Annotated in this window: 56 protein-coding genes and 1 tRNA gene (1 of these 57 running past the window's edge); 55 read left to right on the forward strand and 2 right to left on the reverse strand. The window is 38.5% G+C overall.

Annotated features, from left to right (window positions below):
• The first annotated feature begins 175 nt into the window (after window positions 1-175).
• From rpmE to HMPREF1504_RS00565, 36 genes are all read left to right on the forward strand, one after another.
• Complete coding sequence (gene rpmE, locus HMPREF1504_RS00390) at window positions 176-373, forward strand: 50S ribosomal protein L31 (RefSeq protein ID WP_004696185.1); 198 nt, start codon at window positions 176-178, stop codon at window positions 371-373.
• Window positions 374-430: 57 nt separating this feature from the next.
• Complete coding sequence (locus HMPREF1504_RS00395) at window positions 431-1,342, forward strand: DUF1385 domain-containing protein (RefSeq protein WP_038122567.1); 912 nt, start codon at window positions 431-433, stop codon at window positions 1,340-1,342.
• 14 nt (window positions 1,343-1,356) lie between these two features.
• The gene (gene prfA, locus HMPREF1504_RS00400; protein WP_005376124.1) at window positions 1,357-2,439 is read left to right on the forward strand and encodes a peptide chain release factor 1; all 1,083 of its coding nucleotides are present in this window, start codon (window positions 1,357-1,359) and stop codon (window positions 2,437-2,439) included.
• Window positions 2,432-3,301 carry a peptide chain release factor N(5)-glutamine methyltransferase gene (gene prmC / locus HMPREF1504_RS00405; RefSeq protein ID WP_038122570.1) on the forward strand — a complete coding sequence of 290 codons (870 nt, stop codon included), beginning with the start codon at window positions 2,432-2,434 and terminating at the stop codon, window positions 3,299-3,301. The genes prfA and prmC overlap by 8 nt, the downstream gene beginning before the upstream one ends.
• Window positions 3,302-3,305: 4 nt before the next feature.
• Entirely contained in the window at window positions 3,306-4,340 is a 1,035-nt protein-coding gene (locus HMPREF1504_RS00410; RefSeq protein ID WP_038122572.1) for an L-threonylcarbamoyladenylate synthase, read from the forward strand.
• A 115-nt stretch (window positions 4,341-4,455) separates the two neighbouring features.
• Window positions 4,456-4,896 carry a low molecular weight protein arginine phosphatase gene (locus HMPREF1504_RS00415; protein WP_038122574.1) on the forward strand — a complete coding sequence of 147 codons (441 nt, stop codon included), beginning with the start codon at window positions 4,456-4,458 and terminating at the stop codon, window positions 4,894-4,896.
• Window positions 4,897-4,907: 11 nt separating this feature from the next.
• Window positions 4,908-5,345: a ribose 5-phosphate isomerase B gene (gene rpiB / locus HMPREF1504_RS00420; protein ID WP_005376273.1), complete on the forward strand. Its 438-nt coding sequence runs from the start codon at window positions 4,908-4,910 to the stop codon at window positions 5,343-5,345.
• A 59-nt stretch (window positions 5,346-5,404) separates the two neighbouring features.
• The gene (gene glyA / locus HMPREF1504_RS00425) at window positions 5,405-6,646 is read left to right on the forward strand and encodes a serine hydroxymethyltransferase (RefSeq protein WP_005376165.1); all 1,242 of its coding nucleotides are present in this window, start codon (window positions 5,405-5,407) and stop codon (window positions 6,644-6,646) included.
• Window positions 6,647-6,831: 185 nt separating this feature from the next.
• Complete coding sequence (gene upp, locus HMPREF1504_RS00430) at window positions 6,832-7,458, forward strand: uracil phosphoribosyltransferase (RefSeq protein ID WP_005376354.1); 627 nt, start codon at window positions 6,832-6,834, stop codon at window positions 7,456-7,458.
• A 181-nt stretch (window positions 7,459-7,639) separates the two neighbouring features.
• Complete coding sequence (locus tag HMPREF1504_RS00435) at window positions 7,640-8,665, forward strand: sugar-binding transcriptional regulator (RefSeq protein WP_005383581.1); 1,026 nt, start codon at window positions 7,640-7,642, stop codon at window positions 8,663-8,665.
• Window positions 8,666-8,716: 51 nt separating this feature from the next.
• Window positions 8,717-9,727: a type I glyceraldehyde-3-phosphate dehydrogenase gene (gene gap, locus HMPREF1504_RS00440; protein WP_005376357.1), complete on the forward strand. Its 1,011-nt coding sequence runs from the start codon at window positions 8,717-8,719 to the stop codon at window positions 9,725-9,727.
• A 17-nt stretch (window positions 9,728-9,744) separates the two neighbouring features.
• Window positions 9,745-10,923, forward strand: a complete 1,179-nt coding sequence (gene pgk / locus HMPREF1504_RS00445) for a phosphoglycerate kinase (protein ID WP_038122576.1) — start codon at window positions 9,745-9,747, stop codon at window positions 10,921-10,923.
• 1 nt (window position 10,924) lies between these two features.
• Entirely contained in the window at window positions 10,925-11,695 is a 771-nt protein-coding gene (gene tpiA, locus HMPREF1504_RS00450) for a triose-phosphate isomerase (RefSeq protein WP_038122578.1), read from the forward strand.
• 18 nt (window positions 11,696-11,713) lie between these two features.
• On the forward strand, window positions 11,714-13,237 hold the full coding sequence (gene gpmI, locus HMPREF1504_RS00455) for a 2,3-bisphosphoglycerate-independent phosphoglycerate mutase (RefSeq protein WP_038122580.1): 1,524 nt from the start codon (window positions 11,714-11,716) through the stop codon (window positions 13,235-13,237).
• Window positions 13,238-13,264: 27 nt separating this feature from the next.
• Window positions 13,265-14,551: a phosphopyruvate hydratase gene (gene eno / locus HMPREF1504_RS00460; protein WP_038122582.1), complete on the forward strand. Its 1,287-nt coding sequence runs from the start codon at window positions 13,265-13,267 to the stop codon at window positions 14,549-14,551.
• Between the two features lie 221 nt (window positions 14,552-14,772).
• Window positions 14,773-15,789 (forward strand): GspE/PulE family protein, encoded by a 1,017-nt coding sequence (locus HMPREF1504_RS00465; protein WP_038122584.1) that lies wholly within the window; start codon window positions 14,773-14,775, stop codon window positions 15,787-15,789.
• A gap of 22 nt (window positions 15,790-15,811) precedes the next feature.
• Window positions 15,812-16,813 (forward strand): type IV pilus twitching motility protein PilT, encoded by a 1,002-nt coding sequence (locus HMPREF1504_RS00470; protein ID WP_005379255.1) that lies wholly within the window; start codon window positions 15,812-15,814, stop codon window positions 16,811-16,813.
• A 9-nt stretch (window positions 16,814-16,822) separates the two neighbouring features.
• Window positions 16,823-17,995 carry a type II secretion system F family protein gene (locus tag HMPREF1504_RS00475; protein ID WP_038122586.1) on the forward strand — a complete coding sequence of 391 codons (1,173 nt, stop codon included), beginning with the start codon at window positions 16,823-16,825 and terminating at the stop codon, window positions 17,993-17,995.
• 16 nt (window positions 17,996-18,011) lie between these two features.
• Window positions 18,012-18,425, forward strand: a complete 414-nt coding sequence (locus tag HMPREF1504_RS00480) for a competence type IV pilus major pilin ComGC (protein WP_005379173.1) — start codon at window positions 18,012-18,014, stop codon at window positions 18,423-18,425.
• A 74-nt stretch (window positions 18,426-18,499) separates the two neighbouring features.
• Window positions 18,500-19,003, forward strand: a complete 504-nt coding sequence (locus tag HMPREF1504_RS00485; protein WP_227041509.1) for a prepilin peptidase — start codon at window positions 18,500-18,502, stop codon at window positions 19,001-19,003.
• Window positions 18,961-19,419: a hypothetical protein gene (locus HMPREF1504_RS00490; protein ID WP_038122588.1), complete on the forward strand. Its 459-nt coding sequence runs from the start codon at window positions 18,961-18,963 to the stop codon at window positions 19,417-19,419. The genes HMPREF1504_RS00485 and HMPREF1504_RS00490 overlap by 43 nt, the downstream gene beginning before the upstream one ends.
• A 188-nt stretch (window positions 19,420-19,607) precedes the next feature.
• Window positions 19,608-19,847, forward strand: coding sequence for a hypothetical protein (locus HMPREF1504_RS00495; RefSeq protein WP_232203305.1), 240 nt, complete (start codon window positions 19,608-19,610; stop codon window positions 19,845-19,847).
• Window positions 19,848-19,947: 100 nt separating this feature from the next.
• Window positions 19,948-20,397 (forward strand): hypothetical protein, encoded by a 450-nt coding sequence (locus tag HMPREF1504_RS00500; RefSeq protein WP_232203306.1) that lies wholly within the window; start codon window positions 19,948-19,950, stop codon window positions 20,395-20,397.
• Window positions 20,336-20,785: a hypothetical protein gene (locus tag HMPREF1504_RS10510; RefSeq protein WP_231725533.1), complete on the forward strand. Its 450-nt coding sequence runs from the start codon at window positions 20,336-20,338 to the stop codon at window positions 20,783-20,785. The genes HMPREF1504_RS00500 and HMPREF1504_RS10510 overlap by 62 nt, the downstream gene beginning before the upstream one ends.
• A 13-nt stretch (window positions 20,786-20,798) precedes the next feature.
• Window positions 20,799-21,653, forward strand: coding sequence for a hypothetical protein (locus HMPREF1504_RS00510; protein ID WP_038122593.1), 855 nt, complete (start codon window positions 20,799-20,801; stop codon window positions 21,651-21,653).
• 235 nt (window positions 21,654-21,888) lie between these two features.
• Window positions 21,889-22,209 (forward strand): hypothetical protein, encoded by a 321-nt coding sequence (locus HMPREF1504_RS00515; protein ID WP_232203307.1) that lies wholly within the window; start codon window positions 21,889-21,891, stop codon window positions 22,207-22,209.
• Between the two features lie 519 nt (window positions 22,210-22,728).
• Window positions 22,729-23,427 carry a shikimate kinase gene (locus HMPREF1504_RS00520; RefSeq protein WP_038122595.1) on the forward strand — a complete coding sequence of 233 codons (699 nt, stop codon included), beginning with the start codon at window positions 22,729-22,731 and terminating at the stop codon, window positions 23,425-23,427.
• Entirely contained in the window at window positions 23,384-24,298 is a 915-nt protein-coding gene (locus HMPREF1504_RS00525; protein WP_038122596.1) for an ATP-dependent 6-phosphofructokinase, read from the forward strand. Before HMPREF1504_RS00520 ends, HMPREF1504_RS00525 begins: the two co-directional genes overlap by 44 nt.
• A 92-nt stretch (window positions 24,299-24,390) precedes the next feature.
• Entirely contained in the window at window positions 24,391-25,473 is a 1,083-nt protein-coding gene (locus tag HMPREF1504_RS00530; RefSeq protein WP_016475672.1) for an efflux RND transporter periplasmic adaptor subunit, read from the forward strand.
• Between the two features lie 13 nt (window positions 25,474-25,486).
• On the forward strand, window positions 25,487-26,209 hold the full coding sequence (locus HMPREF1504_RS00535) for an ABC transporter ATP-binding protein (RefSeq protein WP_038122600.1): 723 nt from the start codon (window positions 25,487-25,489) through the stop codon (window positions 26,207-26,209).
• Window positions 26,202-27,413: an ABC transporter permease gene (locus tag HMPREF1504_RS00540; protein WP_005376250.1), complete on the forward strand. Its 1,212-nt coding sequence runs from the start codon at window positions 26,202-26,204 to the stop codon at window positions 27,411-27,413. Before HMPREF1504_RS00535 ends, HMPREF1504_RS00540 begins: the two co-directional genes overlap by 8 nt.
• Window positions 27,414-27,541: 128 nt before the next feature.
• Window positions 27,542-28,006, forward strand: coding sequence for a PaaI family thioesterase (locus HMPREF1504_RS00545; protein WP_005379184.1), 465 nt, complete (start codon window positions 27,542-27,544; stop codon window positions 28,004-28,006).
• Window positions 28,007-28,042: 36 nt separating this feature from the next.
• Window positions 28,043-29,065, forward strand: a complete 1,023-nt coding sequence (pheS, locus tag HMPREF1504_RS00550) for a phenylalanine--tRNA ligase subunit alpha (RefSeq protein WP_038122601.1) — start codon at window positions 28,043-28,045, stop codon at window positions 29,063-29,065.
• A gap of 9 nt (window positions 29,066-29,074) precedes the next feature.
• A complete protein-coding gene (gene pheT, locus HMPREF1504_RS00555) occupies window positions 29,075-31,519 on the forward strand; it encodes a phenylalanine--tRNA ligase subunit beta (RefSeq protein ID WP_038122602.1) in 2,445 nt (814 codons plus the stop codon).
• Window positions 31,520-31,598: 79 nt separating this feature from the next.
• Complete coding sequence (locus HMPREF1504_RS00560) at window positions 31,599-34,046, forward strand: DUF3656 domain-containing protein (protein WP_038122604.1); 2,448 nt, start codon at window positions 31,599-31,601, stop codon at window positions 34,044-34,046.
• 14 nt (window positions 34,047-34,060) lie between these two features.
• Window positions 34,061-36,439 (forward strand): endonuclease MutS2, encoded by a 2,379-nt coding sequence (locus tag HMPREF1504_RS00565; protein WP_038122606.1) that lies wholly within the window; start codon window positions 34,061-34,063, stop codon window positions 36,437-36,439.
• Between the two features lie 122 nt (window positions 36,440-36,561).
• Here the strand turns inward: HMPREF1504_RS00565 and HMPREF1504_RS00570 are convergent, their stop codons facing one another.
• Window positions 36,562-38,649 carry a transglycosylase domain-containing protein gene (locus HMPREF1504_RS00570; RefSeq protein WP_038122608.1) on the reverse strand — a complete coding sequence of 696 codons (2,088 nt, stop codon included), beginning with the start codon at window positions 38,647-38,649 and terminating at the stop codon, window positions 36,562-36,564.
• Between the two features lie 157 nt (window positions 38,650-38,806).
• On the opposite strand from HMPREF1504_RS00570, the gene tyrS reads away from it, so the two are divergent.
• From tyrS to HMPREF1504_RS00605, 7 genes are all read left to right on the forward strand, one after another.
• On the forward strand, window positions 38,807-40,015 hold the full coding sequence (gene tyrS, locus HMPREF1504_RS00575; protein WP_038122610.1) for a tyrosine--tRNA ligase: 1,209 nt from the start codon (window positions 38,807-38,809) through the stop codon (window positions 40,013-40,015).
• Window positions 40,016-40,183: 168 nt separating this feature from the next.
• On the forward strand, window positions 40,184-40,792 hold the full coding sequence (locus HMPREF1504_RS00580) for a hypothetical protein (RefSeq protein WP_009661092.1): 609 nt from the start codon (window positions 40,184-40,186) through the stop codon (window positions 40,790-40,792).
• A 22-nt stretch (window positions 40,793-40,814) separates the two neighbouring features.
• Complete coding sequence (locus HMPREF1504_RS00585) at window positions 40,815-41,408, forward strand: hypothetical protein (protein WP_038122611.1); 594 nt, start codon at window positions 40,815-40,817, stop codon at window positions 41,406-41,408.
• A gap of 165 nt (window positions 41,409-41,573) precedes the next feature.
• Complete coding sequence (gene ppsA / locus HMPREF1504_RS00590) at window positions 41,574-43,955, forward strand: phosphoenolpyruvate synthase (RefSeq protein ID WP_009661174.1); 2,382 nt, start codon at window positions 41,574-41,576, stop codon at window positions 43,953-43,955.
• 106 nt (window positions 43,956-44,061) lie between these two features.
• Entirely contained in the window at window positions 44,062-44,709 is a 648-nt protein-coding gene (locus HMPREF1504_RS00595; RefSeq protein WP_005379155.1) for a helix-turn-helix transcriptional regulator, read from the forward strand.
• Between the two features lie 3 nt (window positions 44,710-44,712).
• Window positions 44,713-45,534, forward strand: a complete 822-nt coding sequence (locus HMPREF1504_RS00600; RefSeq protein ID WP_009661244.1) for a pyruvate, water dikinase regulatory protein — start codon at window positions 44,713-44,715, stop codon at window positions 45,532-45,534.
• A gap of 67 nt (window positions 45,535-45,601) precedes the next feature.
• Window positions 45,602-46,591, forward strand: a complete 990-nt coding sequence (locus HMPREF1504_RS00605) for a deoxyguanosinetriphosphate triphosphohydrolase (protein WP_038122613.1) — start codon at window positions 45,602-45,604, stop codon at window positions 46,589-46,591.
• A gap of 69 nt (window positions 46,592-46,660) precedes the next feature.
• Here the strand turns inward: HMPREF1504_RS00605 and rpmB are convergent, their stop codons facing one another.
• A complete protein-coding gene (rpmB, locus tag HMPREF1504_RS00610) occupies window positions 46,661-46,849 on the reverse strand; it encodes a 50S ribosomal protein L28 (protein ID WP_005386334.1) in 189 nt (62 codons plus the stop codon).
• Window positions 46,850-47,079: 230 nt separating this feature from the next.
• Between rpmB and recG the strand changes: the two genes are divergently transcribed.
• From recG to HMPREF1504_RS00670, 12 genes are all read left to right on the forward strand, one after another.
• On the forward strand, window positions 47,080-49,122 hold the full coding sequence (recG, locus tag HMPREF1504_RS00615) for an ATP-dependent DNA helicase RecG (protein ID WP_038122616.1): 2,043 nt from the start codon (window positions 47,080-47,082) through the stop codon (window positions 49,120-49,122).
• 126 nt (window positions 49,123-49,248) lie between these two features.
• Entirely contained in the window at window positions 49,249-49,434 is a 186-nt protein-coding gene (locus HMPREF1504_RS00620; protein ID WP_038122618.1) for a 4-oxalocrotonate tautomerase, read from the forward strand.
• An 85-nt stretch (window positions 49,435-49,519) separates the two neighbouring features.
• The gene (guaB, locus tag HMPREF1504_RS00625) at window positions 49,520-50,977 is read left to right on the forward strand and encodes an IMP dehydrogenase (protein ID WP_005376173.1); all 1,458 of its coding nucleotides are present in this window, start codon (window positions 49,520-49,522) and stop codon (window positions 50,975-50,977) included.
• Window positions 50,978-50,989: 12 nt separating this feature from the next.
• Window positions 50,990-51,712: a WecB/TagA/CpsF family glycosyltransferase gene (locus HMPREF1504_RS00630; RefSeq protein WP_038122620.1), complete on the forward strand. Its 723-nt coding sequence runs from the start codon at window positions 50,990-50,992 to the stop codon at window positions 51,710-51,712.
• Between the two features lie 12 nt (window positions 51,713-51,724).
• A complete protein-coding gene (locus HMPREF1504_RS00635) occupies window positions 51,725-52,366 on the forward strand; it encodes a phosphatidylserine decarboxylase family protein (RefSeq protein WP_016475658.1) in 642 nt (213 codons plus the stop codon).
• On the forward strand, window positions 52,359-53,030 hold the full coding sequence (gene pssA, locus HMPREF1504_RS00640; RefSeq protein ID WP_016475657.1) for a CDP-diacylglycerol--serine O-phosphatidyltransferase: 672 nt from the start codon (window positions 52,359-52,361) through the stop codon (window positions 53,028-53,030). The genes HMPREF1504_RS00635 and pssA overlap by 8 nt, the downstream gene beginning before the upstream one ends.
• A gap of 18 nt (window positions 53,031-53,048) precedes the next feature.
• Complete coding sequence (locus HMPREF1504_RS00645; protein ID WP_016475656.1) at window positions 53,049-54,311, forward strand: glycosyltransferase family 2 protein; 1,263 nt, start codon at window positions 53,049-53,051, stop codon at window positions 54,309-54,311.
• Window positions 54,312-54,328: 17 nt separating this feature from the next.
• Entirely contained in the window at window positions 54,329-55,090 is a 762-nt protein-coding gene (surE, locus tag HMPREF1504_RS00650) for a 5'/3'-nucleotidase SurE (RefSeq protein ID WP_016475655.1), read from the forward strand.
• 54 nt (window positions 55,091-55,144) lie between these two features.
• Window positions 55,145-55,228: transfer RNA gene (locus HMPREF1504_RS00655), tRNA-Leu, on the forward strand.
• A gap of 91 nt (window positions 55,229-55,319) precedes the next feature.
• On the forward strand, window positions 55,320-56,084 hold the full coding sequence (locus HMPREF1504_RS00660) for a hypothetical protein (protein WP_038122622.1): 765 nt from the start codon (window positions 55,320-55,322) through the stop codon (window positions 56,082-56,084).
• An 82-nt stretch (window positions 56,085-56,166) separates the two neighbouring features.
• The gene (gene acpS / locus HMPREF1504_RS00665) at window positions 56,167-56,535 is read left to right on the forward strand and encodes a holo-ACP synthase (protein WP_038122624.1); all 369 of its coding nucleotides are present in this window, start codon (window positions 56,167-56,169) and stop codon (window positions 56,533-56,535) included.
• Between the two features lie 2 nt (window positions 56,536-56,537).
• A protein-coding gene (locus HMPREF1504_RS00670; RefSeq protein ID WP_038122626.1) for a bifunctional ADP-dependent NAD(P)H-hydrate dehydratase/NAD(P)H-hydrate epimerase crosses the window boundary here: on the forward strand, window positions 56,538-57,671 show its 5' portion. The gene runs 435 nt beyond the window's last position; only the first 1,134 of its 1,569 coding nucleotides appear in the window; its start codon is at window positions 56,538-56,540; its stop codon lies off the right edge, out of view.

Genomic DNA, 57,671 nt, shown 5'->3' on the forward strand with positions numbered 1-57,671 from the left:
ACCAAACCAAGTTATAACAGAGTACTTTATGAATCAAAAGGCATAGGTATTTGTCACAAATGTTTGATTACTCTAGAAGAAAAACAGGCTTCTAAAGAGTAGTTTCTTGATTTGTACGTATTATCGTGCTATAATCTATAAGAATAATATTGATTGCTGGAAAGAGGTGTATAGAATGAAACAAGGTATTCATCCAGACTATAAAGAAGCTACAGTTACTTGCGGTTGTGGTAACACATTCAAAACTGGCTCTGTAAAAGAAGACCTTCGTGTAGACGTTTGCTCCAAATGCCATCCGTTCTTCACTGGTCAACAACGTGCGGCTCAAGCTCGTGGTCGTATCGAACAATTTAACAAACGTTACGGTAAATAATAGTTTATGTAGCGAAACAACTATTGGCAGGGCTTTGGGCTCTGCCTCTATTTGTTTATGAAAGGAAATCCTTTGGCAAAAGAACGTATTAAGAAGTTCGTTGGTGGACAAGCTGTCATTGAAGGCGTCATGATGCGTGGCCCAGGATATACGGCGACAGCTGTACGTGAGCCTTCCGGTTCTATCGTGGTGCAAAAGGAAGCCACCACGTCCATTCAAGAGCGATATCCTATATTAAAGAAACCTTTTTTACGAGGCTGTATAGCCTTATATGAATCTCTTGTTATCGGTATGAAGGCCTTGTCCTTCTCTGCGAAAGCGGCTGGTGATGAAGAGGAAGAAATGTCGAATAGTGAAATTGCCATTACCATGGTATTTTCCACACTATTTGCAATCGCTTTATTTGTGGCCCTTCCTACATTTGTAGTTAAATTTATTCCTGGTATTCAAGATAATCACTTTATTTTGAACCTGGTTGAAGGTGCTATTCGATTGGCTTTGTTTTTGCTCTATATATGGGGTATTGGTCAAACTAAGGATATACAACGTGTATTCCAATACCATGGAGCAGAGCATAAAACCATTCATGCTTATGAAAATGATCTACCTTTGACCGTAGAAAATGTGCGTGCTCAATCTCGTTTACATCCGAGATGCGGGACTAATTTTCTACTCATTGTAATGGTAGTTAGTATATTTGTATTTGCCTTTTTAGGTTGGCCTAATTTGCTAGAGCGCATTGTGTCACGTGTTTTACTGATGCCCGTTGTAGCAGGTATTGCCTATGAATGTATTCGTTTTGCAGGACGTAGTGAAAGCTCCTTTGTAAAATCTTTCGTTAAACCGGGCTTGGCGTTGCAATATATGACAACCCGTGAACCAGAAGCAGATCAAATCGAAGTGGCTATTCGTGCTCTAGAAGAGGTGCGTCCTCCAGAAGAAGATGCTTATGAAGATGAAACATATTAAGATTGAGGTTATATATGTTAGTAGATAAATTACAAGTTATTGAAGATAAATTTATGGATCTAGAGCAACGCATCAGTGACCCTGAAGTCATTGCGCGTCAAGATGAATGGCGTAAACTAACACGTCAACATGCCCAATTATCTGAAACTGTAGAAGCTTTTAGAGAATATAAAAAGGTGTTAGCTGGTATTGATGAAGCCATGGAAGTCATTGAGGACAAAACGATGGATGAAGAATTCCGTGAAATGGCTCAAGAAGAATTGAAAGAATTAAAACCTCAAAAAGAGGAATTAGAAGAAAAATTACAAATTCTTTTATTACCAAAAGACCCTAACGATGATAAAAATATTATCATCGAAATTCGCGGTGGCGCTGGTGGCGATGAAGCGGCATTGTTTGCAGGCGACTTATTCCGTATGTATACAAAATATGCTGAAAGCCAAGGGTGGCGTTGTGAAATTATCGATGCTAATGAACCTGAACTAGGCGGTTTTAAAGAGGTTGTATTCTCTGTAGATGGTGAGAATGTATATTCCAAGATGAAATTTGAATCTGGTGTACATCGTGTACAACGGGTTCCAGCTACAGAAACACAAGGCCGTGTACATACATCTACGGTTACTGTGGCAGTACTTCCTGAAATGGAAGATGTTGATATTGAAATCAATGATAAGGATTTGAAAATCGATACATATCGTGCCAGTGGTGCCGGTGGTCAGCATATTAATAAAACAGAATCTGCTGTCCGTATTACCCACTTACCAACAGGTATTGTCGTAGCTTGTCAGGATCAACGTTCTCAGTTACAAAACAGAGAAAAAGCGATGCGCGTATTGCGTGCAAAATTGCAAGATAAAGCAGAACAAGAGGCTACAGCTAGCATGGCTGCAGACCGCAAGAGCCAAGTTGGTACAGGTGATCGTAGTGAACGTATTCGTACCTATAACTACCCACAAGGCCGCGTAACAGATCATCGTATCAATTTAACATTGTATAAATTGGATGCCATTTTAAATGGTGATCTCGATGAAATTATTCAAGCCTTAAATGCCGCTGATCAAGCAGCTAAAATGCAGGAGGCTAATACAAATGTATAAGGAGATTTGGACGATTGGTCGTATTCTCCAGTGGACAGAGCAGTACTTTCAAAGCAAGGGGATGGATACACCTCGTCTTGATGGGGAAGTACTGCTTTCTCACGTTTTAGGGAAGAATCGTATATATCTATATACGAATTATGATCAACCATTAGAGCAAGAAGAACTGGATCGATTTAGGCCGCTTGTCATTGAACGGGCTAAAGGACATTCTGTAGCATCTTTAACGGGAACAAAAGACTTTATGGGATTGACATTTGCTGTAAATGATAAGGTCCTCATTCCTCGTCCCGATACAGAAACATTAGTTGAATATGTGTTACATACGTATCATCAACAAGATTCTATTCGAATTCTTGATATGTGTACGGGCCCTGGTACTATTTTACTAAGCCTCTTGCATTATCTGCCTACAGCAACAGGGATGGGCATTGATATTTCTCGTGATGCACTTGAAATAGCCACAAAGAATCAAGAAGCATTTAAGCTAGAGAATCGTAGCGAATTTCACGAATCGGATATGTTTTCTTATTTAGAACATCATAATGAGTTGTTTGATGTGATTGTATCTAATCCGCCGTATATTCGATTAGAGGATAAGAAAATCCTGTCTCCTGATGTACTTAATGAGCCTTATATTGCATTATTTGGTGGTGAAGATGGCCTTGATTTCTATCGTCAGTTAGCTATGGAGTGCGTAAAATATCTTAAACCTTATGGACTTGTGGCCTTTGAGATAGGATATGATCAGGCTGAAGATGTAAAATCTTTACTGGAGGCTGTTGGCTCCTATGTAGATATATCTTTTGCAGCAGATTTAGCGGGCATTAATCGAGTTGTGACGGCTCGCGTGAAGGGGTGAGAATGTGGAGACTAAAATCATTACCGAACTTACAAGAGATAATCTTCAATTAGTTGCACATGCGTTGCGTCATGGTGATGTTGTAGCAATTCCTACGGAAACCGTATATGGCCTTGGTGCTAATGGCCTCGATGCAGATGCAATGGATAAAATCTATGCTGCTAAAGGTCGTCCTTCAGATAATCCATTGATATTACATGTACCCAATGCGGAAAGCATTAAACCGCTTGTGAAAGAAATACCTGAAACAGCAAAGGCCTTGATTGAGGCTTTTTGGCCGGGTCCTTTAACAATTACATTGCCTAAATCCGATCTCGTGCCTGACCGTGCAACTGGTGGGTTAGCTCGCGTGGCATTACGATGTCCAGATCATGCTGTATGCCGTAACATATTAGAATTGGCCGGTGTGCCAATCGCAGCGCCTAGTGCTAATATTTCAGGCCGTCCAAGCCCGACTACGGCACAATCCGTTTATGATGATATGAATGGACGTATTCCGTATATTGTGGATGCTGGAATCTGTACGATTGGTGTGGAATCAACGGTTGTAGAGGTGAGAGATGATGGAGTGACCATCTTACGGCCCGGTGGAATTACAAAAGAAATGTTAGAACAAGTTGTAGATAATGTGTCTTATGATCCGTTTTTATCGTCTCAAAATGAAGCGCCAAAGGCTCCTGGTATGAAGTATAAGCATTATGCTCCCGATGCACCTATGCGTGCATTTATAGGAAATCCAAAGGATGTGGCGGAAACTTTCAGTAATGTGATTCGTGAACAGGAAACTAAACGTGGTGCATTCTTGGTTAGTCAAGAAACATATGATTTGTTAAAAGATAGTGTACACGGTGAATTTCATGTATATGGACATAGTGGTGATGCGGTTGCCTTAGCTCACGATTTTTATAAGACATTACATCATTTTAATGAATGTGATGTAGACTATATTTTAGCAGAAGGTGTTGTGAATACAGGCCTCGGCGTAGCGGTCATGAATCGCATGGAAAAGGCGTGTGCCGGTCATATTATCTATTTATAAGCAGTTAGGTAATATTTATTATGTCCATTCATAATAGAAAAATGTCTTTACATATTGGATGTATTTGCTATAATGTATAAATAGCCACAGAAATTGTGGCGGTAAGGATGTCATTATGAATATTTTGTATGTATGTACTGGTAATACCTGTCGTAGCCCAATGGCAGAAGGTATTACGCGAACCTTGGCAACAGAGCTTGGTCTAGATGTGAATGTAGTTTCTGCTGGATTATTTGCTGCTTATGGTGCCAAGCCTACAGAAGAAGCTGTGATTGCGATTCAATCTATTGCCGATATTTCTGGCCATGAATCAAGACCTCTTACCATGGAGCTTGTCAATTCAGCGGATTTGATTATTGGTATGACACAAGATCATAAATCTGTGTTACTTCGTCAATTTCCTTTTGAAGTAGCTAAAATTCAAACCCTTGCTGAATGGGGGCATGGTGCAGGCGATGTGGTAGATCCTTTCGGTTCAAATCAAGACGTGTATAATCAATGTGCTGAGCAAATTTATAATTTGGTGAAAGCTGGATTAGTAGCATCAAAAGAATAGGAGATAGAGCTATGAAAATTGCTATTGGTTGTGATCATGGTGGATTACATTTAAAACAAGAAATTAAGGAATTATTGTCTACATTAGGCCATGAAGTGGAAGATTTTGGTACACATAGTACAGAATCTTGTGATTATCCGGATATTGCTGAACCAGTGGCACATGCCGTTGTAGATGGTGCAGCAGATCGAGGCATCTTAATCTGTGGTACAGGCATTGGGATTGGTATTGCAGCCAACAAAATTGCAGGTGTACGTGCAGCGCTTTGTCACGATACATTTTCCGCACATGCAAGTCGCGAACATAATAATGCCAATATTCTTACGATGGGGGAACGCGTTATTGGACCGGGCCTTGCAAAGGATATTGTTACAATTTGGCTTAATACAGAATTTGAAGGCGGACGTCACGCGCGTCGCGTAGAAAAAATTTCTGCTCTTGAAAAATAATACATCTTTATTCAATTAGTTATCACATTATATTTATATATGTTTCAAGGAGGATTCCCATGAGTTTCTTAGCAAAACAAGACCCTAATGTTAAAGCAGTTATCGATCAAGAATTAATGCGTCAACGCGATAAATTAGAAATGATCGCTTCTGAAAATATCGTATCCCAAGCCGTTATGGAAGCTCAAGGTAGTGTATTGACTAACAAATACGCTGAAGGCTACCCTGGCAAACGTTATTATGGTGGTTGCGAACATGTGGACGTAGTAGAAACATTGGCTATTGAACGCGCTAAACGTTTATTTGGTGCAGAACATGCAAATGTACAACCACATTCTGGGTCTCAAGCTAACTTTGCTGTATATTTTGCTATGTTAAAACCTGGTGACACTATTGTTGGTATGAACTTGTCCCATGGTGGTCACTTAACACATGGTTCTCCTGTAAACGTATCTGGCACATATTTCAATGTTGTTCCTTACGGTGTTAATGCAGAAACTCAACAAATCGACTATGATGAATTCCGCAAAATCGTATTAGAAGCAAAACCTAAATTAATCATTGCTGGTGGCAGTGCTTACAGCCGTCAAATCGACTTCAAGAAAATGGCTGATGTAGCTCATGAAGTAGGCGCGATTTTCATGGTAGATATGGCTCACTTTGCTGGCCTTGTAGCTGCTGGTTTACATCCAAATCCAGTAGAATATGCAGATATCGTTACAACTACAACACATAAAACATTGCGTGGCCCTCGTGGCGGTATGATTTTGTGCAAAGAAGAATATGCAAAAGCTATTGATAAAGCTGTATTCCCTGGTATCCAAGGTGGTCCTTTGATGCATGTTATCGCTGCAAAAGCTGTTGCATTAGGTGAAGCATTACAACCAGAATTTAAAGTATACGCTGAACAAGTTATTAAAAATGCAAAAGTATTGGCTGCTGAATTGATAGCTAAAGGTTTGACTATCGTTTCTGGTGGTACAGATACACATGTTATGCTTGTAGATGTGCGCAATACAGGTTTGACTGGTAAAGAAGCAGAACATCTTCTTGATGAAATCGGTATCACAGCTAATAAAAATACAATTCCATTCGATCCAGCTAGCCCATTTGTAACTAGTGGTGTTCGTTTAGGTACACCTGCATTGACTACACGTGGTCTTAAAGAAGACGATATGAAAGAAATTGCAGATATTATTGCTACAGTACTTCAAAACCCAGAAGATACAGCAAAACATCAAGATGCTGCAAAACGCGTAGCTGCATTATGTGAAAAATATCCTTTATATCCTAACTTATAATTTATAGGTATCGGTATAGTAAGAACCCAAAAGGGTGAGTAAGATTTTTTCTTGCTCACCCTTTTTATGTTGTAGTGGTCATATTTATATGGCAGGATTTGTAAATATGTGATAGAGTATGTATGAATAGTAAAAGGCCGAAATAATGATTTCGGATTCGGATTGTTTTTATAGGGGGCATAATCATGAACGTTAATGTTATGACACATCCATTGATTCATCATAAGGTTACATTGATGCGTGATGTACAAACAGGTTCAAAAGATTTCCGTGAATTATTAGATGAAATTACATTGTTGATGGGCTATGAAATTACACGCAATTTGCCATTAGAAGATGTAGAAGTGCAAACACCATTGACTAAGATGACAGGTAAACGCATTGCGGGCAAAAAATTAGGCATTATTCCGATTCTTCGTGCTGGTCTTGGCATGGTAAATGGCATGCTTAGCTTGATTCCAACAGCTAAGGTTGGTCATGTCGGTTTATATCGTGATCCAGAAACATTAAAACCAGTAGAATATTATTGCAAATTACCTAGTGATGTAGGCGAACGCGATTTCATCGTTACCGATCCAATGTTAGCTACTGGTGGTAGTGCATCTGCAGCGATTACGTTATTGAAAGAGAAAGGTGCAAAGAGTATTAAATTGATGTGCCTTGTAGCAGCTCCTGAAGGTGTAGAAGTTGTTAATAAGGAACATCCTGATGTACCTATTTATGTAGCCGCTCTTGATGAAACATTGAATGAACATGGCTATATCTTGCCTGGTTTAGGTGATGCAGGGGACCGTATTTTCGGTACAAAATAATCACGACATATATCTATAAATACGATGTAAAAGACGCCCGAAAGGGCGTTTTTTACTTGAATAAAGTTGTAATAAGGTATAAAATAAATATGTAAAAGTATTTTTTTATTCTAGGTGGGACTAATTTTGTTTGTCTGGGACGAATATCGTTATCCTTATCAAAGGGTAAAGGAGGAACCCTATGAATGAGTTGTTAATGGTATGCGAGCGTATAGCACCGGAATTAATGACCGTCTTAAAGGATCGCTACAAATTATTGAGTCATCTAGCCTATGAAGAACCTCTCGGCCGTAGGAGTTTAGCACTAGCTACGGATATATCAGAACGTGCAGTACGATCTCATGTTGATGCATTACGTGGTAACGGATTAGTTGAAATCTCTAAACCTGGTATCTATCTAAGTGCTGAAGGACGAGAACTAGTTCCCAAATTAAGGAGTATTCTTTATGAATATGAGCGTGTTGGCGAATTAGAGCAACGGTTGAAAGCGGCATTACATATTGATGATGTTATTATCACACCAAGTGAAGGATCATTAATGTTAAAACGCTTAGGTTTTACTGCTGCGAAAGTGGTTCAACGTATGGTAACCGATGAGTCTGTTATAGCCGTTAGTGGCGGTAGTACCATGGCGGCAATGGCTGATGAAATGCCTAGTAGTGTGTTGCATCCCGTGGTTGTACCAGCCCGTGGTGGTGTTGGTGAAGTCGTCGAATATCAAGCGAATGTAATCGCCTCTGTATTAGCAGAACGTTGGCATGGCTCGTATAAGATGCTTCATTTACCAGATGGGCTATCTAAAGATTCCCTAGATATGCTTGTAACATTAGAACCACAAATCAAGGAGATTAGCGAATTAATCCATAGAACTGATATATTGGTTTTTGGTATTGGTCAAGCACTCCATATGGCCGATGTACGACATATACCGGAGGATGTGCGCCGTCAACTCGTTGATGGCGATGCCGTAGGTGAAGCATTAGGTCAGTATTGCTCTATGGATGGTTCTATCGTCTATGCGACGAACAACATAGGGCTTTCATTAAGGGATATAGTAAATATACCGCATGTCGTAGCTGTAGCAGGTGGCTTTGATAAAGCTGGTGCTATTATCAGTGTTATGAGGTCTTGTAAAAAGGGAATCCTCATAATAGATGATCAAGCAGCAGAAGGTATGCGCCAATTACTAAATATTCCTGCGTTATAATTTAGTTTATTATTTTTAGTATTATATAGTTCTTTTGAGGAGGACAAAACAATGGCAGTTAAAGTTGGTATTAATGGTTTCGGTCGTATTGGTAAATGTGTAGTACGTGCGGCAATTAATAATCCAGATGTTGAAGTAGTAGCTATTAATGCGACTGGTGATAATGAGGGTACTGCATTATTGTTAAAATACGATTCCGTACATGGCACAATCCCTAATGAAGTAACATTTGACGATGAAAATATTTATGTAGATGGCAAAAAAATCCGCGTATTCCATGACCGTGATGCTTCTAAATTGCCTTGGTCTGAAGAAGGCGTAGAAATCGTTATGGAATGTACTGGTAAATACCGCGATGCAGAGGAAGCAAAGGTTCATTTGAATCAACCTACTGTTAAGAAAGTATTGATTTCTGCACCTGGTAAAAATGAAGACTTAACAATGGTTATGGGCGTTAACCAAGATATGTACGATCCTGCAAAACATCACATTATCTCTAATGCATCTTGTACAACAAACTGCTTGGCTCCATTTGCTAAAGTATTATGCGATGAATTCGGCATTAAACGCGGCATGATGACTACAATTCATTCTTATACAAATGACCAAAAAATTCTTGATGCACGTCATAAAGACCCACGCCGTGCTCGTGCAGCAGCTATGTCTATCATTCCTACAACAACTGGTGCAGCAAAGGCTGTTGCTAAAGTATTGCCTCAATTAAAAGGTAAATTAGATGGTTTTGCATTGCGCGTTCCTACACCAGATGTATCCGCTACAGATCTTGTTTGCGAACTTGAAAAACCAGCTACAAAAGAAGAAATCAACGAAGCATTCCGTAAAGCAGCAGCTGGTGAATTAAAAGGTATTCTTGGTGTATCCGATGTGCCATTGGTATCCTGTGACTTTAGTTCTGATCCTCGTAGTTCCATTGTTGATGCTGATTTGACAATGGTTATGGATGGTAACATGGTGAAAGTTGTTTCTTGGTACGATAACGAATGGGGCTATTCTGAACGCCTTATCGATATGGCAGCTTTCGTAGCTAGTAAAGGTCTATAATGGGAGGAAATTCTAGGATGAAATTAACCATTTTAGATATGAATGTAGATAATAAACGCGTTTTTGTACGCGTAGATTTCAATGTGCCTATGAAGGATGGTGTCATCACTGATGACACTCGCATTCGTGGTGCACTAGATACAATCAAATATTTAATCGACCACAATGCTAAGGTAATTCTTGCATCTCACTTTGGTCGGCCAAAGGGTGAACGTAAACCGGATATGACATTGGCTCCTTGTGCTAAACGTTTATCTGAACTTATCAACAAACCAGTTGCGTTTGTCGATGATTGTGTTGGTCCTAAGGTTGAGGCAGCTGTTAAAGCATTACAACCTGGCGATGTGTTGATGCTTGAAAACTTGCGTTACCATAACGAAGAAACTAAAAACGATCCTGAGTTTGCTAAACAATTAGCCTCTCTTGCTGATGTAGCTATCAATGATGCATTTGGTGTATCTCATCGTAATGCAGCATCTGTAGTTGGCATTGCTGATTACATCCCTATGGGTGCAGGTTTCTTACTTAAAAAAGAAATTGATGCACTAAGTGCCGCTGTAGTACATCCAAAAACACCTATGGCTGCCATTATCGGTGGTGCTAAGGTAACAGATAAGATTTCTGTTATTTCCAATCTATTACCTAAGGTAGATGTTATGATTATCGGCGGCGGTATGGCGAATGCTTTCATTAAGGCTCAAGGCTGTAACATCGGTAGTTCCTTATATGAAGATGGTCAAGATGCTATCGCTACAGATTTAGTTATGGAGGCACGCGTTGCAGGTGCTAGATTATTGACACCTATCGATGCTGTAGTAGCAGATGCTTTCAGCAATGATGCAAACACAAAAATCGTGGATGTCGATAACATCGAAGATGGCTGGATGATTTTGGATATCGGTCCTAAAACACGTGACTTATATACAGAAGCATTGGCTAATATGAAAACTATTATTTGGAATGGCCCAATGGGCGTATTTGAAATGGATAATTTTGCAGCTGGTACGAATGCAGTAGCTAAAGCCGTTGCAGAATCTGATGCTATGACTATCGTTGGTGGTGGTGATTCTGTAGCTGCTATTGAAAAAAGCGGCTTAGCAGATAAAATTAGCCATATTTCGACTGGTGGCGGTGCATCCCTTGAATTATTGGAAGGTAAGGTTTTGCCAGGTATTGCTGCTTTAACAGAGGCCTAATATGAGAAAACAAATTATTGCAGGAAACTGGAAGATGAACGGAACCATTGCATCTGGTTCTATCTTGATTGAAGCATTTACTAGTTTTCTAGGTGATAAAAACTTGGACTGTGAAGTAGTAGTTTGTCCACCCTTTACTGCGCTTGAGAGAGCTGTGTCCTTAACACGAGATACACATGTTGGCGTAGGGGCTCAAAATATGGATTATCATGATGCTGGTGCATTTACTGGCGAAGTTTCTCCGTTGATGTTAACGGAACTCGGTGTGTCCTATGTCATTATTGGCCATTCCGAACGCCGTGAGTACTATGGTGAAACAGATGCTATGGTTAATGAAAAGATTAAGAGTGCATTTCATCATAATTTGCAACCTATTGTCTGTGTTGGTGAAAGCCTTGCTCAGAGAGAGGCAAATGAAACGATTTCTTTCATTCACGGACAATTACAATGTGCATTACAAGATATTCCAGCGGATCAAGTGGAACAATTGATTATCGCTTATGAACCAATTTGGGCTATTGGTACGGGCAAGACTGCGACTGCTGATCAAGCAGAGGAAGTATGTAAATCCATACGTGATTATATAGCGGAACTATATACCTCTGCTGTAGCTGAATCAGTTCGAATTCAATATGGTGGTAGTGTAAAGGCTAATAATGCGCGTGAAATTTTAAGTGAGCCTAATATTGATGGAGCCCTCGTTGGAGGCGCTTCGTTAATCGTGGATGAATTTAATGAAATCATCATGGCGGCTCAAGACGTAAGTAAATAACATACTAGAGGTATAAATATGGCAAAATTACAGGCACCCGTAATGCTAGTCATCCTAGATGGCTTTGGTATGGGGGACCAAACAGATACGACGAATGCCGTAGTACAAGCAAAACCAAGTTATTTTAATTATTTGTGGGATACGTATCCTCATACAACATTACAAGCTTCAGGTCTTGCTGTCGGTTTGCCAGAAGGGCAAATGGGTAATTCAGAAGTTGGACATCTCAACCTTGGTTCCGGCCGTATTGTATATCAAGACTTAACGCGTATTACGAAGGATGTAGAGAGTGGCGAGTTTTTTCAAAAGCCTGTAATACAAGAGTTATACAAGCATGCTAAGCATGGTAAATTACAAATTATTGGCCTTGTATCTGATGGCAATGTACATTGTTCTTTAGAGCATATTAAGGCTGTAATTGCTGGTGCTAAACATGAAGGCATTAAAGAGGTATATGTGCATGCACTTCTCGATGGACGCGATGTACCACCACAATCAGCATTAACCTATCTTAAGGACTTAGAATCTTTTATGTCCGATATAAACTGTGGGAAAATTGCTACTGTAAGTGGCCGTTACTATGGGATGGATCGCGATAACCGGTGGGACCGTGAGGAATTAGCCTATAATGCTATTGTCAATGGTGTTGGTAATAAGGCTAATTCTGCGTGTGACGCCGTTACACAATCCTATAATGATGGTGTGAATGATGAATTTGTAGTGCCTACAGTTATCAATCCAAACGGGATGATTTCTGATGGAGATGCCGTTATATTCTGTAACTTTAGACCTGATAGAGCTCGTGAATTGACGAAGGCTTTAATATTACCTGATTTTGAAGGCTTTAAACGAGAACCTATATCTATCTTTATGGCGACAATGACCAAATATGAAGATGGATTACCTGTTCATATCGTCTATGAAAAGGATACGTTACATCATACATTAGGTGAGGTCCTTGCTGATGGAGGCTATCGTCAATTACGTATTGCTGAAACCGAGAAATACGCACATGTAACATATTTCTTTAATGGCGGTAATGAGGTTCCCTTTGAAGGTGAAGACCGCATTCTTGTGCCTTCTCCAGCAGTGGCAACCTACGATTTGCAACCTGAAATGAGTGCTCCTGAGGTAACCGATAAGGTAGTTGATGCTATTCATAGTGGTCAATACGATATGATTATCCTAAATTATGCAAATCCGGATATGGTAGGTCATACAGGCGATTTTAAAGCTGCAGTGAAAGCAATTCAAACTGTGGATGCAGGATTAGAACATATTGCAAAGGCTATATTAGAGGTTGGAGGACAGCTTTTAGTTACCGCCGATCATGGTAATGCAGAGCAAATGGTCAATCATGAGACTGGAAAACCTCATACAGCCCATACAACGAATGTTGTGCCATTGATTTTAGTGGGAGCTCAGGATATACATAAACAACTTAAATCAGGTAAATTATGTGATATTGCACCGACAATGTTAGCGTTGGCTCATATTGATAAGCCAAGTAATATGACCGGTGAAAGTTTGTTATTAGATTAATTTAGTATATAAATAAGAGGTAGTATTATGGCAGTAATTGAACAAGTCGTAGCTCGTGAAATTTTGGATTCTCGTGGTAATCCTACAGTAGAAGTAGAAGTATGTTTGGAAGATGGTACAATTGCAACAGCTGCAGTTCCTTCTGGTGCATCTACGGGGATGTTTGAAGCAGTAGAACTTCGTGATGGCGATAAAAAACGCTATGGTGGCAAAGGTGTTTTACAAGCCGTAGACAATGTAAATGCTAAAATTGGCCCAGCTATTATCGGCTATGATGCGACTGAACAAGTGGCGATTGATAATTTAATGCTTAAACTTGATGGCACAGATAACAAAGCTAACTTGGGTGCCAATGCAATTTTAGGTGTATCTATGGCTGTAGCACGTGCTGCTGCTGAATCTTTAGATTTGCCTTTGTTCTTATATCTAGGTGGTTTTAATGCTAAAGAACTTCCTGTTCCTATGATGAACATTCTAAATGGTGGTGCTCATGCTGATAATAATGTAGACCTTCAAGAGTTTATGATTATGCCAGTAGGGGCTAAAATATTTAGCGATGCATTGCGTAGCTGTGCAGAAGTATATCACACATTGAAATCCGTACTTCACGATAAAGGTCTCAGCACTGCTGTAGGCGATGAAGGTGGTTTTGCACCAAACTTAGCTTCTAATGAAGAAGCTTTGGAAGTAATCTGCGAAGCTATTAAACGTGCAGGTTATGAACTTGGTACAGATTTTAAATTAGCTCTCGATGTGGCTTCTAGTGAAATCTATAAAGATGGTAAATATCATCTAGAAGGCGAAGGCAAAGTATTGAGCGCTAGTGAAATGGTTGACTTCTATGAATACTTAGTCGATAAATATCCTATCGTATCTATCGAAGATGGCCTTGCAGAAGAAGATTGGGATGGATGGAAAGTATTAACCGAACGCCTTGGTAAGCGTGTTCAACTTGTAGGTGATGATTTATTCGTTACTAATACAAAACGTCTTGAAAAGGGAATCGACCTTGGTGTAGCTAATTCCATTCTTGTCAAAGTAAATCAAATTGGCACATTAACAGAAGCCTTTGATGCTATGGAAACTGCAAAACGCGCTGGCTATACATGCGTAGTATCTCATCGCTCCGGCGAAACAGAAGATACATTTATTGCAGATATTGCAGTAGCTGTTAATGCGGGCCAAATTAAAACAGGTGCGCCTGCACGTTCTGAACGTGTTGCTAAATATAATCAATTGCTTCGCATTGAAGAAATGTTATATGAAACTGCACAATATAAAGGCGATGCAGTATTCTATAATTTGAAAAAATAGAACAATACATTCTGTTTTAGAATCACATACTAGATAAGAGACTCTTTTGAGTAGTGAAAACTCAAGAGAGTCTCTTTTTTTGTTGTTTTTTTGCGTATCTGTACACGCATTGTGGATTTTTTAGAAATAAAGAGGAGTTTTTCTTATTATACAGAATTACATAGTGCAATGAGCAGAGGTGATGTATAAACACACCGCAAGGTATGAAGGAGGGGGTGGCATTGTATGTAGATGTTGCATTGGATTCAATCATTACGTATGCCATTACGATTAGTGCTAGTGATATACATTTTGATCCTATTCCGGATGGTGTACAAGTGCGATTGAGAATTGATGGATTATTAACGGATTATACGTTTATCGATGCTACTGATGCGGAAATGATTGTGAACCGCATCAAGGTATTCAGTGGCATGGATATTAGCGAAAAGAGATTGCCTCAAGATGGGCGATGGGAATGGACAGCTAAATCGTATGCTGTCACCATGCGTGTATCTAGTTTGCCTAGTCTATATGGTGAGGCCATTGTGTGTCGTCTAATGGGAAATGAAGGAGTGCATAAAAATTTATTAGAACTGGGTATGTCAGTCGATTTACAGGAGAAGATTACCGCATTACTAAAACGACCCTATGGTCTCATTACCATTTGTGGACCTACGGGAAGTGGTAAAACGGCTACCTTATATGCCATGTTACGCATGTTGAATTTAAAGGAAACAAAACTTATATGTTTAGAGGATCCTGTAGAAGCGGCCATTGATGGAGCCATTCAAATAGGGATTAATGAAAAGATTGGATTTACCTTTTCGAAAGGGTTACGCACTGTATTACGGCAAGATCCTGACTCTATTATGATTGGTGAAATACGAGACCATGAGACGGCACAGCTAGCTGTAAAAGCCGCTTTAACCGGACATCGTGTAATTACCACGGTTCATACGAATACCGCACTAGGTGTTATTGGACGCCTTATTGATATGGGAGTTGAACCATATTTATTACATGCTACGTTAATTGGTTCTCTATCGCAGCGTCTTGTAAGACGTATTAATAGCACTACAAATTCTTATCAAGGGCGATTAGGTTTGTTTGAATATGTAGAGATACCATCTAGTGATATTGATTGGAATCATGTTGATACATATCTATATGTTTCATTGCAAGATTCGGCGCAGACTGCTATTAATTCGGGCATTACAACAGTAGAGGAGGTACATCGTGCAGGCATCTTATTGTGATTGTGTAGTGACAACCGACTCGATGATAACAATAGAAGATGTAATTTCCCTATCGTTAGAGCATAGTGCTACTGATATACATTTAGAGGTGGGAACACCGATTTATATTCGAGCTGCTAATGGGTTGGAATCTATTTCAAGTATTTGCAGTGTGGATATGATTAAAGATGTATTACAACGATGTGGCGTCACACATGATGAATGGCACTCTGTAGATAATGCTTTCACCAGCAATGGCATTCGAATTCGGGCTCATATTTATAGGGCTAATCATAGAATTTGTGGAACATTGAGACTACTCTGTCATGCTAATTTATCGCTTGATACATCTAAAGATAGTGATGTATTAAAACAAATTTGTGAATATCATGATGGGTTAGTCCTTGTTACAGGCCCTACAGGTAGTGGCAAATCATATACCTTAGCTTGTTGCATAGAATATATAAATAAAACTATGAATAAACACATAATAACGTTAGAAGATCCTGTGGAATATGAGTTCATACCATTGCAGTCAATTATTCATCAGCGCCAACTCGGAATTGATGTGGATTCGATGGCACATGGGATACGTGATGCCTTACGAGAGGATCCAGATGTCATTATGGTAGGAGAGTTGAGAGACCGAGATACGTTAGAGGCCGCATTACATGCTGCGGAAACAGGTCATCTTGTGCTTGCAACCATGCATACACAACGAGCAGTTATGGCCGTGCAACGCATGATATCTCTATTTCCTGGAGAACAACAAGATGAAGTGCGCAGTCAAGTATCACAAGTATTGCGTGCGGTCATATGTCAACGTTTGTTACGATGGGAAACCTCGTTTATAACAATACGGGATATTCTGTTAAATACGAATGCAGTGGCAAATCTAATTAGAAATCGAAAGGAACCTCAAATTGTTTCAATCCAAGAAACGCAGGCCCCCATGAAGACATTAGAAATGGCAGTGCGTGATGTAAAAACACAATATGGATCAGTTCACCAATTACATGCTTTATTGGAACAACAATTATCATAGAGGAATTACATGAATGCTTATGAATATACAGCGATAACAACAGACAAGAAAAGAATACAAGGCTTATTATGGGCCGATTCTGAGGATGAGGTTAGCACTAAACTCAAGTTAGAAGGATATGTCATTTGTAGTATAGTTAGATCCTCTAGCAAATCGGTACGTTGGAATCATAAACAAGTGAGCACCACAGCATATCAACTGGGATTACTGCTACAATCAGGTATTTCCCTTAGGCGTTCGCTAGAACTTTTAATGGATGGCTCGAAAACGATGTTATATCGCTCTTTATACGAGGGTATACAACGAGGCCAACCTTTATCAGAGGCTCTTCGAGAAAAGGGCTTTCCTCCTATAGCCTTGGCATTGCTTGAAAGTGGTGAAATGTCAGGGAATGTTGGAGAAGCTTTGCAGTATATAGCTTCTTATTATGAACGAGAACGAAAATACCAACAAAAGATAGTAAGTGCTATTTCATATCCTCTATTCTTACTGGTGCTTATGAATGTATTTTTCTTGGTTACTATATTATTTATTATTCCATCGTTTACCCGCGTATTTGCTACTATGCATATAGAATTACCATGGATGACAAAAGGTTTATTTGTATTAGGAACTTCCCTTCGAGAACATCCATTACTGTATGTTAGTGGGCATGTGGTTTTTATTGGAATACTCATATATGTTTTTAAACAATCTGCAATTCGATATAGATTTGATAGATGGTTATGGCAGTTGGCTCAACATAATACATTTTTAACATCTCTATATTACACGAATATTTTACATATTTGGTCATTATTGCTAGATTCGGGAATTTCAATTATCAATACTATAGATATTACAAAGCATATATGGCGAAATTCGTATGGTGAATCCTGTAGTAATCAAGTTTATGACATGCTTTGTAAAGGACATTCTTTTTGTGAAAGTTTAAAATCATCGTCTGTAGGGAACCCATTTATATGGCAAATGGTCGCTGTTGGAGAAGAAAGTGGTGAATTGGTAGCCATGTTGAATCATTGTAGTCACTATTATGAATCGTTGTTAACACAATATATAGCAAGAATGGAGCGCCTTATGGAACCTATACTCCTCACCATTATGGGCGTTGGCATTGCAATCCTCGTTATATCCGTCATGTATCCATTATTTACATCAATATCATCTCTAGGTGGTCAATGAAAGGAGACTTTTTAGAATGCTTATGTATTGTAGAGAACTATTAACTCAATTAGAACGATCGTTTCTTAGATATATTAGTTTGCGTCGTATGCAACGAACTAAACAAGGTGGATTTACACTGGTAGAACTTATGGTGGTAGTAGCTGTTATTGCTATTTTGGCAGCTATTGCAATGCCTCAATTTATGTCCGCTGCCGATAAGGCAAAGAATGCTAAACAAGTGGCAGATATGCAAATCATACGTAATGCGACACAACTCTACATGATTGATAAAAGTTTAGATACGCCACCAACAGTAGAAAAATTATATCAAGAAGGTTACTTAACAGAGCATGTTAAAACTACAAAAGGTAAGGAATATGTTATTACCTATGAACAAGTTGCTGGTAATGCCGGTAAGTCTGTAGTTGTTACAGCTCCTGAAACATAAAGGATTTTGCAATGAAAGGGAGAAAGGAATATATCTGTTTAGTTATATGGATATTGTCAATTGTAATTCCATTAATGTATAGGCATTACACACTATTTGAAATTATATGTTATAGCTTCTTTTCACTATTTCTCGTAATAGGTGCTACCATTGATAAGCTATATTTCATATTACCCGATGAGGGTGCTATCGCTCTTACGATTATAGGTATCCTTTATAGCATCGTTGAACAGCATGCAGTTTTCGACACCTGTGTACATGTTTTGATCGTTGCTAGTATCAGTATTGCATTACGCATATTGAGTCGAGGTGGTCTTGGTTGGGGCGATATTAAATGGATGAGTGCTATATCCATATGGCTAACAAATATACAAATTATAGTTATGATTTACGTTTCTTGTTTTGCTAGTGTCCTCTATCTCGCCAGCTTATATAGTATTCGTAATACAGGTAGACGGTATATTCCTTTTGGCCCTTTCTTATGCATTGGTGCATGGAGTGCTTTGCATTTTGCTAATGTATGGGAGGCGATATATTGGTCGGTGATAAAACACATTATTGTAATGGCTCTATATTAGTAGAGTGGCTTGTGGCGATTACCATTCTACTATCCTTGATTGGTATAGGCCTAAGTAGTATCGTTACCATACCATCACGTCATGAGTTGAATAGAAGTACTGAAGAAGTCGTATTAGCTATTAAGAAGGTTCAACTATGGGCTATGTTAGGACACCGGGATGAGCGGATGGCACAGGGTGAGTTTATTTTAAAGAAACATTCTTATTCAATTCAAGAAGGGCTTATGCAGCATCATGTAGAGATAGAATTACCAGAACATATAGAAAGTGCTCATACTATGAAGCGCGTTTATTTTTCTGCTTATGGATTGCCTTATGATGGGACAGAATTTATTTTACAAGACTTACAAACCGGTGCGACAAATCGCATATGGATCTCTGTACAAACAGGGCGTATTCGGTGGGAATCATTGTGATTATGACATGTGTACAAATAAGAACGTATTCAAACTACAAACATAGATTACGAACAGAACAATCTGGATTTTTATATGGTGATGCCCTTATGGCAGTAACCTTAGTATTACTCATATTGCCGATCATACTTTATGTCTTGAGTAGTACCTTATCGATAGTAAAGACTACGTATACTCATGACTATATATTGCAGGATTCATTATCTTATATAGAAGCAGGGAAAGCGGTATATGATTCTGGTGGTATACCAACAACAGGAACTATCTCATCATTGAATGGACATAATTTATCTAATATAACATTTACACAAAGTGTTACAGAAGAAGTGTTAAATGGTGTATCTATACTACGATTTAGCGTACAAGCTGTTGATAATGGAGTTACTGTTTATGAGATATCTACGTTTCTTGGATCGAGTCATCATTGAAAATCATAGGATAAAATCATTCAATGGATTTATATTACCATCTCTACTTATTAGCGTTTTGATTAGTTCTTTCGTGATTCTCGTAATCATGACAATATGTATGACGTGTTATATATGGACCGAGCGAATTGATGATAGCCTGGCCATGTTAGAGGATGGCCGTTATACAAGACGCGCTATCGTATCTCATATTATTTGGAATCATTCTATGGTATCCATCAATGATCAGGGAGACCTGTTATCTATCAATGATACAAGCCGTACCGCGTTTACCGTTACTAGAAGGGCCTTATATAGAAAATTAAGTGATGGTAGCTTACAACCCTTGAGTGGAAGCCGCATCATAGGCACTGATGATAAGCGTAAACTGGATGCTACCAAACCATTTTCTATGAATCCTAATAGACTAGTGACTCTTAAGTGGTCTATAAATAACCGGTTTAATAGTCAAACAGAGTATGCAAAAGGGTATGGAGGCATAGCACAGTATGAGGTGGCAACGGCGGTATCAACACATTCAGATTGGTTTAAAAAAACGAAGCATCTCTGACTATTCTTCTGGCATGGTTAGCTATGTAGCCATATATATTATGCTCATTTTATTAGTACTTATTTTAGGAATGAATAGGCTTGCGACCCTGTCACTAAGTAATACAACGGATGAAATGAGACTTATTGCATCTCATTATGCAGCAGAGCGTGGTGCACGATGGTTCTGTACGTATTGCAATAACGGTGGCCATTGGGATTATAGCGAGGCTATTGATGTGGAAAAAAACGATACTATCTATATATATATTAAGGCAGATCCAAAGGTTACTAATCCAAAACATGTGATGAGTTGTGCTGTATTAGATGGTGTATCAAGTCGTGTTCACATATATGTAAAAGAAAAAGAAAATCATACATTAGAGGTTATTAGTGTAAAACCATATTAAGGAGGACATCACTATGAAAGAGAAAAAACAGATACATACAGGGCTTTGTATTACGGATGATAGAATTGTTGCCACTACAGCACATATTGAAAATAAAACAATGATTATTACTGATGCAATGGAGATGAAACGGTCTAGCACAATTGATGAAGATATAGCTGAATTTATTAATACCTATAATCTAGAAGAGGGTGAATATAGTATTGTCGCTTGTATACCTACAGAGATGACGATGGCTAGTTTTGATCCTCATGATTTTGATGTAAAGGAGTTTATAAAGTGGAATATAGAAGATACATTTAATTTTGGCGAACATGAATTTGAACTTGATGCTTGTCGTAGAGAGTATCCACGACATAATTATTATTTGTTTTTAGCCGCCGTAGACCGGCATGAACTTGAATTACTACGCCAAGGTATACGTGATACATGTGCACCTGTCGATACTATTGATTGTTGGCCATTACCAGTTACGTATGGATTGATGCATAGAACAGGAACGGTTACGGGTATCGTAGAACCAGCCGGTATGCATTTATGGGCTTGGTGGAAGGATACTTGTGTGAAGGAATGTATTGTAAAGATAAATGGTGCAGATATTAGTTCCGCATTGATTGAAATGGAAGAAATGTTGCAGCGATTTGGCGTAGAAGAAATTCAAGGTATACATTTTTATAATATTGATGATTTAAATGAAGAGCAGCGTATCGATATAAGCGCATTACAAGAGGTATACGGAAATACCGAATATATACCTATGATGTTTCTTGGACGAGGTCGCACGCGTTGCACATTAGGTGAATTAGATTGGGATATGGCGATTGGAATGGCTACGCGGGGGTTACGGTGGATTGGACAAGGATGGTAATGAAAGATTAATAAATTTTATGCCCCGTTCATTACGATGGTATATTTGGCTATGTAAATATAAGTTGTATATATATGCTACTGCAGGAGTGATTATATTACTCAGTGCTTTTTGTCTTGGTATGGGGGTCTATTCTTATAAAACTTATACTGAACAGGTAGCGAAGTACGAACAAATACAGATGGATGAACAATCTAAGCAAATACGGGATCAATATCATGCTATGGAGGATACCATGTCGCGGTTATTACAACATGGCGCACAATTAGACAATCAATATTGTCTTGTTACATTATTGGATGGAGCTATGTCAACAAGAGGAACCATTACGTTACGACATATAGAATTTTCTGATGGAGGATTTACTGTTGATGGTAATGCAACAAATGATGAAGCCTATCATTCGTATGTTCAATATGTTCAAGCTCATATGAAACAGGTGATTTGTGATGGGAAACAACAAGTGGAAAAAGCAGATGGACCTTGTTCATTCCATTTGGATGGACATACAAAACAGCATGACACCAAACCTAAGGAGGATATTCCTAGCGTGTAGTATAAGCATTATAATTGCTTTTTCTTCGTTATGGATATCTAGATACTATACAGAGCAATATGAAGCGGTGGTAGAGAATATTGAATATTACCAATTGGAAACAACAGTAAAAGAGCAATTTTTATCTTCTCATACATATGAGTTGATTTCATCCTTATTGCTGCATGAATATTGGGTAGATGATATATATCAAAGTATAAATAGAGAACCTTTAATTATAACGAGTAGTTCTCATCATGATGATGTATTAGATCTGACTCTGGTTGGAACCAGTCAGTCCTTTTTATCTTGGTATAATATGGTGCAACAGAAGATAAAGTATTGTTATATACAAATTATTTCTATTGATACAAAAGGAGATAGTATATTCTTTACATGCAAGGTTACGCCATTAGTGATGTAAAGAAAATGAACATACAATAATGAGTAATAATTCTCATTATTGTATGTTCATTTTTGTTTTTATGCCAATTTTATAGTAAAATAAATTTTAACGTAAGAATAAGGGGCAATAGTAACATGATAGTAAAACGAAATATTATTCTCATTGGGTCCATGGGAAGTGGAAAAAGCCATTTTGGACGTAATCTAGCAGATTTAAAAGGATGGCAATTCGTGGATACCGATCGAGTATTGGAAGGTCGTTTTGGGTTGCCCATTGCAGAAATTTATAAAAAGATTGGCGAAAAAGCATTTCGTCGTGCTGAATTAGAGGTTCTAAAAAAAGTTTCCCTATATCACGAGGCGGTTATTAGTGTAGGTGGAAATTTTCCTATAGAGCATAGAACGCTTAGATCGCTTAAGAAATTTTCTTTTATTATAGGTATACGAGCGGCACAATACCGAATTGTAAGCCGCGTCAATCGTCGTGTGGGCAAACGACCAACGATGGATTATACCAATGTTTCTGCCTTTGTTCATAATATGATTCAGGCATGGAAGCCAGTATATAAACAGTGTGATTATGTATTGGATACGACTAATGGACGTACCTATGATTTTATGAAAGCAATTGAGCGTCAATTGGATGCTATAGGTGTTCAATTTAAGGCGCGAAGACAACCCAAAACAACTGAAATTATGTCTAAAGACATACAAGCTGAACCAAAGCAGCAGAAGGGAAATAGACATGAAAAAAATAGCATTACTAACAAGCGGCGGAGACGCACCAGGAATGAACGCAGCCATTCGCGCCATCACAAGAAAAGCAATCCATGAGGGCTTTAGCGTATATGGTATAGAACGAGGATTTGAGGGCATTATTAATAGTGAAATAAGGCCTTTACACGCTCGTGATGTGGGCGGTATTATTACCACTGGCGGTACAATTCTTAGAACGGCTCGCTATCCAGAGTTTAAAAATTTAGATGTGCAGCAACGAGCCTATCGAATATTACAAGATTTTGGTATCGATCATTTAATCGTTATTGGCGGTGATGGATCACAAGCTGGTGCAGAGGCTCTGATGCGGCTCGGTCAATCTACGATAACCATTCCTTGTACCATAGATAACGATATGAATGGTACTCAATATACGATTGGTTTTGATACCGCACTTAATACTGTAGTTGATGCGGTAGGACGTATTCGCGATACATCAAACTCTCATGAACGAGTGGCTATAATCGAAGTTATGGGGCGCCGTTCGGGACATATTGCATTACAAGCTGGGTTGGCGAGTGGTGCAGAGCTTGTATTAGTACCTGAATACCCAATGCCATTAGATGAGGTATGTGAACATATTAATAAGACTCATCAGTTAGGTAAAGAATATAGTATTATACTCGTTGCTGAAGGGGCCTACTCTAGTGGTGAGGTTAAAGAGTATATTAAACAACATACATACTTTGATCCGAGTTTAACAGTTCTAGGCTATTTACAACGCGGCGGTGCACCATCCGCATTAGATGCCATTTTAGCTGCTCGTATGAGTGAGTTGGCAGTGGATTGCTTAGTACGTGGAGAGCATAATTGTATTACTGGGTATGTTGATGGTCAGATTCGAGCTATACCCTATGAAAACGCTAAAACAATGAAGTTTGGCATTGATAAAAGTCAGTATGAATTAATCTCTATATTGAGTCATTAATATGGGATTGTAAAATTATATTGTATAAGCGATAATTTTTTAGTACAATGTAATGCATGAAAATGGAATGACTCATTTATTAAGGAGTATATATGAAAGAATTATTTCAGAAGCACCGTAAACGTATTATTGGTGGTGTTATTGCTATCTGTTTATTAGGTGGTGGTGGCTATTATTATGTTCATACAAATGATAGTGCACAGACCCAGCAGAAATATACTACAGGTAGGGTTGAAAAGGGCGATGTAAAAACGAGTATCAGTGCTACAGGTACCATTAATCCTGTTAATTATGTGGACGTATCTACTAATGTAGCGGGTAAACTTGAAAAGGTATTGGTCAAGGAAAATGATCATGTTACGCAAGGTCAAATTATCGCCTATATTGATACACGACAATTACAAGCTCAGGTCGATAATGCAAAGGCTGCTCTTGATAAAGCACGCTTAGATATGAATCGTTATAAAGCGCTAATCGATCAAAATGCCGTAGCAGCGCAAACTTATGATGATGCTGTGACCGCATATGAACAAGCTCAATCTACATATGATAGAGTATCTGCTGACTTAAGTGATGCTACTATTACTGCACCTATGTCGGGTACCGTAGTAGGGACACCTCTTAAGGCGGGACAAACGATTAGTACCGGTATTTCGACACAAATGATCATTGCGACTATTGCGGATTTGTCTGATTTAGAAATTTATTTGACAGTTGATGAAACTGATATTGGCAATGTAAAAAATGGCTCTAAGGTAGAATTTACTGTTGACTCTAAGCCAGGTCAAACTTTCACAGGCTATGTATCTGAAATTGCAAAAGGTACTAAAGGGAATATGGGTGTTACAAGTAATAGCGTAGTGTATTATACTGTGAAAGTATCGATTCCAGCCGATATTTCCTCGAATTTCTTGCCATCTATGACCGCACGTGCCACAATCTTTGGGGATGATATTAAGAATACCCTTGTTGTACCATTAACAGCGGTACGTACTGATAAACAAGGTGAATATGTATATGTCATCAAAGATGGTCAACCTGTTAGAACTGCCGTTTCTACAGGTGTAACTGGAGATACAAATGTTCAAATCTTAAGCGGCGTTTCTGAAGGTGATGAAATTATTGTTAGTGGTGATGTAACGAGCCCTAAAAATAACTCTCGTGGACCGTTTTAAGCGTAGGTGAACTATGAATCATTCAGTTATTGATATTCAAGGTATCACAAAGACCTATGTAAACGGTAAATTAACGGTTCCCGTTCTACATGGTATAGATTTACAGGTACAAAAAGGCGATTTCGTGTCTATCATGGGACCTTCCGGTTCTGGTAAATCAACGTTTATGAACATTTTAGGTTGCTTAGATAGACCTACATCGGGATCCTATCGCTTGAATGGTAATGAAGTAGCTAATCTCAGTGATGATGAATTAGCGTACGTACGTAACAAAGAAATTGGCTTTGTTTTTCAAAGCTTCAATCTATTAACGAAATTAACGGCTATTGAAAATGTGGCTTTGCCCATGGTTTATGCAGGCATCGATAAAAAAACACGTACTACTCGTGCAGAGGCTTTGCTTACATCTGTAGGCTTGGGTGACCGTATGGATCATTTACCAGCAGAACTATCCGGTGGTCAACGTCAACGTGTGGCGATTGCCCGTGCATTGGCGAATGACCCTGCTATCATCATGGCCGATGAACCGACAGGGAATTTGGATTCGAAATCGACGATTGATGTTATGAACATCTTTAGAGGCCTCTATGACGAAGGTCGTACCATAATTCTTGTTACTCATGAACCTGAAATTGCAACCTATGCAAGTCGCAATGTAGTGTTACGGGATGGATTAATTGTAGAAGACAAGAAGAACTTAAATATGACTCCTGTTCAGGAGGTGACACATGTATAAAGAAAGTTTCTTAATGGCCTGGGCATCGTTGATTGCCAATAAAATGAGATCCATTTTAACGATGCTAGGTATTATTATTGGTGTAGCTGCTGTTATTGCCCTTGTGTCAATTGGGAATGGTGTAAAGCAGGATATTCAGAACTCCATTTCTAGTTTAGGTTCCAATCTATTGATGGTTATGCCTGGTGCTCCACGTACACCGGGTGTGCGTCCATCGCAAGGGTCAATGAAATCTTTGAAGGTTTCTGATTATCAAGCTATTAGCAAATTAGATGGCGTCAAGGCAGCAAGTCCATATACAGCTAATTCTTATGTAACTATATACCAAAGTAAGAACTGGACTACTACTGTTAGTGGTGTAAGTAGTAACTTTCAAGATGTAAATAATTGGACCATGGCTGAAGGTCGATTTATATCTAGCAAGAATGTAGAAAATCGTGAACGCGTAGCTGTTGTGGGACAAACCGTAGTTAAGAACTTATTTGCTGGTGAGGACCCAGTGGGTAAGGAAATTCGTGTTAAAAATATTCCGTTCCGAGTTATCGGTGTTCTTAACAGTAAAGGGAATGGTACTATGGGGAATGACCAAGATGATGTCATTTTTATTCCCTATACAACGGCTATGGAACGTGTAGAAGGTGTTGACTATCTTCGTATGGTCTACGTCGTTGCTAGTGACGATAATGGTATTGACCGTTTACAATCGGATATAGAAAATCTATTGCGCGTTCGTCATAGTATTAAAGATACAAACCTTGATGACTTCAACATTCAGAATATGAAATCGATTATGGAAACAATGGAGCAAACCACAGGAACCTTGACCTTGTTCTTAGGTGCTGTGGCGGCTATTTCCCTTGTTGTAGGCGGCATTGGGATTATGAATATCATGCTCGTTTCCGTTACCGAACGGACTCGTGAAATTGGTATTCGTAAGGCCTTAGGTGCTACATACTTTGTCATTGTTACACAATTCTTAATCGAAGCTGTTGTAATCAGTCTTATGGGCGGTCTCATAGGCATTGCTCTCGGTATAGGTGCGTCAAAACTGATAGGATTGGCATCTGGTATGAGTACAGTTATTTCGGTACCTACTATCGTGTTATCCTTTGCATTCTCCATGGCCATAGGTTTGGTATTCGGTATTTATCCTGCGCGAAAAGCGGCTAAATTAAATCCAATTGATGCGTTACACTATGAATAGTATGGGTAGATGCGGATATTTGGGAGATCTCACATTTATATAATGTAATAGACATATTCGCATACAGTGCGTTGCATGATACAATTAAGTATGATGTAACGCACTATTTTTAATTTAGTGAGGAAATTATGGCAACAACATTATTGGAATATTTTAATGAATTACGTACACAGAATCCTTTTTCCTGGGTAAAAGATTCTGAGGTGACAACTGTAGAACCTGGTCATGCAGAAATGACGTTACAAACAAATGAAACAGAGTACTGCAATTTTAGAGGCCATTTGCATGGTGCTGTTTGTATTGGCTTTGCAGATAGCTTGATGGGAACGGCATGCTTTACACTAGGAAAATCGGTGAGCACCATTGATATTAATGGTAACTATTTGAAAGCTGTCAAAGGCGGCACAGTATTGCGTGGTGTAGCGAATGTGGAACACAGTGGTAAAACTACGATGGTGGCTACTGCACGTATTTATAACGAGTTAGGTGAAGTGGTACATATAGCAAGAGGTACGTTTTTTGTGGTAGAAGAGCGTCCTTTACCGGATTTACCTTGGAGATTCATTGAAGAAGATGACCCAAATTTGGTATAATGGGGGTTGAACTTTGTAATTTAGGAGGACGGTTGTATGGAACAAGAATTACAACGCATTAAAGAAGAAGCCTTATCTGCTATTAAAAGCGCTTCTGATGAACAAGCGTTGCAAGACGTACGCGTAAAATATTTAGGTAAAAAAGGTGAAGTAACAGCATTGCTAAAAGGGTTGGGTAAACTTTCCCCAGAGGAACGCCCTAAAATGGGTGCTCTTGTCAATGCAGTTCGTCAAGCATTAGAGGAAGAAATCGATGCATTGAAAACTTCTATGGAAGTAGCGGCTATGAACGCTCGTTTGGAAGAGGAAAAAATCGATATCACTCTACCTGGTAGAGCTTCCAAAACAGGACATATTCATCCGTTGACAACAGTAAACGAAATGATTGAAGATTTCTTCATGAAAATGGGCTATACCGTTGAAGAAGGTCCTGAAATCGAACAAGATCACTTCAACTTTGAGTGTCTTAATTTACCAAAAGATCATCCAGCACGCGATATGCAAGACTCTTTCTATATTACAGAAAATTTCTTGCTTAGAACTCATACATCTCCTGTACAAGCACGTACCATGCAACGTCATGAGCCGAACAGCCCGATTCGCATGATTGCGCCTGGTAAGGTATATCGCTGGGACTATGATGCTACGCATTCTCCAGTATTCCATCAAGTAGAAGGCTTGATTATTGATGAACACATTACGTTTGCTGATTTGAAAGGAACCATTGAAACATTCCTACGCCATATGTTTGGTGATGAAACAAAGGTACGTTTCCGTACAAGCTTTTTCCCATTTACAGAACCATCTGCAGAGGTAGATATCTCCTGTGTAATGTGTGGTGGTGAAGGCTGTCGTGTATGCTCTCATACAGGGTGGCTTGAAATCTTAGGTTGTGGTATGGTACATCCTCGTGTACTTGAGCTTAATGGCTATGATCCTAATAAGGTGAAAGGTTTTGCCTTTGGTATGGGCGTAGAACGTATTGCTATGTTGTTATATGGTATTGGCGATTTACGTCTATTCTTTGAAGATGATATCCGTTTCTTGGAACAATTTTAGGAGGTAGAAATGAAAGCAAGCTTACAATGGATGAATGAATACGTACCTCTTGATCTAAATCGTCCTGCCCAAGAATTAGCGGATGAATTGACACAAGCAGGTATTCCTGTAGAAGAAGTACTTTCTATGGATCCAGGTTTGAAAAAAATCTATACTGGTAAAATCGTAGAAATTACAAAACACCCAGATGCAGATAAATTACAAGTATGCCAAGTACAATGCTTATCTGAAGATGGGGAAGAAATTACTAAGCAAATCGTTACCGCTGCTACGAATGTGGCTGTTGGTCAAATCGTACCGGTGGCTTATCATAAATCTCGTTTGGCAGATGGTACAGAAATCAAAAAAGGTAAATTACGTGGTATTGTATCAGAAGGCATGTTCTGCTCTGTTGCTGAATTCGGTATTTCCTCTGATTTGGTAAGACCAGAAGAAGCACAAGGCATCTATATTTTCCCTGAAGGTACACCAATTGGTTTAGATATTAAAGAAGCACTTATGCTTGATGATACTGTATATGAATTTGAATTAACAGCTAATCGTGCAGACTGCTTCTCTATGGTAGGTTTGTCCCGTGAATTCGGTATCATGACAAATCAAAAAGCTTTATTCCCAGTTATTATGGTGAATGAAAATGGTGAGTCTATCGAAGGTAAAGCATCTGTAGCTATCGAAGCACATGATCTTTGCACGCGATTTACATCCCGTCTTGTTACGAATGTTACCATCGAACCATCTCCATTGTGGATGCAAAATCGTTTGCGTAACAGCGGTATTCGCCCTATTAACAATGTAGTGGACGTAACAAACTACGTTATGCTTGAATTAGGTCAACCAATGCATGCTTATGATTATGATTGTGTAGCGGACCATACCCTTATTGCACGTCGTGCAAAAGCCGGTGAAACACTTACTACACTAGACGGTAATGAACGTGAACTCAATGAGTCCATGCTTATCATTGCAGATACAAAGGGCCCAATCGGCGTAGCAGGCGTTATGGGTGGTCTTACTAGTGAAGTAACAGATAAAACTACAAACGTCTTGTTCGAAGCTGCTGTATTTAATGGACCATCTATTCGTCGTACATCCAAAGCATTAGGTATGCGTTCCGAAGCATCTGGTCGTTTTGAACGCGGTGTAAACCATAAATATACAGCATATGCTATCGACCGTGCTGCACAATTGTTACAACAAATCTGTCCTTCTTGTAAGGTGAGTGTTGGCGTTATTGATGTATATCCAGAACCAGTAGAACAACGTACTGTAACTTTCACTGCAGAACAAATCAATGACTATCTTGGCACATCTATTGAAAAAGATAGAATGGTAGATATTTTAACGAAGCTTGAATTCGGTATTACTGAATCCGGTGATACCATCGAAGCACTCGTTCCAACATGGCGCGATGATGTAACTGGTATGCCTGATATTGCTGAAGAAGTAGCGCGAATCGTAAGCTATGATAATATTGCGCCTACAATTCCTGTAGCGATACTGTCCTCCGGTGGTATGACACCTAAGAAAGCGTTAACAAAAGAAGTAACTCATTACTTAGCACATGCAGGTCTTAGCCAAATCATTACATTTAGTTTCATGCACAAAGATGGCCTTACGAATATGATGTTACCAGAAGGTGATAATCGTTATACGGCAATTCCAATCCTAAATCCTATTTCCGAAGAGTTCCCATATATGAGAACTACGTTGGTGCCAGCTGTTATTGAAGCTGCTAAACGCAATATTGCTCAACAAAATAAGGATTTGTGGTTATTTGAAACGGCTAATGTGTATGAACCAAAGGCATTGCCATTAACAGAAGTACCGCATGAACGCCCTATGGCATGTGGTATTATGATGGGTAAGGTTACAGAGGCCGCATGGAATCAAGCGCAACGCGACACTGATTTCTATGATGTAAAAGGTGTAGTTGACGGTTTACTAGCTAAATTAGGATTGACTCAATATGATATTCAACCATCTAGTGAAAGCTATTACCATCCAGGCGTAAGTGCACATTATACAGTCAATGGTGTAACAATTGCAAACTATGGTGAATTACACCCACAAGTGGTTAAAAACTTCGATTTGTCTGGTAAAGTGTATATGTTTGAAATCGATTTGGAAGCTGTATTATCCATTACAGTACCGCCATTTAGATATCAATCATTCAGTAAATTCCCAGGTACAAGTCGTGACTTGGCTATTGTAGCACCAGTATCTGTTACAAGTGGTGACATTGTAGCGCTTATTAAGGAACATGGTGGAGAATACTTAGAATCCGTATCTATCTTCGACGTTTACGAAGGGGAACATATTGAAGCAGGCTATCGTAGCTTAGCTTATAATTTACAATTTAGATCGATGGAAGGCACATTAAATGATGAAGACATTGATGGTGCAATTCAAGCGATTATTGATGCATTAGCAAGTAAAAATTGTAAATTACGATAAATCATCGTGAAAGGGTTTACCTTATGGTAAACCCTTTTATGTCTATCTATCCCCTGTTGTATAATAGAAGGTATAGGTAATGAGTCAGAAAGGATTTATTATGGAATTATTAGCACCAGCGGGTACGATGGAAAATTTTATGGCCGCCTTAGAATCGGGGGCAGATGCTATATATTTAGGGGGCAAGGTCTTTAACGCACGGGCTCATGCAGCCAATTTTGGTATTGATGAATTGCGTGAGGCTGTACGGTTAGCACATATTTTAGATGTGTCTGTGTATGTAACCGTTAATATTTTGATTGGCGATACGGAACTGAAGGACCTTGAACAGTATATTAAGGATTTAGATTCCATTGGTGTAGATGCCATCATCGTGCAGGACTTAGCTGTTGCAGAAATTGCAAAACGTGTTGCACCAAACATCCATCTTCATGGGAGTACACAAATGACGGCTGCTACACTTGATGCGGTTCGTTTTTATGAAAGCCTAGGCTTTACACGTGTTGTTTTGGCTCGTGAATTAAGTCTTAAGGAAATTCAACATATATGCAAACATTGTAAGGCAGAAATTGAAGTATTTGTACATGGTGCATTATGTGTATGCTACTCAGGTCAATGTTTGATGAGTTCTTTCATCGGTGGACGCAGTGGTAACCGAGGTGCTTGTGCACAACCTTGTCGCTTACCTTATGAATTATTGGATTCTAAGGGTGCAAGTGTGTTACCTAAACATGAAGCTTATTTGCTAAGTCCAAAGGACCTCAATTATAGTGAGCATATGAATGAACTCGTAGCGGCTGGTGTTACATCCTTTAAGGTAGAAGGTCGTATGAAAAAGGTATCCTATGTTCGTCAAGTGATAGGTACTTATAGAGAGATATTGGATGAGGCATCAATTCACGAAAATCAACGTAAAGCACTAGCCTCTGGATTTAATCGTGGATTTTCCACAGCCTATTTAGAAGATACGGTAGGTCGACAAATGATGACCGTAGTGGCGCCAAATCATCAGGGTAAGCCAATCGGCGAATCGTATACGAAAAAAGGGGAAGTTTACTTATCCTTAACAGAACCTATTGAACAAGGTTCATTAGTTAAAATATTACAATCTAATGGCAGTGTTACCTATTATACGGTAGATGACGAATGGACATGTGTATCCGATACGCTGTATAAAGGGCGACCCGCAGAGGGCTTAGCAGTAGGTCAATTATATTTAGCATCTACACCAAAGAATACAAAGTCACGAGGCTTACAAGAGTTTACCCGTAAATATGATATGTCTGTATATCTCAGTGTTGGTTCTAATGGTGAAACAAATTATACTGAATTAACTGCCATCCTAGACTCTGGCCTTAGTGTGACTGTTACAAATGAGTATGTGCCAGCTATTGCTAATAAAGTGCCTACATCGTTAGAGAAGGTAACAGAACAGTTAGGTCGGTTGGGTAATACGTTATTTAGACTATCTTATGTAGATATTCCTGATGGCCCTTATATGTGGCCTGCTAGCGTTCTTAATGCACTACGTCGTGATGCCGTAACTGCTTTAGAAACAGCGTTAATTACACATCATGTAGAATCATGGCAAGCATTGCAAGTAACAGGCGATGTAGATTATGATTTCAAGGCGCAACACGAGTTATCCTATGATACTTGTCCTATGATTTCAGCTCGTGTCGATGAAATAGAAGGTGTGAAAGCAGCAATTTCTGGTGGAGCACAGAAAATCGTTTTTGGTGGTGATAGACTGAGTCGTACACCATATGCGTTATCTGTATATGATGAGGTGGCCCGTTTATGTGCTCAATCTGATGTGATTTGCACCTTTGCTACACCACGAGTTGTGAAAGATGATGAAGTAGAAGCATATAAACATACATTAGAGGCAATCGTACAGGCTCATCCAGATAGTATTTCTATTCACGTGCCACAAGCATTATTATGGCTCCGTGAATTAGGATATACAGATGCCATTGAGGCTGATACAGGCCTTAATATTTTCAATACACCTACATTACATTTCTGGGAACAGTTACATATAAGTTGTGTAAATCCATCGCAAGAGTTGACCTTAAAACAAATTACGGAACTAGCTAAACATAGTCACATTCCTATTGAGACGATGATACATGGCTATACGGAAATGATGATTTCCGAATATTGTTCTATTGCAAGTTTTGTTGGCACAGGTAGTAAAGTAAATTGTCCTATGCCATGTGTTAAGGAATCGTATTCGTTAAAGGATAGAAAAGGTGAAATATTCCCAATTCGTACGGACCCATACTGTCGTATGCACATCATGAATAGTCATGAAATGGATATGCGAGCCTATGTACCTATGTTATTACAAAAAGGAATTTCCATATTACGCGTAGATGGTCGTCATATGAAACCAAGTTATGTGAAAGATATTGTATCCCAATATGTTGGCATAGCAACGGGTACGATGGAGGCACCACCTAAGAAAATAGATTACCAAGGCGAATCTATTACACGGGGACATTATTTTAGAGGTATTTTATAGAACGAGGTAGTACATTGTTTAATGAAGATGTATTAGATTTTATAAAAATTAAAGAAGAGTTGGCTAGTCATTGTAGCTCTATTATTGCTAAAGAAATGGCTTTAGCATTGGAACCTATGACGAATCGAGAAAAGATTCAAGAGGCTTTAGATGAAACAGCAGAAGCACTGCGCTCTTGGCAAACAGAAATCGAGCAACCTTTAGGGGGGACTCGAGATATACGTGAATCTTGTAAAAAGAGTCGTAAGGATTTTGTGCTTTCACGAGAAGCCATATGGGATGTCTATATAACCATAGGTGCCTACAAACGTATGGCGAAGTTCTTTAGAGCGAAGTATATGGAATACCCATTATTGTCTTTATGGATGCAAGACATGCCGAATATGGACCGTGTGGAACAACGGTTAAAACGTGTATTTGATGAAAAAGGGGAACTGCTCGATACAGCATCTCCTAAATTGGCGAGCCTACGGAATACGATTAGTAAGACGCGAGATCGTATTAAACACGATATTCAAGCCATATTGCATGACAAGGATAATCAGAAATATTTCCAAGAAGCGATTATTACGCAACGCAACAATCGTTATGTAATTCCTGTTAAGCAAGAATATCGCCAATATTTTGATGGTTTAATTCACGACCGATCTGCAACAGGGCAAACATTATATATTGAACCGATGCGACTTGTAGAGCTAAACAATGATTTGCAAGAAGCTTTAATTGGTGAGGAGCAAGAGGTATTACGCATTTATAAGGAACTTTCAGCCCATATCAAACAACATAGTAATGATCTGATGGATGCCTGTGAAAAGGTATCCCATATTGAATTTGTCTATGGTAAAGCAAAACTCGCTATAGCTCAAAAGGCAGTACAAGCCACATTGAGCGAAGGGCGTGACGTCAATTTGATGCGTGCTCGCCATCCGTTGATTCCTGCCAATACAGTTGTACCTACAGATATTCGTTTGGGTACGGACTATCGAATTTTATTGATTACTGGCTCCAATACGGGTGGTAAAACGGTGTCATTAAAAACACTTGGCTTATTATCCCTTATGAACCAAAGCGGTTTATTTATTCCTGCTGATCACGGTTCTATATTGCCGATTTTTCACAATATTTTTGCAGACATTGGGGATGAACAAAGCATTGAAGCTAGCTTGTCTACATTCTCTGCACATATGACACAAGTGATTTCTATTATTAAACATTGTGGTCCTAATGATCTTGTGCTACTTGATGAACTCGGCTCCGGCACAGATCCGGAGGAAGGTAGTGCTTTAGCTGTATCCATACTTGAATTCTTCCGCCAAAAAGGAACACTTATGATGGTAAGTACTCACTATAATGAGTTAAAGAACTATGCGTACCATACGGCAGGTATCGAAAATGGTCATGTTGAATTTGATGAGCGCACCTTAAAGCCTACCTATCGATTACATATTGGCGTAGCTGGTAGTAGTCATGCATTGAGCATTGCAGCGCGTTTAGGGCTACCAAAGGATATTGTCAATCGTGCACGCGATTACAAGTCTAAATTTGGCAGTAGTGAAATGGAAAATGTTCTAACCGATTTGAATGAACAATTACGTAAGTCATCGGAACGCGAACGGGCACTCAAAAAAGAATTAGATGAAACACGTCGCATGCGCGGTCAATTAGAAAGAGAAAAGAAACAGTTTAATGAAAAACGCAAACAGATGTTAGCGAAGGCTCAAGCTGATGCGGAATCGATGAAACGTAGTCTCCGCGTAGAAGGGGAAGCCATCATTAAACAGTTAAAGGCTCAATTCTCTGAGACAAATAAGGATAAGCGCCTATCCGCCATCAATGCAGCTCGTAAAGGAATCTCTAATGTTCACGTGCCAGAGGCACCGGTGAACGATGATCGTAAGACATTATCCATTGATGCAGTTGCTATTGGTCAAGTCGTATATGTCACATCTTTGCGATCGTTAGGGACGGTTTTATCCATTAAGGGTAATCGTGTTACTGTAGATATCAATGGTTTATCTGCTACTGTGAAAGTAAATGAATTACAATCTACTACGAGAGAAGAATCCAATAAGATTCAACGAGATAATCTTAAGGCCCAACCTAAAATACGTAAGAAAGCAGGTGGCTCTGCCGTACAACGTCAAAAAGAAGTGCGTACAGAGATTAATATTCTCGGTCAAACCGTAGATGAAGCTGTTGTTTCTGTAGGTCGATTTATTGATCAAGCCCTATTAGGCGGCATCAATCAAGTTCGTATCATTCATGGTAAAGGGACTGGTGCATTGCGCGAAGGCGTACATCAGTATTTACGAACCTTGCCACAAGTAGCACATTTTGAAACTGCTGGCTATGATGAAGGTGGCGCAGGTGCTACAAATGTAGTGTTAAAATAATATACAATCCTTACGATAGTGCTAGATAAGAAGCAGACAACTATGAGTCTGCTTCTTTTTTTGTAATAGAAAAGAGGCAAAACCATGTGGTTTTGCCTCTTAGTATGTTGCTTCGCTAGTGGTTAGCGATCTTTTTTCTTCTCTTTTTTAGACTTCGATTGACTTGGTTTGGAATCTGTAGATTCTACCTTGGATGATGAGTCATCATCTTTTGAGATTGCATCATTCTTATCCTTACCATCCTTTTTATCTTTGTCATCTTTTTTGTCTTTGTCGTCCTTTTTCGGAGCTTCTTTTACTGGGTTATAATGGCCCTCGCTGACAGCCGCTTGAGCACTAGCAGGTACATTAAAGTCAGAAGCAGGGGTATTAGCTAATGCGGCCGACATAAATTGTCTCCACATTACTGCTGGCGTTGAACCACCGGTAATACCTAATGTTTCAGATCCGTAGTCATCGCCTATCCAAACCGCAGCAACTAAATCAGGTGTATATCCAACGAACCAAGCATCTTTTTCATCATCTGTTGTACCTGTTTTACCAGCTGCAGGTCTACCGATAGCAGCATTGCCACCAGTACCACCATTGATAACAGACTCTAACATATCTGTGATGATAGCCGCATCTTTTTCTTCAACGACGCGTTTTTCTTGGATGGAATTTTCTTCCACCACTTGTCCGTTGCGATCCACAATTTTTATGATTGCTGTCGGTTGAACCTTGACGCCACCATTAGCCAGTACGCCATAGGCTTCTGCCATTTCTAATGGTGAAACACCATGAGTTAAACCACCGAGTGCTGTTGATAAGTTGTTATCTTCATCAGTTAAGGTAGTAATACCCATCTTTTTAGCTAAGTCGATAATCTTAGACATGCCCACTTCATCAGCAATTTTTACAGCTGGTACGTTACGAGAATGTTGTAATGCATAACGGTAAGTAATATTGCCTTCATAGTTTCGTTCATAGTTTTGAGGACGCCATCCATTAAAATCAACAGGACTGTCATCAACAATGGAACCTGGAGTTTTACCAGATTGAATAGCAGCTAAGTAAACAAATGGTTTCATAGCAGAGCCTGGTTGACGTTCCGCTTGTGATGCACGGTTAAAGGCATCATCTCCACGACCACCGACCATGGCAACAATATAACCGTTATGTGGATTCATTGCTACAATAGCACCTTGTGGTTGGTGTAGACCATTTTGGTCAGTATACATAGTTGGTAGATTTTGCATTGCTGCAACTGCAGCATTTTGAGCATCCATATCGAGAGTGGTATAAATTTTTAGACCATCTTTATAGATTGCATCATCACCATATTTTTCAGAAATTTGAGCAATTACGTAATTGATAAAATAAGATGCATTGTTGTTTTCGTGAGTTTGCTCTTGCTTAGCAACTAAACCTAAATCTGCTTCGCGAGCTGCATCGGCTTTATCTTGTGTGAGATAACCATACTTAACCATTTGGCCCAATACAACAGCCTGGCGTTTTTTACCGGCTTCTAAGTTGTTGAATGGGGAGTAGTAGTTAGGACTTTGAGGTAACCCAGCAAGCATAGCACATTGAGCTAATGTTAAATCGCGTACATCTTTACCAAAGTAAACATGAGCTGCTGATTGAACACCATAAGCACCTTGACCAAAATAAATTTGGTTCATATACATTTCAAGAATTTCTTGTTTGGTATAGTGCTGTTCGATTTTAAGTGCTAATAAAGCTTCGGAAATCTTACGTTTAAGAGTTCTGTCTTGGGAAAGAAATGCATTACGAGCCAATTGTTGTGTGATTGTAGAACCACCTTCGGATACACCACTATGTACAACATTAACCCAAATAGCACGTAAAATACCGATAGGGTCGATACCGTGATGGCTATAAAAACGGGAGTCTTCAGTAGCTACAAAAGCATCTTGTAATTCTTTTGGTACTTCATTAATTGGGACTGGCAAACGATTTTCTGTGGAGTGAACCGTAGTAATTAAATTGCCATGTACGTCATAGATCTGAGACGATGCAGATGGTCGTACGTTAGATACATCTGGAAGATTTGACATGGTAGCGCTTATAAAACCACAACCGCCACCGGCTACAATAAGAACAAGTAATAATACAATCATCCAAATCGTCTTTTTAGTTGATGCCTTTGGATTGCTCGGGTTAGGAGCTGGTTTACGACGAGCTCTTATATTTGAGTTATTACCCATAGAGTCACCTCTTTTTTAAAGTAAATATAACGTAAAATATATTACGCAGTTATAAATAGTATACCATAAAAGACATAAAACAAACACTATATATAATTGTGAAAGCCTATTTATAATGGTATACTATAAAGAACAGATTTTATGTAGGAGGATTTCCATGATTACAGCACAAGAACAAGTGCGCCAAATTACACATGGCGTATCTGGAATAATTAATGAAGAAGACTTAGTTAAAAAAATAGAACGTTCCATTAAAGAGAATAAACCATTGATCGTAAAATTGGGCCTCGATCCTACGGCTCCTGACATTCATTTAGGTCATACCGTACCACTTCGTAAGCTTCGCTTGTTCCAAGAATTTGGCCATCAAGTGGTTATTGTAATCGGCGGTTTTACGGCTCGTATTGGTGACCCTACTGGTAAAAGCGTAACACGCCCACCACTTACTAAGGAAGAAGTATTAAAAAATGCGGAAACCTATAAGACACAAATCTTTAAGGTATTAGACCCTGAAAAAACAATTGTACGTGATAATAGTGAATGGCTTGAATCCATGAACTTCGCTGATGTACTTCGCTTGGCAAGTTCTTATACAGTAGCACGTATGATGGAGCGCGATGACTTTGATAAACGTTACAAAGAAGGTCGTCCTATTGGTGTACATGAATTTATGTATCCATTGATGCAAGGTCAAGACTCTGTAGCATTGCATGCAGATGTTGAATTTGGTGGTACAGATCAAACTTTCAACTTACTTATGGGGCGTCACTTGCAAGAATTGGCAGGACAAGAACCTCAAGTAGTTATTACTATGCCATTGCTCGAAGGCCTTGACGGCGTTCAAAAGATGAGTAAATCCTTGGGTAACTACATCGGTATCGATGAAGCACCTAAAGATATGTATGGTAAAGCCATGTCTATTCCTGATGAATTGATGATGCGTTACTTCATGCTCGTTACGGATATGTCTATCGAAGATCAAGAAGACATGGAAGAACGTTTAGAAAATGGCACATTACATCCACGGGATGCAAAAATGCAATTGGCAAAAACTATCGTTCGTTTATATCATGGTGAACAAGCAGCGCAAGAAGCGGAAGATGAATTTAAACGCGTATTCCAACAACATGCATTGCCAACAGATATTCCTGAATATGCTATTGATACACCTAGCGAAGCTATTTTCGTACCACAATTTTGTACGGATGCGGGTTTGACTGCTTCTAATGGTGAAGCACGCCGCTCTATTAAAGCTGGTGCATTCAAAGTAAACGGTGAAAAATATGGCGAAGAAAACCTAGTTCTTGAAGATGGTATGATTGTTCAAGTAGGTAAGCGTAAATTTGTAAAAATTAAATTTAATTAGTTGATATTTTTTGAGTCAATAATATTAATATAAAAACAATGGGGAGCTAATATAATTAGCTCCCTATTGTTTTAACTGAAGATAATTTTTAATATTTTTAACCCCAAAAACTTATAATTAAAGGCTGTTTAGTATAAAGTGGAGTATAGTATTGGAGAAAAATTATACATGAAGAAATCGTTAGAATTATTGCTATTTAAACCTATATCTTCTGGTGCCACATATCTAATAAAAAATGAAACAATAAAATCAGCACTAACATTATTTTGTATCGGTTGGATTACAGTGCGTGGATTGTATTTAATAAATGGAATTCATGTTAAAGCTTGGCAAAGTATTCATATTTCATATCTAGATACATTTGTTGGTTTTAATTTATCATCCTATTTAATTGATTTTACTTATCGATTATTTCTTTCTATTTTGATTGCATTTATATGTTGGATTGTTATGCGAATTTGGGTTAAAGTAGACTTTTTAAAAGTTTTCATGGTAACCCTAGTAATATCTGCATTAAATTTTTTTGTTACTATTCCTAATATTTTAGTTTTTAATTTGGTTAAGAAGATTTCTATCGATAGTCTTTTTTGGGGGAAAACTATATATGATTTTGTTCATTTTCTAGTAGGTCTATTTGAAATTTATGTATACTTTCTATTTACTGTACTCTTATACAGATTAACTAATTTAAACAAATGGGGCATAGCAATATTCTTATCGTTATTGCTAGTAGGTATATCAATCATTTTCGAGCCTTTGGAAGCTTTTTTCAGTTGACTATTAAATAAAGAGGAATTTAATGTTTCGAGATTCAATAAGATTATTAGTACATCCTAATAAAAAGACGATACTAGATATAATTCAAGGTATTACATTTAACGGTGCAATATGTTTATATACTCTGGCTTGGGTTATCTTGCGAATCGTTATGGGGAATGCTGGTATTGATGTTCTTCATATTTTACCAATTCTTGATCATAAGCTAGTTTATGTTAATTACATAATAGTTTTTGTTGTAGATTATGTTTACATAATGTTTAAAACCATAATATTAGCATTCTTGTTATGGTTATTATTAAAATGGTGGCATTCAACCTCATTAAAAAGTTTTATAGTAATGACAATATATTCAATGGGGCTTTGCTTTTTATTTGCTAGTATAAAATTTTATCTTCAGTCTTATTTTTTGAGTTTGAATTACTTAGATAATAATTGGAGTTTTATAATGTGGAATATTGCCGGTCTATTTGGCAATATTTTAATTTTCTATTCTTGGATAGTATACTTAATGATATTGTATCGCTTAACCAATATTAATAAGTATTTATTAATCGTTTGCACTGCATTAATATGTTATGTATTCTATGCAACGCAAATAACTATATCCATATAGTAGTTTTTAGAGATGGCCGTTTATAATTTATATGGTCATCTTCTTGTTTTGGTGATATATATTTGAAAATATGCCCATAAAAATTGACATAATTTAAATTAAGTTATACTATTTATATGTAAAAGGTTTAATGTGTTGCACTAATTACAAACAGGAGGTTCTCACATGAATCGCGAAACAGCTTATGTATTATGGTTTGATGAATTAAAACGTGAAGACGTAAATTTAGTAGGTGGTAAATCCTCATCCTTAGGTGAATTAACTTCCTCTACAAATGTACCTGTACCTTATGGTTTTGCAACAACTGCATATGGGTATCGTGAATTTATGAAAGAAACTGGCCTTGAAGATCGTATTCGTCAAGAGTTAGATGATTTAGATGATGTAGAAAACTCTGCATTGCTTCGTGAAGTTTGTACAAAAATTCGCCGCATGATTTGCCAAGAAGAAATGCCTGCTGCATTGGCTGAAGCTATTCGCAAATCCTATGAAGAACTAGGTGAAAAGGTTGGCGAAAAAGATCCTTTCGTAGCTGTTCGCTCTAGTGCAACTGCAGAAGACTTACCAGATGCTAGTTTTGCTGGTCAACAAGATACGTATTTAAATGTGCGTGGTGCCGATACAATTATTGAAAAAGTAAAAGAATGTTATGCATCTACATTTACTGATCGTGCAACATATTACCGTGTAAAACAAGGCTTTGACCATATGACAGTAGCATTGAGTGCAGCTGTTCAAATGATGGTATTCTCTAAAGCTGCTGGCGTTATGTTTACGGTTGACCTTGTAACAGGTAATGACAATAATATTTTAATCGAAGGTTCTTGGGGCCTTGGTGAATATGTAGTACAAGGTACAGTTACACCAGATAACTTCCGTGTAGATAAACAAAAAATGGTTATCACTGATCGTATGATTAATGATAAAAATATTCGCCTTGTACGTAAAGCTGATGGCGATTGCATAGAAGAAATCGTACCTGCTGATGAAGCTAATAAACAAGTTATTTCCGATGAACAAGTATTGGAATTAGCTGAATATGCTAAAGCTATTGAAAAACATTATGGTTGCTACATGGATATGGAATGGGGCGTAGATGAAAGAAATGGTAAAATCTGGATTCTTCAAGCTCGTCCAGAAACAGTATGGTCCAGAAAAGATAAATCTGAACAAACTGCAGATACAAGCGTAGCAACTACTACAGATCGTGAAATCGTAGTTAAAGGTTTACCAGCATCTCCAGGTAAAGCTGCTGGTAAGGCACATGTTATCATTAATCCTGAAGATATTGATGAGTTCAAAGAAGGCGAAATCCTTGTTACAGCTATGACAGCACCTGACTGGGTTCCAGCTATGAAAAAAGCCAAAGCTATCGTTACAGATGCTGGCGGTATGACTTGCCATGCGTCCATCGTTAGCCGTGAACTTGGTATTCCTTGTATCGTTGGTACTAAGAGCCGTAGCCATGAAGCTACAACTTCTATTAAAGAAGGCCAAATGATTACTGTTGATGCAACTAATGGTATTGTTTACGATGGCGTATTAGAAGATGTTGTTAAACCAGCTGCGCCACAAGAACAAGCTGTTGTAGCGAGTGAATATATCCCTGTAACGGGTACTAAGATTTACATGAATTTAGGCGATCCAGACTTGGCTGAAAAATACGGTGTATTGCCTTGTGATGGTATCGGTTTGATGCGTGAAGAGTTCATTTGGACTACTTTCATTCATGAACATCCATTACACCTTATTGAAACAGGTCGCAGTGATGTAGCTGTTAATACATTGGCTGAAGGTATGCGTAAAGTGTGTCAAGCACTAGCACCTCGTCAAGTAGTAGTTCGTTTAAGCGATTTTAAATCTAGTGAATACCGCGATCTTAAAGGTGGCGACAAATATGAACCACATGAATCCAGTGCATTACTTGGCTGGCGTGGTGCTTCCCGTTACTATGATCCTAAATACACACCTGCTTTCAAATTAGAATTAGAAGCCATTAAAAAAGTACGTAATGAATTTGGTTTCAAAAATTTACAAGTTATGATTCCATTCTGCCGTACTGTTGAAGAAGCTGAACTTGTAACTAACTTGATGGCTCAAGAAGGACTTGTACGCGGTAAAGATTTCAAAATCTGGCTCATGGCTGAAATTCCAGCAAATATTATCCTAGCTGACCAATTCAACAAATACGTAGATGGTTACTCCATTGGTTCTAACGATTTGACAATGCTTGTTCTAGGTTGTGACCGCGATAATGAAACAGTCCAACACATTTATGATGAACGTAATTTAGCCGTTCGTAGAGCTATTCGTCATCTTATCGAAGTGGCTCATAAAGATGGTAAAACTGTATCCATCTGTGGCCAAGCACCAAGTGTTTACCCTGAACTTTGTGAATTCTTAGTTAAGAGTGGTATTGATTCCATCTCTGTTAATCCAGATGCGGTTAAAAATACTAAGAAAATGGTGGCTCAAATCGAGCAACGCATGATGATGGATGCACTTACAGGTCGTGGTCGTCAAGATGTAGAAGACCTTGAATGGTAATAAAGATATACTTTATTTGATGATGTAAAGAGGAGGCGAGAGCGCCTCCTCTTTTTCTAAAATGATACATAGGATATAATATTTATATGTGAAAGGAGGGACGGGTGTGAAACTTTCAAAACGACAAGAAGCAATAGCCCATATTGTACGTGAAAAAGGACCTGTTACGGGAAGTGCTATAGCGGAACATTTGGATGTGACACGATCTGCATTGCGCTCGGATTTAGCCGTGCTCACCATGATTGGTGTTCTCGAAGCAAGACCTAATGTAGGATATTACTATGTTGGCTTGTCGCCAAAGGACCAAACTGCTGAAATTTTAAGGTCTTATAGTGTACATGATGTGCTTTCACAAGCCGTTATCGTATCGCCAGAGACCAATCTATATGATACAATCGTGACTATTTTTACAGAGGACGTGGGTACGATTTTGGTTTGCGAAGGTTCCTATTTACAAGGTGTTGTATCACGCAAGGATTTATTGCGTGCCTCCATAGGTCAAACCGATGCACATACAATGCCTATCTCAATGATTATGACACCCGTTAGCAAAGTTATCACCGTAGAACCATCAGATTCGTTAGCTGTGGCGGCGCAAAAAATGATTGACTATGAAGTCGATTGTTTACCTGTTATAGTTAGAGAAGACGATGAATCACAAGACAGTCCTAAGAAACGATTAAAGGTGGTAGGACGTGTATCTAAAACAACTGTGACTAAGGCGTTTTTAGAATGTAGTACACAAGAGGTATAAAGAATGGCAGAAAAAATTATTTATGCGATATCTGACTCCTTAGGCGAAACTGCAGAGGCCGTTGCGAGAGCAACAGCAAGTCAGTACGATAAGGAACAAATTGAAATTGTTCGCATCCCATATATTGAAGATAAGGCTCAAATTGATGAAATTATAGAAGATGCCAAAAATGGTAATCACGTAATTTGCCATACAATTGTGTCGTTAGAATTGCGGAACTATTTACACGAAAAAGCGGCAGAGAATAATATTCCTGCTGTTGATATTATGGGCCCTGTATTGGATGCTGTAGGTACAGTGGCATCTACCAAGCCACGTATGACAGCTGGTATGGTTCATAAGCTAGACCAAGAGTATTTTAAAAAGGTAGAAGCTATTGAGTTTGCAGTTAAATACGATGATGGTAAAAACCCATCAGGCTTCGAAAAGGCTGATGTTGTGATTATCGGTGTATCTCGTACAAGTAAAACGCCGTTATCCATGTTTTTAGCGTATAAAAAAATTAAAGCGGCTAACTTACCACTAGTTCCTGAGGTGCCATTGCCAGAGGAATTATTTAAGATTCCGCCTAAGAAAATTGTAGGGTTGATTATTGACCCATATAAATTGAATAATATCCGCAGTGAACGTTTGCGTGCTATAGGCTTAGAAGATGAGGCTAATTATGCCTCTATTGAGCGCATTAATTCTGAATTAGAATATGCAAAAGCTATTATGCGTCGTCTACATTGCCAAGTGCTTGATGTTTCTAACAAATCCATTGAAGAAACAGCATCTCTTGTTATGCAATTAGTAGATAAAAACCGTATGACTGCCGGGAAATAAATAGGGGAGGCGCAAGCCTCCCTATTATTAAATATTATATTGTTAACATGTTTGATAAAGAGGTACTATGAATATTAGAGAACGTATAGAAGAACGAGAAGATATGATCTTATCTCCCTATGCGGCGAGAAGCAGTATGGCATTGCGCGATATTGATGAAGAACCAGATCCACTACGTACCGCATTTCAACGGGATCGGGATAGAATTATACACAGTAAGTGTTTTCGTCGCTTAAAACATAAGACACAAGTATATATTGCACCTGGTGACCATTATAGGACAAGAATGACGCATACCCTTGAAGTAGGGCAAATCGGTCGTACTGTTGCGCGTGCTCTTAGACTTAATGAAGATTTAGTGGAAGCCATTGCGATGGGACATGATGTGGGGCACACGCCATTTGGTCATGTCGGAGAATATGCATTGCGCGATATGGTGGGCCATTTTAACCATAATGAACAAAGTTTGCGCATGGTCGAAGTATTAGAGAAACATGGTAACAGACAAGGTCTTAATCTTACAAAAGAAGTGCGAGATGGCATTTTAGGTCATACGGGACCAACCATACCATCTACATTAGAAGGGCAGATTATACGTATTGTAGATCGCATTGCGTACTTGTGTCACGATTATGATGATGCACAACGGGCTGGTATGCTAGAAGCTAACGATTTACCAGAAGAAGTGCGATTTTATTTTGGCGATACTCCGTCTAGTATGATTACGGCCATGGTGAAAGATATGGTTGAACAATCGTTGGATAAGCCAGTGATTCAGATGTCTGCTGATATTGAAAGCACGATGAATGTTTTTAGACAGTTTATGTTTAAAAATGTATATCTAGCACCTGCATTAATTCCTGACCGTAATAAGGCCGCTCATGTAGTAAAAAATTTATTTACATACTTTATGGAGCATCCAAGTGATATAGAAACCTATGTAGAACGAAATGGTGTGTATTCCACTGTTGATATTGTCGATTATGTGGCAGGATTAACAGATCAATATGCTATAAAATTATTTAAAGATTACTTTATTCCCAATATTACGCTGTAATAGAGCGACAAAAAGACCGTTACCATTTGGTAACGGTCTTTTTGTTTAAGAGTACATGTACTATTTATTTTACGCGCGTGTAATTTTATTAGAACGAAGGCAGCGTGTGCATACATTTACTTTTTTTGTAGCACCGTCTACAACCGCCCGTACTCTTTGAATGTTCGGTTTCCAAGTTTTTCTTGTGCGAATGTGAGAGTGACTCACGTTCATACCGCTAGATGTGGATTTGCCACATACTTCGCAAAGGTTTGCCATAGTTTCCACCTCCAAGCTTAATCTATAACATAACAAAAGTATATTATCATAAAGACAAGGTTTAAGCAAGTGTTTTTACTACATGCATTGATATTTTATGAAATATACTACAATATTTGGTATACTATAGCTAATATTGTAGTCGAAATCTATGAGATATGGCAAGAGAAATATAAAAATGGATATATTTTCACTATATTCATTAAGTATGTTATATGTGAGGCATTATAATGAACGAAGCACTGACCTCTATTAAGGGAATTGGACCAGGTCGAGAAAAACAACTTCATAAATTAGGCATTGATACTGTATCCAATTTATTGGCTTATTTTCCACGCTCCTATGAAGATAGACGTAAAATTTATTCCATAAAAGAATTGGAAACTGGTATTACTGCGGGGGTTGTAGGTACTGTCGTATCCATTACGGAAAAACGGCCACGGCCTCGCTTATCTATTTTAGAAGTTATCATCACAGATGGAACTGGTCCGATGAAGATTGTATTATTCAATCAAGGATATAAAAAGAACTTTTACAAAAAAGGTCAACGCCTCTATGCGTACGGTAAGGCCGAATTTCAATATGGTTCTATGCAGATGAATTCTCCGCAAATAGAAAATCTTGGGCCAGATGCTATGCCAGATACGGGCATTGTTCCTATTTATCCATTGGTGGATGGCGTTTCTCAATATGTGGTGCGCGCATCGATTCGAAATTGGTTCGAAGCACATCATACAATGGATGAAATTTTACCGCCTGAAATCATGAATTATCATGCGAGTATGAAGCGATATGATGCATTTAAAGAAATGCATTTTCCTTCAAGTAGTGAAAGTCATGAAAAAGCACGGTATCAATTAGCCTATGAAGAATTATTTATCATGCAATCTGGCTTGGCTCTACTTAGAAATAAAGAGCAATGTCACGTAGGGCCTAAGATGGAACCAGATGGGGTACTAATGGCACAATGCAGATCGAATTTACCCTTTAAATTAACTGGTGATCAGGAGCGTGCTGTAACTGAAATTTCACAAGACATGCAAGATGAACGGCCGATGCAACGATTATTACAAGGTGATGTGGGCTCTGGCAAAACTGTTGTAGCTACATTGAGCCTTGTAAAAGCCGTAGAAAATGGATACCAAGCTGTTATCATGGCACCTACAGAAATCTTAGCGACTCAACATTATGAAGGGATAACTGAATTTTGTAAAACTTTGCCTATTAATATTGCATTGCTTACAGGATCCACACCTAAAAAAGAAAAGGATAGAATCTATGAGGCGTTAGCAAATGGAACCATTCAATTGATTATCGGTACCCATGCGCTTATTCAAGATAAGGTTCAATTTAAGAACCTGGGATTGGTTATTATCGATGAACAACATCGATTTGGTGTTAATCAGCGTGCCGCCTTACAACATAAAGGGGTGTATCCTCATGTTTTAATTATGACGGCTACACCGATTCCAAGAACAATGACGCTATCTGTATATGGTGATTTAGCGGTATCCCTCATTAAGGAAATGCCTCCAGGACGTAAACCGGTCAAGACATATGTTGTAGATAGCTCATATAAAGAACGATTGCGAGTGTTCTTTGGTAAGGAAATGGCGGCAGGACATCAAGTATATGTGGTTTGCCCTCTAGTAGAGGAATCTGAAAAACTTGATTTGCAAGCCGCAGAAGAACTCTTTTTGGAATTGAAAGACTATTTTTATAAAAGCTTTGAAGTGGGCCTTGTTCATGGGCGTATGAACCCAAAAGAAAAGGATGAGGTGATGCAAGCCTTTCATGATGGCCGTATTCAATTACTGGTGTCTACAACCGTTATCGAGGTTGGCGTCAATGTTCCTAATGCGACAATTATGTGCATAGAAGGGGCTGAGCGCTTTGGGTTATCACAACTACACCAATTGCGAGGCCGCGTTGGACGTGGTGATATTCAGGCGTACTGTATTTTGGTTAGTGATTCAAAGGGCGATGTCAGTCAAGAACGGTTGCGGTTAATGGAGTCTACGCAAGATGGATTTGAATTAGCAGAACAAGATTTATTGCTTCGAGGTTCGGGGCAATTGTTTGGACTGGCGCAATCGGGATTACCTGATTTGCGGGTAGCTAATATCATAAAAGATATAGATATACTAGTGGCAGCACGTAATGATGTACTGTCATATATTCGAGAATTTGGCATCGATCAACTAGAAATTCGAATGAAAGAAGAATTATCAAAAAGATTTGGTGAAAAATTTCTTAGAATATTGTATAATTAAGAGGTAGGGCTAATAATTCTATAAGGTGCGATAATACTAGGTTTTATCTAGGTTTTCCCCTTGTATATAACGGCCTATTCTCGTATAATATAAAAAACAATATTTTTGTATCTATGGAGGTGCCATATGCCATTAATTCATGTTGAACTCGTTGAAGGTCGTACAAAAGAACAAAAGAAACAATTAGGTGAAGCAATCACTAAGGCTACTGTGGAGATCGTAAAGGTTCCAGTAGAAGCAGTTAAGGTTATTTTTGTTGATATGAAAAAAGATGAGTTTATGGAAGGCGGCATTTTGCGGTCTGAACGCTAATGAAAGCTACGATTATCCGTTCTAGCCCACTGGGCTAGAGCGGGTCGTAGTTTTGTTTTTTATTATACGAGAAAGGAAAAAACAAATGAGAGACGATAAATTCGGTATGCGTGGATTGACTTTTGATGATGTATTGTTAGTGCCGGCAGCATCTGATGTATTACCATATCAAGTAGATTTAAAGACACAATTAACACGTGATATTTCACTGAATATTCCAATGATTAGTTCTGGCATGGATACTGTTACTGAGTCTCGTATGGCCATTGCTATGGCTCGTGAAGGCGGTATGGGTGTTATCCATAAAAATATGTCCATTGAGGAACAAGCTCATGAAGTCGATACTGTTAAACGTTCTGAGCATGGTGTTATCGTTGATCCGATTTTCCTAAGCCCTCAAAATCTTCTTTCTGATGCAGAAGAATTGATGCGCAAATATAAAATCTCTGGTGTACCTATTACAGAACATGGTAAACTAGTAGGGATCATTACAAATCGCGATATGCGTTTTGAAACTGATTTATCCCGTCAAATTGGCGAATGTATGACAAGTGAAGGTTTGGTTACCGCTCCTGAAGGTACTTCCTTGGAAATGGCTAAATCCATTTTGAGTAAACATCGCATTGAAAAACTACCATTAGTTGATAAAGATGGTAATTTAAAGGGCCTAATCACCATTAAAGATATTGAAAAAGCTACAAAATATCCTAATTCTGCAAAGGATGCTAGCGGTCGTCTATTAGTTGGTGCTGCTGTTGGTGTTTCTAAAGATATGTATGATCGCCTAGATGCTCTCGTAGCAGCTAAGGCTGATGTAATCATCGTCGATACTGCTCATGGTCATTCTGCAGGTGTATTGCGCACTTTAAAAGAAATTAAACAAGCATATCCACATATTCCAGTTATTGCTGGTAATGTGGCAACTGCAGCTGGTACAGAAGCGCTTATTGAAGCTGGTGCGGATGCTGTTAAAATTGGTATCGGACCTGGCTCTATTTGTACAACACGTGTCATTGCTGGTATTGGTGTACCTCAAATCACTGCTGTCTATGAGTCTGCTCAAGTGGCAAGACGTTATGGTATTCCAATCATCGCTGATGGTGGTATTAAATATTCTGGTGACATTGCGAAAGCTATTGCAGCTGGTGCCAATGTTGTCATGATGGGTAATATTCTTGCTGGTACTGATGAAAGTCCAGGAGAAACTGTTATTTACCAAGGTCGTTCCTATAAAGTATACCGTGGTATGGGTAGCTTAGGGGCTATGAAACTTGGTAGTAAAGATCGTTATTTCCAATCAGAAGCTAAAAAATTAGTTCCTGAAGGTATCGAAGGTCGTGTACCTTATAAAGGTATGTTGGCAGATACTATTTTCCAAATGGTTGGTGGTTTACGTGCAAGTATGGGATACTGTGGTTGCCATAATATTAAAGAAATGATTGAAAACACTCAATTTATTCAAATTACGGCAGCAGGCTTGAAAGAAAGTCATCCACATGATGTAAGTATCACCGTAGAAGCACCGAACTATAGTGGTTTATAATGGAGTATTATTTTGAGTAAACGTATTTCGGTATTATCCGTCCCTATTGATTGCATCACTATGGACGAAGCAGTTTCAAAAATTATAGAGATGACAAAGCAATCAGGGCTACATCTTGTAGCAACTGCCAATGCTGAAATGGTTATGCTAGCAAATCAGGATCCCGTGTTACACGGGATCTTGAATTCCGCTAGTCTAGTTGTTCCAGATGGAGCTGGTATATTGTGGGCAGCGGAACGTATGGGTGAAAGAGTGCCTGAACGCGTTACTGGTGTTGATATTACCAAAGAATTGTTTAAAAAAGCTGTAAGCAATCAAATCCCCGTATATTGTTTAGGTGCTGCACCTGGGGTAGCACAACAAGCAGTTTCTAATTTACAAGCAATGTATGGTACTATTAATATAGCTGGTATCCATGATGGTTTCTTTGATGAAGCAGAGGAACAACGTATTATTAACGATATTAAGACTTCGGGGGCTAAGCTCGTATTTGTTGCATTAGGTGTGCCAAAACAGGAACAATGGATTTCAGAAAAATTATCCTCTTTACAAGGCGTTGTGGCCATTGGTATAGGAGGGTCTTTTGATGTATTGGCGGGAAATATTCCACGTGCACCTCATTGGATGCAACGCAATCGTTTAGAATGGTTATATAGATTATATCTAGAACCTAAACGTATTGGCCGCATGTTGGCCATACCAAAGTTTATGTGGACTGTTATTAAGAATAAATAGGGGAGTTTAGTTGTGCCTACAGGACCAATAATAAAAGAAGGATTTCCTTTAATCGGAGTGATGCTCTTCATTACGATTATAGCGGCGTATTTTGGATATTATAGTATCGCAATCATTACATTTATTTTGGCATTATTTTTTGTGAACTTTTTTAGAAATCCAAAACGCAACATTCCTACTGATCCAGATGCTATTTTATCTCCAGCTGATGGAAAGGTAATGGAAATTGAAGATGTATATGAAGACTTGTATTTACATCGTGAATGTAAAAAGGTAACAATCTTTTTATCTGTTTTTGATGTGCATGCAAATCGAGCTCCTATTGAAGGTAAAATTACATATCGTCATTATACGATGGGGAGTTTTTTACCTGCTTTTAAAGAAGATGTGGGGTTTGAAAATGAACGTCACACAATTTGTATAGAAAACGATAAAACAGAAGTTCTGGTAACACAAATTGCAGGTTTATTGGCTCGTCGTATCGTTTCTTGGACAGATCTTGATAGTGTATTACAACGTGGCCAGTTATATGGTATGATTAAATTTGGTTCATGTACTGAAATTTACATGGATAAAAATGTAGAGATTTGCATTGAAAAAGGTCAACATATTACTGGTGGCGATACAATTATCGGGAGGCTCCGTCATGAATAAATCAGTTATTCCAAATTTATTTACTAGTTCTAATTTAGCATTTGGTGTTATCGGTATTACATTGTCTGCTACGGGCAATACCTTTGGAGCAGCTATTTGCGTGATACTATCACTGATTGCAGATGGTTTAGATGGACGTGTGGCACGTGCGTTAGGCGTAGCAGGTCCTATGGGACGTGAATTAGATTCCTTATCCGATGTAGTTGGGTTTGGCGTTGCCCCTGCTTATATGCTGTATGTTAACGATTTACAAGGATTAGGCTGGCTTGGCTATGTTCCATTATTAGCCTTTGCCGTTTTAGGTGCTTTTCGTCTAGCTCGTTTTAATATTAAAACAGATGAAGTTCATGGTTATTTTGAAGGCCTTCCTATTCCAGCGGCAGGTTGTTTAGCTGCTACCTATATTTTATGTGGTGTGCAAGTTCCACAACTAGTTGTGTTTGTGTCTATGATTCTTGTTGGAATCCTAATGGTTAGTGAAGTAAAATATCCTGACTTTAAAGGTCACAGTGCAGTTCGTATTAGAAAAATTGCTATCGCATTAGTTGCTATTATCATTATTGCTGCATTGGTATATGATTGGCATACATGGGCTGTTATGATTTTTACTGGTTATGTGTTGTTTGGTCTGTTTAATACGGCGTTAAATATAGTGCGCAAATAGACTGTGGAGGTTTGTCTTATGGATTACCTACTGGATCTGATACTGATTCCTATGCAGGTAATAATCGTAATTTATACGGTTTATTATTTCGTACTTGCCGTTATAGGTATGTGGCGGTCTCGAGTTCATAAAAACTATACGCCAAAAAATTCATTCGCCATTGTTGTGTGTGCTCATAATGAAGAGGCTGTAGTAGGAGAACTCGTAAAAAACTTAAAAGGTTTAGATTACCCAGACGAGCTGTATGATATTTTTGTTGTAGCTGATAACTGTACTGATAAAACAGCTGAAGTAGCCAGTGCTGCAGGAGCTAATGTACACGAACGTTTCAATAAAGAAGAGGTTGGTAAAGGGTATGCCATGGGGTGGATGTTTGACCGCGTGGATAAAATGGATAGGAAATATGATGCATTCCTCATCTTTGATGCTGACAACTTGGTACATCCTCAATTTATGTTAGAAATGAACGATCATCTCGAAAAAGGTGAATCTGTTATTCAAGGTTATCTTAACTCAAAAAATCCAACTGATTCATGGGTGGCTGGTACTTTTTCCATCATGTTCTGGATGGTTAACCATATGTGGCATTTAGCAAAATATCGCATTGGTTTATCAACGGCATTGGGTGGTACAGGCATGTGTATTCGCACATCTATTATTAAAGAATACGGATGGGATTGTACAAGCTTAACAGAGGACATGGAGTTCTCTATGAAGCTATTAACACATGGTATTAAGACGACATGGGCTCATGATGCCATCGTGTATGATGAAAAAGTAACGACTATGATGGCCTCTTGTAAACAACGCTTGCGTTGGGCACAAGGTCAATTTGATTGTGCAGATCGTTATATTCCTAAATTATTTGCAGCGGGCATTAAGCAAGGTAATATTGTTATTTTAGATGGTATTTTGCAGGTTAGTCAGCCATATTTCTTATTGTTGACGACCGTATATTTGGTATTTTCTTATATCAATGCATATGTACCAATTTATACTAATATTTTGTACCAAATTATGCCTATGTCTGTATGGCAAATCATAGGTATTGGACAATATCTATTCCCATTAATTGTATTATTGAAAATTAAGGTGCCACCTAAAATTTGGTTCTACTATTTGTTATATCCAATCTTTGTATATTCATGGGTTCCAGTAAATATTTTAGGATGGTTCCGTCGGCATAATAAGGAATGGTCTCATACGGTGCATACAAGAGCAGTTGGCTTGGGTGATGTTAAATTAACTCGTATGGGAGATATGAATAAGAATAAAAAATAGAATCTATAGGAGTGACTATGCATATCTTAATGTGTAACGATGATGGCATTTTAGCTGATGGCTTACGCCAATTAGCGACGTATTTAAGTCAATATTATCGTGTTACCGTTGTAGCACCTGCTACTGAACAAAGTGCTAAATCCCATGCATTGACGACTGAGATTCCTTTAAAATTAGATGCGTACAATGGCGAGGATGAAAATCCTCGCCTTTATGCACTTACAGGAACTCCATCAGATTGTATGAAATTTGGCCTCAGTTATTTATTAGCCGATGATATGCCTGATCTTGTTATTTCAGGTATTAATCATGGTTTTAATTTAGGTTCTGATGTATTGTATTCAGGAACTGTATCGGCAGCTATGGAAAGTGCATTTTATGGAATTCCTGGTCTTGCTTTATCTGTAGAGCGATATTCTGTTGAGCGTGGCCATGAAATGCATCCGTTTATTCATGAATTAATTGAGAAGATTTATGTAAATGGTAATTTTGAAGGCCTATTAAATGTTAATTTTCCATTGCGCGGTATTTGTGATTGGGACCATTTTAAATTAGTGAGCCAAGGACTTCAAACCTATAGTAATATCATTGATGCTAGAATTAATTCACGAGGTCAAGATTATTATTGGTTGGCGGGTGACTTGGATTGTGGAAAGGAAGACGTACCAACAGATGTTGAATACGCTCGAAAAGGTTATATTACAGGTGTTACTTTGACCTGGAAACAGCAAGATAATGCGGCGATGCATACACTCACAAATATTTTAGAAAAAATATAAAAAATTTGTTGACAGACCTTTGTTATTCCTATATAATTACAAATGTTCCGAGACGCCGGAGTGGCGGAATGGCAGACGCACTTGACTCAAAATCAAGCGGGTAACACCGTGTGGGTTCAAGTCCCACCTCCGGCACCAACTACAAGCGGAAACGCTTGAACAGGTGATAAGAGTAATCTTATCACCTGTTTTTTGTTTATATGATTCAAGTAGAATGATAGAGGTCTATATGGATATACAACACATCATGGATTATCTACCAACAACATATGCACTGCAGCAACAAGATGTTAGTAAGACAATAGTTGATCTAAAACTATTAAAAGAGATACCCATCGATAGTTCTGTCAATCAATGTCAAGGATTCTGTTATAACTCAAAAAAAGATGTATTTGTGTTGGCCTGTATTAATTCTGAAAATACGCGACAAATTATATATGAGCTAGATCCAAGAACATTTGATATTGTTGGAACCTATAAGTTTCGTGATGCTAGTGTATTAGCACATATGAATACGCTTACCTATAATCCGGATACTAATTTGTTATACACTACGAATGCCATGGTTGATGGTCATCGTATTACTACAATAGATGCAGATACAATGAGTATTGGCAATACTATTACGATTCCTGAACGGGTATTTAATTTAGCCTATGATAAAAAGACGAATCAGTTTATATCGATTGTCCCCATAGATGCCACAATGAGACGTATCAATTATTATAACTCTCAGTTTCAACTAATTCGGTCTAAAGATATAGATGCCCATCATGATGATTATAATAATAATGGCGCATTTGCTACTGATGGTAAGACTATATTCGCAACATTATCTACAGTTGTTACAGTAGATAAAACTGGTAATGTTACAAAGATTTCTTCGTTTCCAAAAGATCTTGAAATTGAAGATATGGATATGCGTCATAACATAATGTATGCAGCTGTTAATATGAATCATAAGGTTTTTATTTATAGTATGCTTAACTATTAATGGACTGCACTTCATCAATGATTAATCTAACAAAATTGTGTATAATAAAATGATAGATAATCGATACATAAGAGGTTATGACATGAGATTAGGTACAGATATTATAGAAATTGATCGAATTAAAGGGGCCATAGAGCGGTCAAATCGCTTTCGACTGCGCGTATACACGGAACGTGAAATCGCTTATTGTGAAAGTAAACGAACAGGGATCTATCAATCCTATGCAGGTATTTACGCAGCAAAAGAGGCTTTTTTGAAAGCATTGGGAACTGGACTGCGATATGGCTCATGGCAAGATATTGAGGTGTGCCATGATGAATTCGGGGCACCATTTCTGAGCATAACAGGGGCTTTCAAAAAAATCATTCAAGAACGAATGTATACGGAATGTATAGTTTCTATTAGTCACTGTCGGTCGTACGCTATGAGTACGGTCATCATAGAGGGGTAATTATGTACAGTTTAACGAGAGAAGCATCACAACATATTGATGCCTATGTACCACGTCATCTACATGTGCCATTGGAAGTGCTCATGGAAAATGCAGGTCGAGGTATAGCCGATGCGTTGGTAGATGTAGAAGGAGACCGTTTTAGGGAGGATCCTTTTACAGGTATGGTTCTATTTGTGTGCGGTGTTGGTAACAATGGAGCCGATGGACTGGTAGCGGCTCGTCATTTAATGGAACAAAGAATTCCCGTTACCATTGCATTAGTAGGCAATGTGTCACATGGTAGTGAGCTATTTAATAAACAACTAACCATGGTTCGTGCCATGGGAATTGATATTGTTTCTTTTGAAAGTTTTAGTGATTGGTCCCGTGTTCATGTTGTCGTAGAAGGTTTGATGGGAACTGGTTTTCAAGGTGAATTACGTGAATCTATAACCTCTGTGCTACATGACATCGATGTGGAACGCAACCAATATGGATTTTCCCTATGGGCTATCGATGTGCCAGCCGGTGTTGATGCCACTACCGGACAGGCTTCTGATTATACATTATCCTATGATACGACAGTAACCTTTGGATCTATTAAAGAAGGTCTATTGTTATATCCTGGTAAATCCTTAGCCGGTACCGTAATAATTGCACCATTGGGTGTGCCTTGGGAATTAGCATTAGGAGCAGAGGCGCCATTTAACACATCCCATTATGTTTTGTATGACCGTTTAGCTTCACTAGAACTCAGTGATCGTATGCCACAGGCACATAAAGGTGTTAATGGTAACGCTTTGATTGTCGGTGGTTCTGAATCCATGATAGGGGCACCTATCATGAGTGCAGAGGCAGCTGTACATGGTGGAGCCGGTAAGGTTTCATTAGCTGTTCCTAACGGTGTGCGACCTATCGTACAGTCTAAATGCATACCAGAAGTCATGGTATTGCCATTAGAAAATTTAGGTTCCATTAATTTACAATCGTATGACGTCGTTGCTGTTGGCCCTGGATTAGGTCGCACAGATGAAGCTAAAGTATTGGTAAACTCTCTGTTAGAACGACAATCGGGACATATGGTTATCGATGCAGATGGTCTATATGCTCTCGGTACTATTGGTCATGTATATGCACATGGTGATAAGACAATT

This window comes from Veillonella sp. ICM51a, from assembly GCF_000524355.1.
GTDB lineage: Bacteria > Bacillota > Negativicutes > Veillonellales > Veillonellaceae > Veillonella > Veillonella atypica.

Bases quoted from the DNA above. Each gene is read 5' to 3' on its own strand.
- glyA (WP_005376165.1), top strand. From the start codon at position 5,405: ATGAGTTTCTTAGCAAAACAAGACCCTAATGTTAAAGCAGTTATCGAT.
- HMPREF1504_RS00580 (WP_009661092.1), top strand. From the start codon at position 40,184: ATGAAGAAATCGTTAGAATTATTGCTATTTAAACCTATATCTTCTGGT.
- prmC (WP_038122570.1), top strand. From the start codon at position 2,432: ATGTATAAGGAGATTTGGACGATTGGTCGTATTCTCCAGTGGACAGAG.
- HMPREF1504_RS00525 (WP_038122596.1), top strand. From the start codon at position 23,384: ATGAACGCAGCCATTCGCGCCATCACAAGAAAAGCAATCCATGAGGGC.
- acpS (WP_038122624.1), top strand. From the start codon at position 56,167: ATGAGATTAGGTACAGATATTATAGAAATTGATCGAATTAAAGGGGCC.
- pheT (WP_038122602.1), top strand. From the start codon at position 29,075: ATGAAAGCAAGCTTACAATGGATGAATGAATACGTACCTCTTGATCTA.
- eno (WP_038122582.1), top strand. From the start codon at position 13,265: ATGGCAGTAATTGAACAAGTCGTAGCTCGTGAAATTTTGGATTCTCGT.
- HMPREF1504_RS00485 (WP_227041509.1), top strand. From the start codon at position 18,500: ATGTATAGGCATTACACACTATTTGAAATTATATGTTATAGCTTCTTT.
- pgk (WP_038122576.1), top strand. From the start codon at position 9,745: ATGAAATTAACCATTTTAGATATGAATGTAGATAATAAACGCGTTTTT.
- rpiB (WP_005376273.1), top strand. From the start codon at position 4,908: ATGAAAATTGCTATTGGTTGTGATCATGGTGGATTACATTTAAAACAA.
- tyrS (WP_038122610.1), top strand. From the start codon at position 38,807: ATGATTACAGCACAAGAACAAGTGCGCCAAATTACACATGGCGTATCT.
- HMPREF1504_RS00560 (WP_038122604.1), top strand. From the start codon at position 31,599: ATGAGTCAGAAAGGATTTATTATGGAATTATTAGCACCAGCGGGTACG.
- pssA (WP_016475657.1), top strand. From the start codon at position 52,359: ATGAATAAATCAGTTATTCCAAATTTATTTACTAGTTCTAATTTAGCA.
- HMPREF1504_RS00515 (WP_232203307.1), top strand. From the start codon at position 21,889: ATGTCGCGGTTATTACAACATGGCGCACAATTAGACAATCAATATTGT.
- surE (WP_016475655.1), top strand. From the start codon at position 54,329: ATGCATATCTTAATGTGTAACGATGATGGCATTTTAGCTGATGGCTTA.
- HMPREF1504_RS00570 (WP_038122608.1), bottom strand. From the start codon at position 38,649: ATGGGTAATAACTCAAATATAAGAGCTCGTCGTAAACCAGCTCCTAAC.
- HMPREF1504_RS00545 (WP_005379184.1), top strand. From the start codon at position 27,542: ATGGCAACAACATTATTGGAATATTTTAATGAATTACGTACACAGAAT.
- rpmB (WP_005386334.1), bottom strand. From the start codon at position 46,849: ATGGCAAACCTTTGCGAAGTATGTGGCAAATCCACATCTAGCGGTATG.
- HMPREF1504_RS00415 (WP_038122574.1), top strand. From the start codon at position 4,456: ATGAATATTTTGTATGTATGTACTGGTAATACCTGTCGTAGCCCAATG.
- HMPREF1504_RS00585 (WP_038122611.1), top strand. From the start codon at position 40,815: ATGTTTCGAGATTCAATAAGATTATTAGTACATCCTAATAAAAAGACG.
- HMPREF1504_RS00500 (WP_232203306.1), top strand. From the start codon at position 19,948: ATGACGTGTTATATATGGACCGAGCGAATTGATGATAGCCTGGCCATG.
- tpiA (WP_038122578.1), top strand. From the start codon at position 10,925: ATGAGAAAACAAATTATTGCAGGAAACTGGAAGATGAACGGAACCATT.
- prfA (WP_005376124.1), top strand. From the start codon at position 1,357: ATGTTAGTAGATAAATTACAAGTTATTGAAGATAAATTTATGGATCTA.
- ppsA (WP_009661174.1), top strand. From the start codon at position 41,574: ATGAATCGCGAAACAGCTTATGTATTATGGTTTGATGAATTAAAACGT.
- HMPREF1504_RS00660 (WP_038122622.1), top strand. From the start codon at position 55,320: ATGGATATACAACACATCATGGATTATCTACCAACAACATATGCACTG.
- gpmI (WP_038122580.1), top strand. From the start codon at position 11,714: ATGGCAAAATTACAGGCACCCGTAATGCTAGTCATCCTAGATGGCTTT.
- HMPREF1504_RS00520 (WP_038122595.1), top strand. From the start codon at position 22,729: ATGATAGTAAAACGAAATATTATTCTCATTGGGTCCATGGGAAGTGGA.
- rpmE (WP_004696185.1), top strand. From the start codon at position 176: ATGAAACAAGGTATTCATCCAGACTATAAAGAAGCTACAGTTACTTGC.
- HMPREF1504_RS00475 (WP_038122586.1), top strand. From the start codon at position 16,823: ATGAATGCTTATGAATATACAGCGATAACAACAGACAAGAAAAGAATA.
- HMPREF1504_RS00600 (WP_009661244.1), top strand. From the start codon at position 44,713: ATGGCAGAAAAAATTATTTATGCGATATCTGACTCCTTAGGCGAAACT.
- recG (WP_038122616.1), top strand. From the start codon at position 47,080: ATGAACGAAGCACTGACCTCTATTAAGGGAATTGGACCAGGTCGAGAA.
- HMPREF1504_RS00435 (WP_005383581.1), top strand. From the start codon at position 7,640: ATGAATGAGTTGTTAATGGTATGCGAGCGTATAGCACCGGAATTAATG.
- HMPREF1504_RS00530 (WP_016475672.1), top strand. From the start codon at position 24,391: ATGAAAGAATTATTTCAGAAGCACCGTAAACGTATTATTGGTGGTGTT.
- HMPREF1504_RS00480 (WP_005379173.1), top strand. From the start codon at position 18,012: ATGCTTATGTATTGTAGAGAACTATTAACTCAATTAGAACGATCGTTT.
- HMPREF1504_RS00470 (WP_005379255.1), top strand. From the start codon at position 15,812: ATGATAACAATAGAAGATGTAATTTCCCTATCGTTAGAGCATAGTGCT.
- HMPREF1504_RS00535 (WP_038122600.1), top strand. From the start codon at position 25,487: ATGAATCATTCAGTTATTGATATTCAAGGTATCACAAAGACCTATGTA.
- gap (WP_005376357.1), top strand. From the start codon at position 8,717: ATGGCAGTTAAAGTTGGTATTAATGGTTTCGGTCGTATTGGTAAATGT.
- guaB (WP_005376173.1), top strand. From the start codon at position 49,520: ATGAGAGACGATAAATTCGGTATGCGTGGATTGACTTTTGATGATGTA.
- HMPREF1504_RS00605 (WP_038122613.1), top strand. From the start codon at position 45,602: ATGAATATTAGAGAACGTATAGAAGAACGAGAAGATATGATCTTATCT.
- upp (WP_005376354.1), top strand. From the start codon at position 6,832: ATGAACGTTAATGTTATGACACATCCATTGATTCATCATAAGGTTACA.
- HMPREF1504_RS00645 (WP_016475656.1), top strand. From the start codon at position 53,049: ATGGATTACCTACTGGATCTGATACTGATTCCTATGCAGGTAATAATC.
- HMPREF1504_RS00620 (WP_038122618.1), top strand. From the start codon at position 49,249: ATGCCATTAATTCATGTTGAACTCGTTGAAGGTCGTACAAAAGAACAA.
- HMPREF1504_RS10510 (WP_231725533.1), top strand. From the start codon at position 20,336: ATGAGGTGGCAACGGCGGTATCAACACATTCAGATTGGTTTAAAAAAA.
- pheS (WP_038122601.1), top strand. From the start codon at position 28,043: ATGGAACAAGAATTACAACGCATTAAAGAAGAAGCCTTATCTGCTATT.
- HMPREF1504_RS00395 (WP_038122567.1), top strand. From the start codon at position 431: ATGAAAGGAAATCCTTTGGCAAAAGAACGTATTAAGAAGTTCGTTGGT.
- HMPREF1504_RS00540 (WP_005376250.1), top strand. From the start codon at position 26,202: ATGTATAAAGAAAGTTTCTTAATGGCCTGGGCATCGTTGATTGCCAAT.
- HMPREF1504_RS00510 (WP_038122593.1), top strand. From the start codon at position 20,799: ATGAAAGAGAAAAAACAGATACATACAGGGCTTTGTATTACGGATGAT.